This window comes from Micromonospora sp. NPDC049359 (genome assembly GCF_044466585.1).
In the GTDB taxonomy this organism is placed as follows: Bacteria; Actinomycetota; Actinomycetes; order Mycobacteriales; family Micromonosporaceae; genus Micromonospora.
Genome location: NZ_JBITMW010000001.1, coordinates 565,646 through 622,930, shown reverse-complemented (window position 1 = coordinate 622,930; position 57,285 = coordinate 565,646). Strand labels below are relative to the sequence as shown.

The window sequence follows — 57,285 nt, the reverse complement described above, 5'->3', positions numbered from 1 at the left end:
GCTGGAGCACCGCCAGGTCGGCGCGGGTCAACGTGTCCACGTCGGCCGGTGTCAGCTCGTCGCGCACCACGAGGGTGGCCCGCCACGCCGGACCAGGTTCGGTCTCGGCCGGCACCGCTCCGGTGTCGACGACCAGCAGCAACGGCCGCAGTGCGGCGCCGGCCGATTCGGCGACCGGCCGGCCCGGCGGGATGAGCGGAATCGTTCCGCCCGGCGCGCCCACCCCCCGTACGAACGGCTCCCACGCGCGGGGTCGCGCCGTCTGCACCACCACCAGCGCCCCCAGCGCCATCGCACGCAACGCGACGAGCTGAGCGGTACGCACCCCGCCCAGCAACAGCACCCGCGTGCCCTCCGGCCGGAACAGCCGCACGGTGACCGCGCCACCCTGCCGGTTGGTGCCGACCAACATCCCCGCCTCGCCCAGGGTCAACTCCCAGTCGTCCGGCGCCGCCTCGGGCCGCCCGGCCGAGGGGAGCGCCAGCGGTAGCGTGCCGGCCAGGCCGTCCAGGTGCGCGCCGTCGAGCCGCCGCAGTTCCCCGCCCGCGCCGTCGACGAGGCGGCCCAACGCGGCGACGGCCACGGTCAGTTCGGCCGTCGACGTGGCGGCCAGGCGTACGGTCAGCTCGGTCACCGCGTCCGCGGCCGGCCCCACGCAGAGCGACACGGTCGTCGCGGTCGCCGGCAGCGTCAGCAGCCGGGGTACCAGCCGCCGGGCCCCCGCCCCACCGCCCTGTGGCCAGCGGACCAGCCGGAACGTCGCCTGGACCAGAGTGCCGGTGCGCAGCGACGGCCAGGCCTGAAGTATCGGCTCGCCGTCGTGATGGGCCAGCTCGCCCAGGACCCGCAGCGCCGCGGGTACGCCGAGCGGCCGGGCGGTCAGCGGCCCGAGCCGACGGATGATCCGGCGGGTCGTGCCGGCGAGTGCCCGGCGCAGCGCCTCCGGCGTCCAGCCGTCCGCCCGCAGCACCCGGACCGCGAGCACCGCCCGCTCCCGCCCGACGAGGCGGCCGTCGGTGAGCTGCCGGTACGAGGTCCCGACCGTGCCACCCGCCGTCGGGACCGGCGCCGGTGTGCCGGTGAGCAGCAGTTGGATCCGTACCGGTGGCACGTCCGGCCCCGGCGTCGGTAGCAGCGTGGACGGCGCGGGGATCGCCCGGGACGCGTCGCCGAGCAGGTCGCCGGGGTCTCCGAGTTCCAGCATCACCACCATGCCGCCGGTGTCCTCCAGCACCGCCGCCGGCCCGCTGGACAACTCGGTCGAGCCGACGACGGCTCCGGGCGCGACCAGGTCGAGCAGTTCGGCCGCACCGGCCCGCTCGCCCAGGCCGCGACGGCGGGTCACGTGCCCGGCGGCGGTGCCCAGCCACTCGAAGAGCCACCGGCCCCGGAACCGGGCGCAGGCGGCCGTCACCAGAAGCGTCGCCCCCAACAGCGCGGCGATCATGACCGGGGCGCCCTGGCCGGAGGCGGCGAGGACGACCGCCACGGCGACCTGCCCGGTGACCAGTTGGCCCGCGCGCATCGCCGCACCGAGCCGACCGATGGCGGCCCACCGCGCGGTGGGCCGTCGAGCGGGTACGGCGGCGCTGCCGAGAGTGCCCGACGCGCTGCCGCCGATCGTGGTCGATCCGACGTCCAGTGCGGTGCCGACCGACGGGACGGCGGGGATGTCCGACCCGGCGGTCGGGGAAGTTGCGGTCGGGCCCCACCCGGCGTCGCTCGCCGATTGCGCGCCCGATGTGGTGATCGGCGGCACCGCGCCTCCTCGACCCGCTCTGGACGTGCCCGGCGGCCGACCGCCCCCGGATGCCCGTCACGCGCCGCGACGGGGCTGCCGCACATAGTAGGCGACCGATGGCTGTCGTAGTTGTCCACAGGGGAGAGCCGGGGGTAGCAGAACCGCTACCAGGCCGCTACCGTCAGCCACGAAGTTCATCGCTGACCCGTGTCCGACCGTGCTCGTCGAGCGGGCCACGCGAGCGGTGCGCTCCCACCGCGGGCGCATTGACAGCCAGGCACGACCGAGGAGACGAGGTGACGTCCGGGTGTCCCAGACCCAGGCAGAAGCAGCGGTGATGAAGCAGACCGCCGCGAAGTTCGAACAGGTGGACCAGTCGTTGCAGTCCATGCTGACCGGCCTGCTGGCCGAGTTGGAGGTGTTGCAGCAGGCCTGGCGCGGCGCCGGTGGGCGGTCGTTCGAGCAGGTCAAGCGACAGTGGGCAGACGATCAGGCGGCGTTGCACCGCGCGCTGCGGGAGACCGCCGGTGCCATTCGCACCGCCGGCCGACAGTACGACGTCTCGGACGACGAGGCGGCCAGCCGGGTGGCCGGCACCAACCGCGGCGGCATCCAGCTGCCGCTCTGACCTGCCGGGAGGGCGTTCCGATGGACAACGGTGTGCTGGTCGTCAACTTTGCCGCGCTGCAACAGGCCGGCGCGGACATTCAGCGGGCGCTGAACACGCTCGACTCGCAGCTCGGCCAGCTCGAACGTGACGCTGCGCCGCTGGTGTCGGCCTGGTCGGGTGACGCCCGCGAGGCGTACGAGCAGCGCCAGGCGCGGTGGCGCTCCGCCTCGCAGGACCTGCAGGCGATGCTGCGTGCTATCAAGTTGGCGGTGGACGACTCCGCCGCCGACTACCTCGACACCGAGAAGAAGAACACCGGGCTGTTCCAGTGACGTCGGTGGGCCGGGAGCGCTGACATGACCGCGTCGGCGTCCCGGCCACCCTCGGGCGAGGGCCACGGCGGCGACCGGGTCGGGTCAGGCCGGCTCGGCCGGTCGCCAACGTCGGCGTGCGCCCCGGGGCAGCACGAGGGCCAGCACCACCACGGCGACAGCCGTCACGCCGATCACCGCGCCGGCCACCAGGGCCCGGTCTCGGGCGGTCGCGCGACGCGCCTGGCGGGCCAGCGCGGCCTGATCGGCCCGGTCATCGGCGAGCGCGGCGGCGGATCGGGGTCCGCCCGGCCGGCCGCCGGTCTCGGTGACCGCCCGATAGGGGTTCAACACGCCGGCCCCGTACCCGCCGCCGTGTCCCGGGCCGGGCGCGGGATCGGCCGTGGCGACGATCCGCTCCACCACCTCGGTGGCGGTCAGCTCGGGTCGGTACGCGCGCAGCAGGGCCGCGGTGGCGGCCACGAACGGCGCGGCGTAACTGGTGCCCTCCACCCGCTGGTGGCCCTGGGCGGGCGCGGCGACGAGCACCTCGCTGCCGGGGGCGACCAGATCGACGTACGCGCCGATCTGCGAGAAGGTGGCCCGCGTCCCGTCCGCCCCGATCGCGCCCACCCCGAGCACCCCGTCGTACGCGGCGGGGAACGGGCGCGGGTCACCGTTGTCGTGCAGGTTGCCCACGGCGGCCACCAGCACCACGTCCCGCTCGACGGCGTACCGGACGGCGGAACGGACCTGCGGGTCGTCGGCGTACAGCACCACGGAGAGGTTCACCACGTCGGCGTCGTGGTCGACGGCCCAGCGGATGGCGCGGGCGAACTCGCCGGCGCTGACCGTGCGCCCCGATTCCCGGCCCTGCACCACCTGCTGCTCACTCACACGTACCGGCAGGATCCGGGCGGCCGGCGCCAGTCCGTGGAAGGCGACGTCGGGCCGCGGCGCCGCCGCGATGATGCTCGCCACACCGGTGCCGTGCCCGGCACAGTCCTGGCCGCCGTCCCCACCCGGTTCGAGCAGGTCGGCGCCGGGCAGCACCCGACCGGCCAGTTGGGGGTGTGCCCGGTCGACGCCGGAGTCGACCACCGCGACCGTCACCCCCGCGCCGGTGGTCAGCGGCGCGAGCCGCGCGGGGTCGTACCGCTGCTGGGGCCACGGTGTGGCCTCGACCTGTCGAACGGGCGTCAGTGGGGTCGCGCAGACCGGAGCCGATCGGCGCGGGCCGGCGGCGACGGCCGGACCGGTCGCGCCGGTCAGCAGCGCGACCGCCAGACCGGCCAGGACCGGGCGCGCAATCGACCGGGACATCGACAGCCTCCGTATCGTGTCGGCTCCGGAACGGGATGTTATCGCCTTGCCGTCACCGGGGCGGACCGCCGCCGGCCAGCCATTGTGATCTTGATGCCACCTTGTAGGTTGTACGCGATACCTGTGGCCTGTTCTCGGGAGGAGAGGTGGCCGTGACCGAATGGGAGCCGGCCACGGAGGCCGAGGTGGCGATGCGGGACGCGCTGCGCGCCAACGATCAGGAGCTCTACTTCCGCCTCCTGTCCCGTACCGAGCTGCTGTTGCCCGTCTCCGCACCGGCATCCGCCGGTCAGGCCGCCGGCTGGGGCACCTGGACGACCGGTGGCCGGACGCACGTACTGGCCTTCACCTCCACCACCGCGTTGCGGGCCTGCCTGGGCGAGCACGCGGGCACCCACCGGCGTGTCCCGTTCGCCGACCTCGCACTGGGCTGGCCAAACCACGAGTGGTGGCTCGCGGTCAACCCCGGGCTGCCCGTCGAGGGGTACCTGCCGTCCTGGTTCGTGTCGCAGCTCTCCCGTGGGGACGTCCGGCTGCCGGGCCGCGCCATGGGCGCCCGGGCCCGGCTGGAGCGGGCCGAGACCCTCTCCCGGTTCCGGGCGGGTACGACCGGTCGGGACGCCCCGCCCGCCGCCGGGTTCGTACCGCCCTCGCCGCCGGTCCCCGAGGCGACGCCGCCCGGACGACCCGGGCCGAGGGGCGCGACGCCTCCGGTGTCTCCGACCCCCGCCTCGGCCCATCCCACCCGCGCGCCCGGCCCGGGTGACCTGCCGCGCCGCTCCGGGGTGGAGGACATGCCCGCCGCCGGGCCACCGCAGCCGACCGAACCGCCCCGCACCGTCCGGCCGGGCACCGGCGTCGGGCCGGGGGCGAGCCGCACCGCTGCTTCGCGGTACGTGCCCCTGGCCGCCGACCGCACCCGCGCCGCCCCGGTCGACCAGCCGATTCCACGCGCCGGCCGGCCGTCCACGACCCGGCCGGCCAGCGAGGGCGACGGTCCGGCCGTCGGTGGTGGCGCCAACGATGACGGCCGGCGCTCCTTCTTCGAACCGACGTCCGGTCGTAAGTCTGGCCTGCCCCCCGGCGACGGTCGGACGGGCGACCGGGCTGCGCCGCCGTCGCGGTTCGGGCGCGGCAGTCAGCCCTTTCCGCGCCGCCGTCCCGCCGACGCGCCCGGCGGCGACAGCGCGACCCAGGCCTTCGCGATGCCCGCGCCGGACGTCGGCCGCGGACCGTGGCCGCCCGCGGCTGACCAGGGCACATCCCGGGTGGTACGAGCGCCGTTGACCGATGACGAGGCCACGCAGCCGCTGCCGCCGCGGCGGCCCGACCCGTTGGCCGAGGAGCCCACCCGCGCGTTCCGGGTGCCCGGTTCGGTCAACGGCGGGCCGCCACCGGCCCGCCCTTCGGAGCCGGCGGACGAGACCCAGGCGATCCCGCGCGGCCGGCCCGCTGAGCGGCGGCGCTTCGAACCGGTGGAGGATCTGCCACCGGCGGTCGCGGAACCGGTCTCCGGCCCGCCCGCCCCCCGTCGCGGCTTCACGCCCATCGTCATCGAGGGCACCATCATCGAGTCCCGGGATCTCGATCCGCCCGAGGTCGGCCCCTTCTTCGACACCGGACGGCGACCCGGCCCGACGACCACCGCCCCGCCACCGTTCAGCCCGTCCGTGCCGGACCCGTCTGTGTCCGGCCCGTCTGTGCCCGGCCCACCCGTGCCCGGCCCGTCTGTGCCCGGCCCACCCGTGCCCGGCCCGTCTGTGTCCGGCCCACCTGTGCCCGACCCGTCTGTGTCCGGCCCGTCTGTGTCCGGCCCGTCTGTGTCCGGCCCGTCTGTGTCCGGCCCGTCTGTGTCCGGCCCGTCTGTGTCCGGCCCGTCTGTGCCCGGCCCGCTCGCGTCCGGCCCGCTCGCGTCCGGCCCGCTCGCGTCCGGCCCGCCTGTGCCCGGCCCGTCCGTGCCAGGTCCCACTGCCTGGGCCGCGTCTGGCGGTGGAGCGAGCCTGTTCGAGCCATCCGGCGTCCCCCCGGCCACCGACACCGGCCTGGGAGGTACCGGCCCGGCCACCGACGCCGGCCTGAGCGATGCCCGTTCGGCCAGCGACGCTGGCTTCGGCGGCGATGCTGGCTTCGGCGGCGTCACCGGTCGGTCGTCCCGATCCCCGGTGGGTTACGAACCCGAGCCGGCACGCCCCGACTCCGACGCGGAGGCGACGATCGCGGACGCCGTCGAGCCTCCGACGGTCGACGAGCCGGCGTCCCCGCAGTTCCAGCCGGCGAACACCGTCGAGGAGGACCTGCTCGGCGCAGCCGGTGCCGGGAGCACGGACACGTTCCTGTCCACTCTGCTGCTGGCGCGCGTGCTGCTGCCGGCGGCGGCGGACTCGAAGCGGGGCAGCCGTCCCGGCGACCCGGGCTTCGTCTGGCGCACCGCCCGCCTCGACGGCGAGACGTACGTGGTGGTCTACACGTCCCCGGAGCGCCTCGCCGACCACGTCGAGGGCGCCGTCGACACGGTCCGGGTGAAGTTCGCCCAGCTGATCCGGCGCTGGCCCGACGAGGACTGGTCGTTTGCCGTCAACCCGGGCACCCCGGTCGGCGCGAAGTTGCCCGGTGACCAGATCGTCGCGTTGGCCAACTGGGCCGCCGAGGTGGGCCTCGGCGACGACCTGGAGGTCGACCCGGTGGAACCGGCGGCCGAGGCGGAACCCGCCGCGCGTCCCCGGTACGCCCCGGCGGCGGTCGACCCGGCCCGACCAACCGTGATGCAGAAGGCGATCGCGCCCAGCCAGCTCGCGTACTACCTGGAGCGGGGGTACGACCGGGTCTCGGGTTTCGTGCACCGGTCGGGTGAGCTGGCCCACCTGACCACGCCGGCCGAGCTGCACGACGCGTTGGGCCTGAACTACCCCGGTTCGCCGTTCGTGCGGGACGCCGAGGAGATCTACGTGCTGCGGTGGCCGGCGCACCGGCCCAGCCTCTACCGGATTCCGTACGGCGGGCAGAACGAGGCGGCGATGCGTGCCATGGAGGGCTGGGTCATCGAGCGCCCGCCGTTCCGGGGCAACGGCTTCGCCCCCGGCGAGAGCAGTGACGTGGTGGCGGAGTTCAAGGTGGACAGCGCCCGTCTTCCGCACGGCGCGCAGCTCTGGCGGATCGGTGGCGACGGCACCGAACGGGTGGTCGCGGTCCTCGACACGGACGCGGTCACCTGGCGGCGGGTTCCGGAGGAGTGATGCGCGACGGTTACGTGGCCCGCTGGCAGGGCCGGGAGTATCAGGCCAGCCCGGACGGCGACGACATCCGCCTGTACCAGCCCGAGCCGGGCGAGGGCTTCGAGGAGGTCCGCGCGGGCCGCTACGTGCGGGTGCTGCCGGCGAGCGAGATCGAGGATCTGGCGTACGTTCGGACCACCTGCACCTGGCAGGGCCAGCCGTTCATCGTGCTCGGCGAGCACGACGCGTGGCTGCGCGTCGAGTACACGGGTGGTCGTTGGCCGGTGGCCGAGGCGATGCGGTTGGAGGTCTTCGACTTCGGCGTCTACCAGGGCTGGGCGCCGGCGGCCGAGGTCACCGACCTGCGCGAGCAACGGGTCTGATCCGTTACGACTTGGCCCATCGCAGGATCTCGCCGAGCACCACCTCGGGGGCTTCCAGGTGCGGGAAGTGACCCACCCCGTCCAGCAGACGCCACTCGTACGGGGCGACGACGTACCGGCCGGACCCGAGGGCGGTCCGTGGCAGGGCGGCGATGTCGGCCGCGCCGTGCAGTTGCAGGGTCGGGGTGACCAGCGGCTTCTGCATGAGGCGCACGAATCGGTAGCCGTGCAGCCGCAGCACGGAACGGAAGGCCCAGCGATAGCCTTCCAGCGCGCAGAAAGCGGCCTGCGGGATGCGCATCGCCTCCCGACACCGTTCGGCGTACGCCTCGAAGTCCGCGCTGGCGGCCCAGCGCGGGCCGGCCCACCGGCGCAGGATCTCCTCGACGCCCGCCGCGCCGTCCTTGGTGAGCACGTGTTCGTAGCGGGGGAGCTGGAACTTCAACGCCGGGGTGGAGGCGGCGAACTGCCCGCGCGGGTCGGCGAAGATCGCGGCGCGCAGGCGTAGCGGGTGGGGTGCGCCCAGGACCACCAGCCGACGGACCAGGGATGGGTGGAACGACGCCACCGTCCAGGCGACCATGCCGCCGACGCCGCTGCCGACGAGCGTCGCCGAGCGCTCACCGAGGGCCCGGATGAGGCCGGCGATGTCGGCGGCGAGGGTGTAGCCGTCGTACCCCCGGGGTGGTTTGTCGCTGGCGCCGTAGCCGCGCAGGTCCACGGCGACCGCGCGGAAGCCGGCGTCGGCGACCGCGGGGAGCATCTGGTGCCAGGCCCACCAGTGCTCGGGGAAGCCGTGCAGGAAGAGCACCATCGGGCCGGTGCCGGCCTCGACCACGTGGAAGCGGCTGCCGTTGGCGCCGACGAAACGGTGCGTCCACGGGCCCTCGGTGAGGACGCAGGACTCGTCGACGGCCTCGCCGCGCTGGTCGGTCATGGTTGACAGCCTAGGACCCCGTCGGGAGGCGGCCGTTTTGCCGGCCCGACTGTGACCCTGCGGGGGGTCAGACGACCGGGCTGATGTCGACGATGGTGGCCGGGATGCCGGGGCCACAGTCGGCGGCCGGGTCGGCGGGGCCGATGGTCACCCGGACCGTCGTACCGACGGTGAAGGTGCCCTTGCCGATGCCGTGCAGCGCGTACTGCCGGCCGTCGTCGGTGACGAGGCCGTAGCAGGGGCCGTCGCCGCCCCGGTTGATCCGGCCGGCCAGGGCGTTGGCCCGCCGGGCGTCGGTCGGCTTGCGCGGTGGTCCGGTCGGCGGGCGCAGGGTGGGCAGCGGGACGCGTGAGCGCGCCGGGCGGCCGGCGGGAGCCGACGGCGTGGCCCCGCTTCCGGTCGGCGCGGCGGAGGCCGGTGGTGGGCTGGTCGCCGGGGTGCCGGACGGGGTCGGTTCGGCGGACACGGTGCCTCCTTCGTTCCGCGTTCCGGCGCAGCCGGCCAGCGCAAACAGGACGGTCAGGCCGGCGCCGGTCAGAGTGGTGCGGGTTCGCGGTCGCACGGGTGATCGGACGCGCGCCACCCGGTCAGGGTTCCCCGGAACGGGCGATGCCCGGGCAGGTGACCTGCCCGGGCATCGCCGTGGTACGGGTGGTGCCGGATCGAGGGATCAGTTGAAGCGGACGGTGGTGTTGATGCCGTCCTGCGACAGAACCTGGATCGTCCGGCCGGTGGCCGGGAGCTTGACGCCGTGGTTCGGCAGCTCCGGGAACCAGTACTGCTGGGTGTCGTCGAACAGCGGCTGCGCCGCCTGGCCACGGACGTAGTTGGCCTGGCTGTTGATGTGCAGCGTGAACGAGTCCGCCTTCTTCAGGCTGAACGGCGCGTCGTAGACCTGGACGCGGGCCCGCCAAGGGGCGCCGGTCAGGTTGTACAGCGGCCGCGGGTGGGCGTCGATGATCATGTTCCGACCCTCACCCGGGTGCGCGAACGTGTCGTTGTCCGACCACCGCAGGTTCCAGTACGAGATCAGCAGACCCTCCTGGTACGCGTAGTGGTCCACGTAGTCCGGGCGGGTGTTCTGGTAGCCGAAGTAGTACGGGCCGGTCTTGAGGTACTTGTCGTACGAGGTGTACGACCGGGTGCCGGCGATGTAGAAGTTGTCGAACGCCTTGGTGTAGGTGGCCCCGGCGATCTCGAACAAACCGGTGAAGGTCCAGCCGTTGGCACCGTTCTCGGCACCGTCGGTGAACACGGTCTGGCCGTCGGCGGTCACGGTGATCGCGTCACCGTAGAAGCCGCCCCGGGAGACGCCGCCGTCGGTCTGGTAACGCAGCCGGAACTGCACGACCTTGCCCGCCACCGAGTTCATCGGGATGTTGACGTCGACCCACTTGCCGGCGCTGGAACCGTCCAGGGCGAAACGCCCGGGAGAGATCTCCTTCAGCGGCTTGCCGTTGACGGTGCCGGGCAGGGTCGCCCAGGTCTTGCCGCCATCGGCCGACGCCTCGAAGAACAGGTAGTCGAAGTTGGATTCGATGTTGTAGCGGCCCTTCATGGTCAGGGCGGCCGACGACTTCCCGGTGAAGTCCAAAGTCCGGGTCATCGTGCTGTTGATGTTGTCGTCGTTGCCCGTGAAGAACTGCTTGCTGCCCTCGAACGGCGCGCCGTTCGAGAAGGTGTAGTCACGGTCGGGGAGTACGACGACGGCGGCCTGCGCCTCGGGCGAGTTGTACTCCTGTGGGCCGAGAACCACATCGCGCTTCTCGCCCAGCCCGAGCGTGTCGTAGTCGAGCCAGCCGAGCTGGAACTTGTTCCACGCGCCGAGGTCGCCGCCACGCTCGCCGATGCCGCCGTCGTTCTTGGCGCCGAGTCGGCTCTGGGCCATCAGGGTCCAGTGCTCGTTGTTGTTGTCGCCACCGTTGATGACGTTGTAGTCGTCCGGCAGGCCGAGGTCGTGGCCGTACTCGTGGTAGAAGACGCTCCGGCCACCGTTCTCCGGCTGGATGGTGTAGTCACCGATCCAGACACCGGTGTCGCCGATCTCGGTGCCGCCGCCCGGGAAGGTCTCCGGGCCGGTGCTGCCCTGGTCCGAGGCGTAGGCGTACCAGCGGTGGCTCCAGATGGCGTCCTCACCCTGGTTCGGGTCGCCGTCGGCCTGGTCGCCGCCGGAGTGGACGATCTGGAAGTGGTCGATGTAGCCGTCCGGCTCGTTGAAGTCGGCGTCACCGTCGTAGTCGTACCGGTCGTACTGGTCCATCGACTTCACGTCGGCGGCGATCTGCGCGTCGGTGCGGCCGGCGGCCTTCTGGTCGAGGACCCACTGGTTGGCGGCGTCCCGGACCAGTTCCCAGGTGTTGTCGCAGACGTTGCTGTCGCAGACCGCCGGGTCGTTGGCCGGGTTGGTGGTGTCGTCGTCGGCGATCGGGTCGTCGGACCGGCCGTACCGGGCCTCGTTGTACTTGACCTTGACCCAGTCGGTGACCTCGCCCTCGACGCTGTAGCGACCAGAGGACTGGGCCTCGTAGTACTGCTTCAGCGACTCGTCGCCGGGGTTGGTGCCGAAGTAGAGCTGCCGGTAGTGGTCGGCGTTGTAGTCCGGCTGCCAGACGGTGGAGTTGTCCACGGCCCGGTTGGGCGCCGGGATCTGGTTGTGCAGCGGCCCGTCGAACTTGGTCGGCCCCGCGGTGTCGGGGTCGATGCTCTTGTCCGGGAAGTCCGGGTGCCGCTCGTTGCCGAACTCGGCAAGGATCACGAAGATCTTGTCGGTCCGCTCGCGCGAGAGTTCGACGTACTGGTCCTCGGTCTGAGCCGTGCCCGCCCCGGTGGTGCGGGCGGCGGCCCCGTCGGCCTGGGTCTTGCCGACCTTGACGACGGTGCTGCCGTTGACCTTCTGTGCCTTTGCCTCGCCGGTGAGGACCTTGCTGAGGCCCTCCTGGCGCAGCGCTCGCCGCTTGTCCTCCAGCGGGTTCGGCAGGTCGTGGTCGGCAAGGGCGGGCTCGGCGACCGACGGAGCGGCCGTCGGCAACTTCGGCTGCGGCGCGGCACTGGCGGACGGTCCGAACGCCAGCCCCGTCGCCGTCAGTGAAAGCCCGAGCAGACCCACTGCGACTTTGCGCACGTGGTACCTCCGGTGTGAGGGAACCGACCCAACGGGGGTACGGGCCGGTGATAGATCGATCCCACTAGTGGGACCATTGGTGAACATAGACACTGCTGCGACGGGTGGGAAGACGCACGCGTCGATTTGTTGCAAGATTTTGTTGGGAATGCTTTTCACCGTCACACCCCCGTGCTTCATCTGCGCTCGAGTCAGGGCGGACCGGACGGCGACATCCGCAACGATGAATTTCGATCAATAAGATCAGATGAAACGACAGTGGGGCCGGTGGCGTTCCCGCCACCGGCCCCACCATCAGTTGCCGAACCCGTTAAACCGTCACTTCGTCGCCGGGGTGACGTAGATCGTGGCGGACGAGTTGTCCTTCGCCGCCTTACGGATCGTCAACGAGACGCCGTTCTGCACGCCCGCGTCGGCCGGGTTGCCCGTGCCGAGCACGATCGCGCCGCCGCCCAGCGTCACGCCGTAGTAGTCCGGCGCCGGGCTACCGTCCGGGTTGGTCACCCGGGTGGTGTACGGCGCGTTGCCACGCGACGGGATCACGACGGAGGCGTCGTTGTCCCGGGCGTACGCGGCACCGTCGCGGATCTCGATGCCCGGGTACCAGCCCTTGGCGTCGGTGAAGCCCTTCACCGGCGGCAGGGCCTTGAACTTCGTGCAGTACGCGCTGTACGGCTCGCCCGCCGCCTCCAGGCACTCCGTGAAGGGGTACGTCTTCTGGAGCGTGAAGGCCGCGTTCGACGACTGCGGACGGCTGGGCAGGTTGTCCGTCACCGACGGGTCCTTCTCGGCCGCCGTGCCGGTACGCCGGTACGGCTCGTTGTGCGAGTCGACGATGAGCAGCCCGCCCTTGGCGCCGTAGCTCGGCAGCGAGGTCATCTGACCGGTGACGTGGTTGACGTCGCCCAGCGCGCTGTCCCGGTACCACACCAGCATGCCCGGCGCGTTGTAGGAGATCCGGTCGACCTTCCACGCGTCGCGCGAGTAGATGGTGTCGTAGGCGTACTTCAGGCCCTTGTCGAAGCCGTCGAAGTTGCGCCACTCGGCCAGGTAGTACTGCGCGTGCACCTCGGTGCCGCCGGAGACCTTCCAGCCCGCGCCGGTGGTGTCGACGAAGGTGCCGCCACTGGTCGTCCAGCCGTTGGCGCCGCCCTCGACGTCGTCACTCCATACGGTGGCGCCGCCGCCGGTGACCGAGAAGTCGTCGACGAACCAGTTGCGCTCCTCGAACGCCTCATCGGTGGCCAGGCGCAGTCGCACCTGCACGGTCTGGCCCGCGTACGCCGACAGGTCGACGTAGTCGTGACGCCAGCCGTCGGTGCTGCCGGTCAGGCCGTACTTCTTGCCACCGAAGTCGTTCATCCGGCCGTTCGGGTCACCGTAGTTGTCCGGCGTCGTGACGACCGTGCCGTCCTCGGCGTACACCTTCTGCTCGGACCAGGTGGTGCCACCGTCGGTCGACAGCTCGAGGAAGCCGTAGTCCCAGTCCTCTTCGATGATGTAGTTGTTCCACATCCAGAACTTGGAGTCCGCGGCGTTGGGCACGTCCACCGAGCGGCTCAGCTTGACGTCGGCCCAGCTCTGGTCGTTGTTGCTGTGCCACATCTTGGTGCCGCTGTGCGGGGTGGCCAGCACGGTCACCTTGTCCGGCAGGTCGACCTTGATGCCGTCCTCGGCGTCGATCGGCGTACGCGAGGTCTGCCCGAGCTTGACCTCGCGCGGGTTGGAGCCCGGACGGATGGTCAGCGGGTCGGCCCAGCCGAGCACCCACTTGTCCCAGATGCCCATGTGCGTCGGCAGCGCCTGGAAGATCTCACCCGAGTGCGATCCGGAGGCCATCAGGTCCCAGAAGTCCACGTCGGAGTCGGCGTTGCCGGAGGTGTCGTAGAGGTCCGGCAGACCGAGGTCGTGACCGAACTCGTGGGCGAAGACGCCGACGCCGGCGTCCTCCGGCTGCACGATGTAGTTCGACACCTTCAGGCTGGTGCCCGGGATGGTGAAGCCACCCGGCACCGAGGAGGAGTGCGCCCACACGGCGTACGTGCCCTGGCTGCCGCCGCCGCTCGACTTGCCCTTGCCGGCGTGCACCAGCACGAGGTGGTCGATCACGCCGTCCGGCTCGAAGAGGTTGCCGTCACCGTCGCGGTCGGCCTGGTCTTCCTTGTCGTAGTCGGCCCACGGGAAGGTCGGGTCCTTGGCGGCGAGCGCCTCGATCGCGTCGCCGGCCAGCCGGCTCGCGCCGGCCGGGTTGTCCGGGTGGCCGTTCATCGACTGCTCCCGGCCGGGCACCCAGTTGCCGTTCTCGTCCTGGGTGCAGCGGTTGGCCGCGTACCAGCCCTCGGAGTGCGGCACGGTGATCCACGGGCTGGCCTGCCCGTCGACCGTGTACGCGTTCTTGGACATCTCCAGGTACATGTTGTGCATCGTGCGACCGGAGATGTCGATGCCCTTCTTGCCGTCCGGGCCCTTGAGGTCCTTGCGGACCCGCTCGGTGATGCCCTTCTTGCTGTACAGCATCTTGTTGTAGTGCGACGGCGAGAAGTCCGGCACCCACATCGAGTTGTTGTCCTCGTGCTCGAGGCGCGAGGGGTCCGGGATCTTGTTGTGCTTCGGCCCGTTCTGCACGGTGCCGGGAACGCAGGTCCGGTCCTCGAACACCGTCTTCGGGACCATCACGTTGGTGAAGTCGTCGTTGGCCTTGTCGTTGAACTCGACCAGCAGCGTCAGCAGCTTCGCCGTCTGCGTGTTGGGCGCCTGCTTGATCTGGCGCGGGCTCTTGCCCGTCTTGATCGACTTGGCCTCGATCTGCGCGAGCTGGCGGGCCGTCACCGGGTTGCCCCGCGCGTGCTTCTGGTCGAACGCGCGGGCGTCGTCGACCTTGGGGGTGTAGACGCCGTTCTTGCCCTTGACCTCACGGCCGGAAGTGTCCGGCTGGACCTCGGGCTCGGCGTAGTTGATGTAGTACTCGTCAGCCCCGATCACCGCCCGGGGGGTGGTGGACGGCTGTGCCGCCGCACTGCCACTCACGGTCAGTGACGTGGCCGCGAGGGCGATGACGGGTAGCGCGACGAGTAGTCGTCGACGCGACCCCGGTTGGGAGTTTCTGTTCATGCCGCTCCGTTTCTCGGGCATGGGCGAGGGAAGCCGGCGGACTCCGTGCACGCAGCGTCGCGTCGAGGGCCAGCCGACCTTCGTGAAACTAAATGAGAATCCGGCCGAACGGCGGGAACGTGATGCAGGCGTTATCCGTCGGACCGTCGGCCGGTGGTACGCCCGACGGTCAAAGTCCACAAAAGACGACGGTGGGTGACGGTCCGTGCGGACCATCACCCACCGATCGGGGTACGTCTGTCGTCAGTACTCGTCGGACTTCGCGCCACTCATCCCGGAGGAGATCAGCTCCATCACCGAGGAGTCCTGCAGGGTGGTGACGTCGCCGAGCGACCGGTTCTCGGCCACGTCCCGCAGCAGCCGACGCATGATCTTGCCGGAGCGGGTCTTCGGCAGCTCCGGCACCAACATGATCTGCCGCGGCTTGGCGATCGGGCCGAGCGTCTTCGCCACGTGGTTGCGCAGGTCCGCGATGAGCTGCTCACCCGCCTCGCCGGCGATGTCCGTGCTGCCGCGCGGGATGGCGAACGCCACGATCGCCTGGCCGGTGGTCGGGTCGGTCGCGCCCACCACCGCCGCCTCGGCCACCGACGGGTGCGACACCAGCGCCGACTCGACCTCGGTCGTCGAGATGTTGTGCCCGGACACCAGCATCACGTCGTCCACCCGACCAAGCAGCCAGATGTGCCCGTCGTCGTCCTTCTTCGCGCCGTCGCCGGCAAAGTACATCCCCTCGAACCGCGACCAGTACGTCTCGAGGAACCGGTCGTCGTCACCCCAGATGGTGCGCAGCATCGACGGCCACGGCTCACGCAGCACCAGGTAGCCGCCACCACCGTTCGGCACCGACTGACCCTGGTCGTCCACCACGTCGGCGACGATGCCCGGCAGCGGGGCCATCGCCGAGCCCGGCTTCGTCGCCGTCACCCCCGGCAGGGGGGAGATCATGATGGCGCCGGTCTCGGTCTGCCACCAGGTGTCCACGATGGGCAGCTCACCCCGGCCGACGTGCTGCCTGTACCACATCCACGCCTCGGGGTTGATCGGCTCACCGACGCTGCCGAGGAGCCGCAGCGACGACAGGTCGAACCCGGCCGGGATGTCCTCGCCCCACTTCATCATCGTCCGGATCAGCGTCGGCGCGGTGTACAGGATGCTCACCCGGTACCGGTCGACGATCTCCCAGAACCGGCCCTTGTGCGGGGTGTCCGGGGTGCCCTCGTACATGACCTGGGTCGCGCCGTTGGAGAGCGGGCCGTACACGATGTAGGAGTGGCCGGTGACCCAGCCGATGTCGGCGGTGCACCAGTAGACGTCCGTCTCCGGCTTCAGGTCGAAGACCGCGTGCGTCGTGTACGACGCCTGCGTCAGGTAGCCGCCGGTGGTGTGCAGGATGCCCTTCGGGCGGGCCGTGGTGCCGCTGGTGTAGAGGATGAACAGCGGGTGCTCGGCGTCGAACGGCTGCGCCGTGTGCTCGGCCGACGCGGTCTCGACCGTCTCGTGCCACCAGTGGTCCTTCTCCGACCAGGCCACGTCCTCGCCGGTGCGGCGGACGACGAGCACGTGCTCCACCGACGGGCAGCTCGCCACCGCCTCGTCCACGGTCGGCTTCAACGCCGACGGCTTGCCCCGCCGGTAACCACCGTCGGCGGTGATCACCACTTTGGCGCTGGCGTCCTGGATACGGTTGCTCAACGAGTCCGCCGAGAACCCGCCGAACACCACGCTGTGCGCCGCGCCGATCCGGGCGCAGGCCAGCATGGCCACCGCCGCCTCCGGGATCATCGGCAGGTAGATCGCCACCCGGTCGCCGGCGGTCACGCCCAGGTCGGTGAGCGCGTTCGCCGCGCGGCAGGTCAGCTCGTACAGATCGGCGTACGTGAGAGTCCGCGTGTCGCCCGGCTCGCCCTCCCAGTGGATCGCGACCTTGTCCCCGCGGCCCGCCTCGACGTGCCGGTCCAGACAGTTGTACGCCACGTTGAGCTGCCCGCCGACGAACCACTTCGCGAACGGCGGGTTCGACCAGTCGAGCACCTCGTCCCACTTCTTCGCCCAGGCCAGCCGGTCGGCCTGCTTCGCCCAGAAGGCGAGCCGGTCGGCCTGCGCCTCGGCGTACGCGTCGACGGTGACGTTGGCGTGCGCGGCGAGCTCGGCCGGCGGGGGGAACTGGCGCGTCTCGTTCAGCAGATTGGCCAATGCCTCGCTCATGCCGTGACTCCTCGTCCTCGGGGTGACCTGCGTCTCGATGGGCACGAGGGTAGTCGCGGGTCCCCCGGCCGGCGACCGCTGCCCACCCCGTCGCGCCGAGCGGCCCCCGCCACGCGCCCGACGGCCCGGCGTAGCGGGTGCGCGCGCCGGCGCGGGTCGCTTGATCGACACGAGATCGCCGAAGTGGGGTGTTCGGGCCGCCTTGATAGCCCCACTTCGGTGAAGTCGTGTCGATCTTGCCGGCCGGCGGCCGGGTGGCCCGGGTCGCGTTGCGGGCGGGTGTGGGCCGATCAGCCCGCTGGGATCGCTAGCGTGGCGGGGTGACCACCGACCCGCTCGCCCCGCTGCTCGCGCTCGCCGACATCGCGCCCGCCGTCGACCGGGCCCGCGAACACTTCGACCGGGCGCTCGGGCACCGCGCGCTGCGCCGCAGCGGCGGCCAGGTCGCGGCCGAGGTCGGCCTCCGCTCGGCGGTGGCCAGCGCCGCGCTCGAAGGGGCCGTGCACGAGCGCGAGGAGGTACGCGCCGGCACCGTCACCGAGCCGGTGCTCCAGGGGGCGCTACGGGTCGCCGGGGCCCTGCCCGGTCTGAGCGAACTCTGGCCGAAGGCGCCCCGGCAGGCCCTCGCCCGGCTGCACGTCCTCGCCGCCCGGGACATCGTGCCGGAGGCCGAGCTGGGTCGTCCGGTCGCCGATCCGGTGGTCGCCGCCCGCCTCGACGGGTTGGCCGGGCTGGTGGCCGGCGGGACGAAGGTCTCCCCGCTGGTGCTCGCCGCCGTCGTACACGGAGAACTGCTCAACCTACGTCCGTTCGCCGGACCGTCCGGGGTGGTGGCGCGCGGCGCCGCCCGGCTGGTGCTGCTCGCCAGCGGCCTCGACCCGCGCGGGCTGCTCGCCGTGGACGTCGGTCACGCCGAACGCGAGCCCGAGTACGTCGGCGCGGCCGGCGCGTTCGCTACCGGCACCCCGGACGGGCTGCGCTCCTGGCTGCGCCACTACATGACGGCCGTCGAGGTCGGCGCCGACCAGCTCACCACCATCGGCGACGACATTCTCGCCGCCGCGTGAGCGGTGGCTCAGTCCCGCCGCGTCGCCCGGTTGACCTTGGCCTGTAGCGCGCGGCGGGCGATCGGCCCCAGATCGTCGACGATCTCCATGAGGAGCGCGAGCTGGTCGAGCGCGGCCATCGCCCGGTCCGCGCCGGCCGGGTCCACCCCGTCGTAGAGTTCCAGCCCGATGAACGCGGCCGAGACCGCGCGAGCCAGGCCGGGCACGTCGGCCACCTCGGCGAACGGTGACCCGGCGAGCAGCCTCCGCAGGACCTGCTCGATCTCGTCCACCCAGAGTTGGAGCGCACCGGCGGTGGGGGCGGCCATCCGCTGGTCCGCCTGTGCGCCCGCCAACATCTGGGCCAGGAAGGTGACGTTGCCGAGTTGCCGTTCCTCCTCGTGCAGCGCCCGCCCGACCGCGAGCAGCTCGCGCAGCGAACCGGCCGAGGCCAGCCGCGCCGACCAGTGCTCGACCCGCTCGGCGGTGCTGACCCGGCAGGCCGCCGCGAGCAGGTCGTCCACCGTGCCGAAGTGGTAGAAGACCAGCGCCTGGTTCACGCCGGCGGCGGCGGCGATGGTGCGGGCCGAGACGCCGGCGATGCCGTGCTCCCGGATGGCGGCGATGGCGCCGTCGAGGAGACGCTGCTTGGTGTCGGACATGGCTCTCCTCTCGGACGGGCCGGATGCGGCGGTGCGATCATCGCATCGGTGAGCAGTTGAGCCAGCCAGGTGACCCCGGGCAGCCGTAACGTCCAGCCGACCAGAGCCCAACCGAGATGGATGTGTTCGAGCGATCGGGCGACGGCGGCCACCCCCCGTTCCCGGTGGCCGTCGCCGCCCACGTACTCCGCCCGCCACAGCACGCGCTCGTGCTCCCGGGCCGCCCGGATCCGCAGGCCGACCGGATGCCGCCGGGCCAGCATCCGCCAGGTGGCCGCGCAGGGTCCGCAGTCGTCGTCCAGCCAGAGCACGGCCGGCTCTTGCGAGGGGTACGGCCGCCAGCGGGGCCACCAGTCGCGTACCTGCCGTCGGTAGGACCGCCAGGAATCGCCGTACCGCGTGCGCAGGTCGTGTTGCTCGTGTGGCCCGGCCACCGCCGCGCTGAAGGCCGTCGCCGACACCGCCCCCAGCGCCAGGGCGACGCTCCCGGTGACCGCCGCGGTGAACAGCAACAGCGCCACGGCGACGAGCTGCATCGGGTTGGCCAGGTACGCGTACGGGCCGGTGGTGACCAGCCGCCGCGGCGGATCCCACGGATAGGGCGTACCGCCGCCCCGGACGGCGAACTCCGCGACGGCGGCCAGCGCCGGCACGGCCACCAGCAGGGCCAACTGCGCGACGACCAGGATTCCGGTGCGGTCCAGCGCGATGAGGCCGGCCCATGACCCGTCGCCGACCTCGAACGCCAGGGTGGGGACGAACCAGAGCAGCAGGGCCGCGAAGACGCCAACCTGCAGGAGGGTCCGTGCGCCCAGGTGCCGGCGGTCGGCGCAGAGGCGACCGAGCAGTTGAGCGGGCAGCGCCACCGCGAACAGGCCGACGACCTCCCCGACGAGCCAGTGCGGACCGAGGCTGACCAGCGGGTGCAGCGCCGGCATCGCCACCGCGTCGACCCAGAGGAGCAGACCCAGCGCGACCGGCAGCGGCAGCGCCCGCCGGAGCAGCACCGGCAACGGGCCCCAGAGGGCCGCCCAGCCGATCCAGAGGTCCACCGGCATTCCCCGGTACGCGCCGTCGACCGGAGCGAAGGCGTACCAGCCGGTGCGGCGGGCGACCTCGTGCAGCGCCGCGATGCCGATCCCGGCGGCCAGGAACGCCAGCAGCCCCGCGGCCCGGACGGACCGGTCCCGCTCCCGAGCGCCGACGGCCAGCACGGCGGCCAGCGGCACGGCGAGGCTCAGCCAGCGGGCGACGGTCATTCGAGCGCCAGCATGTCGAGCAGGTGCCCCACTCCGGCGCCGAGCAGCACCTGCTGGATCGGCCCGAAGTACCAGGACGGGTCGAGGCCCCGCGTGTAGTCGACCCGGACCCGGATCTCGGTGTGCCCGGGGTCGACCGCCCGCCAGCTCAGCTCCGCGTGCCGCCAGGTGAACCAGCGCGCGGTGATGGAGCTGTCCTCGACGAAGTCGAAGCCCACCTGCCCCGGCGCGGCGCTCTCCACCTCGGCGAGCAGGTGGCCGCCCGGTCCGTGCGCGCTGCCGTGGTAACCGAACATCCACCGGTCGCCGATGTCGAGCCCGTCGCCGGTGACCTGTCCGGGCGTCGGTACGCCGAGGAGCCGCAGCGGCACCGACCGGACGTCGGTCGGGCGGGGACCGGCAGTGAGACGTTCGGCCACCTGGTCCACCGGGAGCCCGACGACCCGGGTCACCTCGACCGTCTGGTCCGGAGCCACCCGGGGAGCGATGCCCGTGCCCTCCAGGCCGGGCAGGAGCAGCAGGGGGACGGCCACGACGACGTACGGGCGGTTCGCCTCCCGCAGGGCGCGGATCAGCGCGGTGGTCCCGTGCGCCACCGCGTAGACCAGCGGGGCGGCCAGCAGGACACAGATCGCGCCCTCGTGCAGGGCCACCGACGCCAGGAGCAGGGCCATCGTGGTGGCCGTGAAGACCCGCCCGTGAGCCGACCGGCGGGGTGCGAGCGCGAGGGCGGCGGCCAGGAGCACCGGGAGCGCGACGAAGAGCACCGCGCTGTCGGCTCGGCCCTGCCGCACCACCACGACGAAGACGACCGCTCCGAAGAGGGTGATCAACCCGGCCAGGATCCAGTGCGCCCTCGTTCTGCGTGGTGTCGGTGCGCTGTCGTCGGTCATGCGAATCTCCCCGTCTTGAGCGGTCGCTCAAATGGAGGGTACGTCTTTTTGAGCGACCGCTCAATACGGCGTGGGACCGGGGATAATGAACTGTGTCGGATAGGCGACTGTCGACGATGCCGGTGGCACCGTGAAGGGTGAGCGCCGAGAGAGCGGATGCCTACCGAGGGTGGCGTCTCCGGCGAGAGTGGAGGCCGTGCGTCGCCCGGACGGGCTCGGTCAGGCCGTGGCGGCGGCGCGCGTGCGGCGGTGCCGGCCGTACCAGGCGATGCCGATCGCCACTCCCACACCGACCCCCAGCGCGGCCGCCGCCACCGGGACGGCCGGCCGCTCCCGCCAACGGCGGCCCAGCGGAATCGGATGCCGGAACTCCAGCACCGGCCAGGCGTTCTCCGAGGCCAGCTTGCGGAGCTGCCGGTCCGGGTTGACCACGCTCGGGTGCCCCACGCACTCCAGCAGGGGACGATCGCTGTACGAGTCGGAGTAGGCGTACGAGTCGGCCAGGTCGTAGTCCCGGGCGGCGGCCAACTCGGTGACCGCCTCGACCTTGCTCGGGCCGGCCGCGTAGAACTCGACCTCACCGCTGTAACGGCCGTCCCGCACCGTCATCCGGGTGGCGATCACGTCGGTCACCCCGAGCAGCTCGCCGATCGGGCGGACCATCTCCTCGCCGGACGCCGACACCAGCACCACGTCCCGCCCGGCCGCCTGGTGCTCCTCGATCAGGGCGGCGGCCTCGGCGTACACATAGGGGTTGATCAGCTCGTGAAGCGTCTCCGCGACGATCTGGCGGACCTGTTCCACCTGCCAACCCTTGCAGAGCGCGGCCAGGTAGTCCCGTGTTCGGGCCATGGTCTGCTCGTCGGTGCCGCCCAGCCGGAACATCAGCTGCGCGTACGCCGACTTGACCACGTCACGCCGAGTGATCAGCCCGTCCCGGTAGAACGGCCGACCGAACGCCAGGGCGCTCGACTTGGCGATGACGGTCTTGTCCAGATCGAAGAAAGCGGCACTTCGGCCCACGGCGCGAAAGTCTAGCCGGATGGTCTATCGTCGGCGGGTGCCCGGGGTCAGGCCACCCCTTGGACCTGCGGACGGGCGCCCCCACCACCGCTCAGCGTGACCGTGCTCACATTCGGCGAGGAGATTTTCGCGCTGAGTGGAGTGAACACCACTCGACGTGACGGGCCCGCTCAGGCAGACTTGTCCGCACGACGTGCTTTCACATACCCGAAACAGACAGGCCCTCGGCGGTTGCACCCCCCGTGACCGCTGAGTGGTTCGGCTCGACCCCCCCGGAGCCGAACCGTTGACGACCCCCGTCTCCCCCCGACGGGGGTCGTCCCTTTGCAGGGAGCGCTCCCGGCCTGGTGACGCCTTGGCCGAAGTTGCTCCGCCGTCGGCTCAGGGCGGATCGACGAAGGCTGGTCAGTTGCAGCGCCGTCGGCCTCGCACCCAGTTGAGCCCTGCGCAGGCCCGACAGCTCATCGTCGAGCCCATCGGCGTAGGCCCCGGGGAAACGACCTCCTCGCCGTGGCCACACAACGCGCCCGCCAGTACGCCATGCTCGCCGCCGAAGCCACCTCCCCGGCGGCCATCGCCCAGCCGCCGAGGCCATTGCTCAGGAGAACTTGGTGTTCCACTAATCGCATTGAATGAAGCGGCGGGAGAGATCCACGCGGTGGGTAGAGGGCCAATCTGAGCAGGCGTGGTCGCAACGTGTGAAGGCGGACGGAACATCGGTGTGGCGGAACCGAAGCCGACCGAACCGGATCGAGCAGGCCGTGGACGCCGGTGGCCAGGCTCGGGTTGGGGGATGCGGTCCGCGGGACCTGACGTGGGCGAGGTTGAGGCCAGCGAGAAGGCAGCAAGAGTGCCAACGCCTGAGGACACCACTGGTAGGTGCGGGCATAGCAGCCATGCTCGACGGCACACCGGACGGTACTGGATGGAAGGCGATAACGCCGCGGTCCCGCGTTCGGGACGAAAAGAGCTCTGTCAACGAGAGATCCCCGGAGCTTGACATCGATAGGAGGATCGGGATGGCATGAGAAGTGCCGTGCCTGTGAAGTTTCGATCGCTGAAGGGCTGACTTAGACCATGAGTACTGTCAGGCGCAGCTTCCGCAAACGCCATCAATGGCACGCGTGGTCGGGTGAGTTCGCGGATCTTGAGCGTCTAGGGAGAATTGTCGAAGATTTGTACTCAACTTGGCTGAAAGAGCGTGAATACGAGGAGGGGCAGACGGGAGAGGTTGCTGAAGCGACCGGGGTCATTAATCTTGCCGGAGTTCCAGGTGGTGCTTCTGTCGGCGATGGCAACGAGACATATCCCTTTGTGGGATTAATTGTTGAAGACGAGGACGAGGTTTCGGGACCGATTTTTGAGGTTCTCCCCGAGGTTGATCGAAGAAGCGTCGTAGGCCTGAAGTTTGTGGCCACCCTTCGGCCGTCGGAGCGTTTGAGCGTTACTTTTGCTCGAAATGCTAATGAAGCAGTTATTGTTGAGGTTTCCTCGCGGAGGACGGGGTGGGCCAAGCAGGCTTATGCCCGACTGGCGGACGAGATAGAGAAGGGTGTGCCGCGTTGGGCATCGTTGCGTTCGGAGAACTCCAGGCCCCGTCTCGCAATATTGGCGGCGACGGCTACCGCGGTCTTTGTTGGCCTGGTGTTGCCGAAGTCGAGCGGATTGGAAATCCGGACCTCGGTCGGAGCCTTTGCATTTAGTCTGACGTGGCCAATTTTTTATATAGAACGCCTGCACAAGTGGATATTCCCCGGCTTTGAATTGGTGGGAGAGGGAAGTCAGTCATCTGGTTCCCGCCGTTTAGTGACTTTATTCCTGCTGGGTGCATCGATACCGATCGGAGTTCTAGTAAATGTTGTCTCCTAGCGCGATTTGGAGTCTGTGGAAGTTTGCGGGCGTGGACTAGGCGCTTCGACGGCTTCGGTGCCTGTCTGACGACGGTGACCGGGCCAACGGCAAGGCGCGTAGTGCCAGTGCGGCAGCGAAGCCACGGCAGCTGCTCGATGCGTGTCAGCTACCCACGGCGCCGCTGGTACTGCAACGGCAGTCACCTCGCTTTCCGGTGAACGGTGCGCCGCAACAGAGAGCGAACGGAATCGTCGGGATGCAGGTCGTGGCATGTGCCCGCGCCCGGCCGCATGGGCCCTGCCATCGCCAAGAGGCCGGACACGACGATGGCCGCCTGGTCGGCCACTTCGAGGCCGACGTCGGCAACATCGTTCTGATTGGCCGTTTTTTCGGCAGGCATGCGGTAGACCAAGTCCGAATGCGTCAGATCGTAGATCGTCGTTGCAATGATGAACGCCGGGCCGAGGAACAAAGAAGCCGACCGCGACGGTCGGTGCGCGTAGAGGCCAACGCGACGCTGACGTAACGACAGGGCCCAGCAGCCACGGGTGCCCTCGACGATCATTGGCCGGACCATACGCAAACCCACGGGTCAGCCGGGGACGCCTGTCACCGGGGTCGACAGCAACGCTGACAGCATCCGGCACGGATCGGGTGACCCGTCGAGGTCACGGATGCAAACCGCGCGGTAATCGTCGAGCCTTTCGCGACACAAGTCCGGGTGGAAGTCGCCGAGGCAGTGGGGGTTCGGGTGGGTCCACCGGGGAAGCGCGACGAGGTCTGGTTCACCAGCCTCTATGCCGCCGAGTACGCGCACATCGTCCGGTACGGCCTGCGCCGCCTCGGCGACGCCGACGCGTCGGCGGAACTCGCGCAGGAGGTGTTCGTCGTCGCGTGGCGGCGGCGTCGGGAGGTGCCGGACCGCAGCCTGCCCTGGCTGTACGGGGTGGCCCGGCGCCTGTTGGCCAACCAGTGGCGCTCCCGGCGGGCCGCACCGGATCTGCTGCCGATCGCGGATGCCGACCTGACGCGGGTGGCCGATCCGTCCGGTGCGGACACGACCGTGGGGGTCGCCGACATCCGGGCCGCGCTGGCGACCCTCAACGACCTCGACCAGGAGATCCTGCGGCTCGTCGGCTGGGAGGAGTTGACGGTGTCCGAGGCCGCGCAGGTCCTCGGCTGCACCCGGGCGACCACGGCGGTGCGCCTGCACCGCGCTCGCCGTCGACTGACCGTGGCGATGTCGAGCCGTCCGGTCCGTCCCCGCCGCCCACTGATGGCGACCACGCGAGAGGAGCTGTGATGTTTTCGGTGGCCCGTACCCGTACCCTCATCGGCCCGGCCGATCCGGCTCGGAGCGCGACCGTCGCACCGCCCTCGGTCGCGGCCCACGAGTTGATCGATCGTGCCGGTGTCGCGGAGGCGGCGGCGCATCGGCGCGTACGCCCGACTCGCCGGCTCGTCCTGACGGCCGGGACGCTCGCGGTGGCGGCCGGCGCGGCGGCCGCGCTGCGTCCGTCCGGCGAGAGCACGCCGGACGTCCCGGTTGGGCCGGGGGACGCGGTGGGGCTGGTGCTCGTGCCGGTCGCCTACCAGTTCGACGCCGACCCGCCGGCTGCCGGCCCGCGGCTGCGCACGCTGGCCAGCAAGATCAAGGACGCGGGGTACGACAACCGCGGCGGGCGCTACATGTACCACCACACGAAGGTGTGGGGTGACCCGGTGATGAGTTCGCCCGACGACCGTTACCACGTCGCCTTTGTCGGCGAGACGAAGGTGTGGCAGGCCGCGGACGGGACCGGCAGCCAGGCCAACACCCAGCTGGAGCCGCAGTACCCCGACGAGAAGTCCCAGGCTTACTGGCGGCGCAAACTCCCGCAGGGCCCGGCCGATTCTGCCGAGTCGTCGCTGATTCCGCTGCCGCCGATGGAGCTGACGCCACCACCGGCCGATCCGGTGCGACTGCGGGAACTGCTCAAGATTGAGTACGGCCCGGGATCGGCGAGCAAGGCGGTCGGCGCGCTCTACGCGCGGTACGTCATACCGCGCGCCACCCGGGCCGAGATCCTGCGCGTCCTCGCCGACCTGCCCGGCCTGCGCTGGCGGGGGCAGGTGACCGACCGCGCCGGTCGGGCCGGTGTCGCGGTCACCTGCGACGACCGGGAACACGACGCCCAGTCCCTCCTGATCTTCGATGCGGACACGGGTGGCCTGCTCGCCCACGAGATGCTGACGCTCACGCCGGTACGGCTCAACGCGTACCAGATGATCATCGACACCGCCTGGACCGACCGCGTCGGCTGACCGGCGATTTCTGGGGCCGCTCTCGCGGGAGCGGCCCTGCGGTGTTTTTGCGGCAGCGCCGCTAGCTGCACGAACACCAGTGCGCATAGCAGATCAACCGTCTCGGCGGGCGTTGTCCACAGGCCCCTGAGTTGTCCACAGGCGGCCGGGTCGAGGGCGTCGTTCGGGGTTCGTCGCGAGCAGGGTCGGCGGTGCATCCGATCCCGACCGCTGGAGGCCGCGATGGCACCCCGTACCTCCGTCCCGCCGATCCGACGGCTCCCACTGGTCGTCACCGGGGACGGCGACCTGCTCGACGACCTGCTCCGGCTCGCCGCCGCCGGCGGGACCGAGGTGGAACTCGCCGCCGACCCGGCCGCGGCACGCACCCGCTGGACCTCCGCGCCGCTGGTGCTGCTCGGTGTCGACCAGTCGCGGGCGTGTCTGCGGGCCCGGCTACCGAAGCGGCCCCGGTTGGTGCTCGTCGGCCGGGCCGGTCAGATCGACCCCGGCTGGCAGATCGCCGAGCTGATCGGCGCCGAACACGTCGCCGCGCTGCCCGCCGCCGAGCCGTGGCTCGTGGACCGCCTGGCGGAGCACGGCCCAGACCAGCCGGACGGCCCGGGTGCGCGGGTCGTCGCGCTGTTCGGTGGCCGAGGTGGCGCCGGGGCGAGCGTGCTCGCCGGCGGGCTCGCCGTGACCGCCGCGCGGGCCCGACTGCGCACCCTGCTCATCGACGCCGATCCGCTCGGCGGTGGCCTCGATCTCGTCCTCGGCTGGGAGCAGTTGGAAGGGCTGCGCTGGCCGTCACTCACCAGCGCGGACGGGCGGGTGGACGCACCCGCGCTGGTCCAGGCCCTGCCCAGTCGAGGCGACCTGGTGGTGCTCTCCTGGGACCGCGGCGAGATGCTGGCGCTGCCCGCCGCAGCCATGGCGGCGACCGTCGACGCCGCCCACCGGGGCCGGGACTTCGTGGTGATCGACCTGCCCCGGCAGCTCGACGACGCCGCCGTGGTCGCGTTGCAGGCGGCCGACCAGGCGTTCGTCGTCGTACCGGCGGAGTTGCGTGCCACCGCGGCCGCCGCCCGGGTGGTGGCCGTGGCCGCACCACACTGCGACGCACTCTCGGTCGTGGTGCGCGGGCCCGCCCCCGGCCGGCTGCGCGCCACCGAGGTGGCACGGGCCCTCGGGCTTCCCCTCGCCGGCACGCTGCGCCCCGAGCCGGGGCTCTGCCGGGGCCTCGAACGCGGCGAGGCCCCGGCGGCGGCGGGCAAGGGTCCGCTCGCCGCCCTGTGCCAGCGGATCGTCGCGGACCTCACCGGCGCCACGACCGGTGCGGCATGAGCGGCCAGCCGGAGGACACCTCCTTCGCGGCCCGGGTGCGGCAGCGGATCGTCGCCGCCACCGACCCGGTCACCCCGGCGGCGATCGTCTCCGCCGTACGTGCCGAACCCACCGCTGCCGTGCTGGGCGACACCGCCGTCCTGCGGATCGCCGACCGGGTGCACGACGACCTCGTCGGCGCCGGACCACTCGCCCCACTGCTGACCGACCCAGAGGTGACCGACGTCCTGGTCAACGGCGTACGCGTCTGGGTCGACCGGGGTGCGGGGCTGCACCAGGTGGCGATCCCGGTCGGCTCGGTCGACGACGTCCGGCGGTTGGCGCAGCGGCTCATCGCCAGCGCCGGTCGGCGGCTCGACGACGGCTCCCCGTTCGCGGACGCCCGCCTGCCCGACGGCACCCGCCTGCACGCCGTACTGCCTCCGGTGGCGACCGAGGGTCCCTACCTGTCCCTGCGGACGTTCCGGCATCGCCCGTACACGCTCGACGAGCTGGTGAGCCAGGGGACGGTGCCGCGACCGGTGGCACCGCTGCTCGCCGCGGTCGTCGCGGCCCGGTTGGCGTACCTGGTCACCGGCGGCACGGGCTCGGGCAAGACGACCCTGCTCAACACTCTGCTCGGGTTGGTGCCAGCCACCGAACGGATCGTCCTGGTCGAGGACGCGGCAGAGCTCCAGCCGGGGCATCCGCACGTGGTCGGGCTGCAGGCCCGTACCGCCAACGTCGAGGGGACGGGCGTGGTCAGCCTCGGAGACCTGGTCCGGCAGGCGCTGCGAATGCGTCCGGACCGCCTGGTCGTCGGGGAGTGCCGGGGCGCAGAGGTGGTCGACCTGCTGGCCGCGTTGAACACGGGTCACGACGGCGGTGCCGGCACGCTGCATGCCAACACCCCGTCCGACGTGCCGGCCCGGCTGGAGGCGCTCGGCATGCTCGGTGGTCTGCCCCGCGCCGCGCTGCACGCCCAGGTGGTCGCCGCGCTTCAGGTGCTGCTCCAGGTGCGTCGCGGCGATCAGGGCCGCGTCCTCGAATCGATCTGTCTGCTGCTCCCCGAAGGGCCGGAACGCCTGGCCACCGTGGTGCCCGCCTGGATACGTGGGCGAGGCCTGGGGCTGGCCGCCCGTACGTTCGGCGCGCTGCTGCGGGACCGGGGTGTCGCGGTCCCACCGATCCTCACCGAGCCGTGGCCCGGATCGGCAGGTCCGGCGTGAACGCCACGATGGCGCTGGTCGCGGCGCTGCTGCTGTCCACCGCGATCCTGGTGATCTGGCGGGCGAAGAGCATCAGAGACCGTCGGCGTCGGGTGCTGGCCCCGACCCGGCGTGCCACCGGTGTCGACCCGGACGACGCCCTGGTCGAGTGGATCCGGGACCTCGCTCGCGGGCAGGACCGGCCGACCGAAGACCTCGGCGGCACGGCCGCCTCGGCTGACCCGGGTGCGCTCGTGCAGCCGGGGGCCGGCAGTGGGCGCACGGCCGTCGCCTGGTCCACCCGGGACCTCGACGACAGCCCCGGCCGTTCGAGGGCGACCGGTGGACCCGAGGGACCCACCCGACCGGCCGGCCCGGCACGTCCGCCGGCCCGCCGGGACTCGCGCCGCCCGGCTGCCATTGCCAGGCCCGAGGCCGGAGCCCCGGCGGCCGTCGCTTCCCCGCACCACGAGGCCGGCAGGCTGTTCGCCGACCAGGCGGACCAGAGGGCCGGCGGGCTGTTCCCCGACCAGGCGGGTCATCGGGCCGGCGGGCTGTTGGCGGGGCCGGCAGGCCGCGAGACCGACAGGCCGCTCGCGGACCAGCCGGACCATGGTGCCGGCGGACTGTTCGTGGGGCCGGCGGGCCACGAGCCGGACAGGCCGGTCTCGACCCTTCTGGTACGCGCGCGACGGTCACCGCGTCGGGTGCTGCTCCTGGCCGGTCTGGTGGGAGCAGGTGTCGGAGCCGTGTCCGGCGGGCCGGTGGCCGCCGTGGCGATGGCCGGCTACGGCACGCTCGCTATCCGCGCTCTGCTGCGCTGGAGAACGAATCGGCAGGTCGAGCTTAATCGACGGCGCGGCCTGGACCTGCTGTGCGGCCTGGCGGCCGACCTTCGGGCGGGTTCGCCCATGCCGCCGACCCTCGAGATCACCTCCGTCGCCGGAGCATCGATGGCCGGCGTCGATCGGCTTCGCGACCTGACCTCGGCCGCCGTGCGGCTGGCGGACCGGACTGGCGCGCCGCTGGCGGAGCTGATCGAGCGGATCGAGGCGGATGCCCGTGCGACCGACCGTGGGCTGGCCGCCGCAGCGGCACAGGCGGCTGGCGCACGCGCCACCGCCTGGTTGCTGGCTGCTCTGCCGATTGGTGGGATCGGGCTCGGCTACGGGATCGGGGTCGACCCCCTGGCGGTGCTCCTGCACGACACGGTCGGTGGGGTGTGCGCGGTCCTCGCCGTCGCCCTGCAGATCGTCGGTCTCTTTTGGGCTGAGCGGCTGGGCGCTGGGCCGGGGCGGACCACCTGATGTCCCCGGTGTTGTCCACTCGCGGGACTGCGGGCATACGCCGCCGTCCGGATGCGATCCGGCTCGCGGCAGGCATGGCCGGGCTTGCCGTGGCAGTGGTTGTCGAGGGCTGGTTCGGATGGCTGGGCGCCGTTCCGGTCGCCGTCCTGCTGGATGTGTCGCTGCGGCGGATCGAGCCTCCCGCCGTACGCAACCAGCGGCTTCGGGAGGCCGCCGACCTGCCGCTCGCCGCCGACCTCCTGGCGGCGGCGATGCGGGCCGGTGCGCCGGTGGACCGCTCGGTCCTGGCGGTGGCCGAGGCGTTGGACGGCCCGCTGGCCACCCGACTGGCCCGGGTGGGCCGCACGTTGCTCCTCGGTGGCGGCCCAGCGGAGGCGTGGTCGGCGTTGGACGGTGTGCCAGGGGCGGATCGGCTTGCCGCAGCGGCGTTCCGCTCGGCCAACAGCGGCGCGGCGCTGGCCGGTGCGCTGACCCGTCTCGCCGACGACCTGCGGGCCGACCGGGCCACCGCCGCCGAGGCGTCGGCCCGTCGGGCGGGCGTCCTCATCGTGCTGCCACTGGGGCTCTGCTTCCTGCCCGCGTTCATTCTCGCCGGCCTGGTGCCGGTGATCGTCGCCGTTCTCGGCGACGTGCTCTGACCCATCGAGGAAGGGAAGACCCATGCGCAAACTCATCGCCCGACTGCGCGGCGACGACGGAATGAACACCGCCGAATACGCGGTCGGCACGCTCGCCGCGGTGGCCTTCGCGGGGATCCTGTTGAAGGTGCTGACCTCCGGCAACGTCCAGTCCGCGCTGACCGCGGTCATCGACCGGGCACTCAAGTGATCAGGCGCCGGCAGGTCGACCGTACGCGGAACGCTCCCGGGCGCGCGTCCGACGGCGGCCGGCGGGCCCACATCGTCGGCGGCGAGCGGGGATCCTTCACCGCCGAACTGGCGGCCGGCCTGCCGGCGCTTCTCCTGCTGCTGCTCGCCGGCCTGACGGCGGTGAACGCCGTCAGCACACAGGCGAGTTGCCTGCACACCGCCCGCGAAGCCGCGCTCGCCGCCGCCCGGGGCGCCGGCAACGCGGACGGCGCACAGGTCGCACCACCGGGGGCAGAGGTGTCGGTGTCCTTCGACGGCGACCGGGTGCAGGCGACCGTCCGCGCACCCGTCCGTGCGCTGGGCGGCCGGCTACCACGGGTCACCGTGGCAGCCACCGCCGTCGCAGCGGTGGAACCGGGTGCCGACGAGGGGACTGGGTGATGGGCCGCTCGGGCGCGGACCGGGGCGGGGCGACGGTCCTGCTGCTCGCTCTGGGGCTCGTGTTCGTGCTGGTCGGGACATTCGGCGCGGCCGTCGCCGCGACCGGGATGGCGTCCCAGCGCGCGGCGGTGGCCGCTGATCTCGGCGCGCTGGCCGGTGCTACCCGAGCGCTCGACGGCGACCTGGCGGCGTGCGCGTACGCCACGGACATCGCCCAGCGCAACGACGGCCGGATAGTGGACTGCGTCGTCGACGGGCTGGACGTGCTGGTGACCGTCGAGGTGGCGTTCACGCCGATTCCGGGTCTGACCCGGGTCGCTGCGTCGACGGCCCGCGCCGGGCCGGTACGCGGCTGACGGCTCGGCCCAATCGGAACGGGTGCGAGCGCGTCGAACGGGCGTAGCCGGGGCGGCAGCCGAGTGGCCGGGACGGGATGGCTAACCCTGCCCCGGCCAATGGCCAAGGAACGACCGGAGGGCGCCGGTCGGGCGCGTCAGCGAGTCTGGAGCGCGTCGGGGGGCGACGGCCATGGCGATGACGAGGCGGCGGTCGATCTGCGGGTTCTGCGCCTCGACCGGCCGCGTTTCTCGGTCTGTCGACGTGAGGACTTCCCGGTATCTTTGCCCCATGGCTCTGGAGCGCCGTAATGCAGGCTTCGGGCGATCTCGACAGCCTGTCGATCGGTGAAGGCTCGACTAGTAGCGGCACACGTGCAGTCGGGCGGTCCTCCGTCGAGATCTTCGTCGAAGGGCTGTCGGCGGGTACCGACACCTTCACGGCCAAATACCGAGTGCAGCCACCGTCCGGCTCGCCGTCCGCCATGTTCCTCGACTGCGTGATCAAAGTGCAGCCGTACTGACCATGCCGGGGCGACCGGGTGCCCCCGACCGTGCCCCTCGTCGTCTCTGCGGTGAACTGAACACCCTTAGCCAGTACCTCCCATCCACACGGATAGGGGGTGTTGGTCAGTGAGCGTGTTGCGCATTCAGCTACACTCATCGACGTCTCCCCTGAAGGATGCGCCCCCTGGAGGGCTGTTCTTCGGGACAAGGAGTGCGCAGGTGAATTGCTGCTCACTGCGGCAGCCTGCGCCCTGGCGCGGTCAGCCGACAGGCCGTTCGCCGGGTCAGATTTTCCTTATAAACGGACGTAGTAGTGCCCCCCTATATATCGGTGCCTCGAAGGTGCCAAGCAACATCTGAGATCTTGCTCAGTCGGCGCAGGACCTCGGCTTCACCAGTCTGCGTACTGGTCGAGCTGAGCCCTGTGCGCCTCACTCGACCAGAGTGAGGAGAGGCAAGCAGTGGGACTGTCCAGCATCGAACCCATCGCCGCAGCTAGTCCGCTGGTCGCTGTGGTAGTCGTGGGGCTTCCGGTAGCCGGCAAAGTCATCGTGGCCGGTATCGCCCTGAGGGGTGCTGACTCCAAAGACCGTGCCCCGATCGTGAAGGCCGTATCCGAGCTGTTCCGGTGGTGGCGTCGGTAAATTGTGTGGCGGATGACCGGGCAGGTGGTGCCTGCCCGGTCAGTCTTCGTCAGCCGGAGTGGGACGGTTCTTGGCGATCCACGCTCGCACGGCCTTGCCATCCCAGACGCGGCCCATGCTCAAGGTGGCCAGCGGGTCGGGGAACCCCTTGCGGCCCACGATGATCGTGGCGCGCTGCTTGCTGATCCCACCCAGCAAGTCGCGGATCTCGTCCAGCCCAAGCAACTCCATAACCTGACGGTAGGATCCTTGGGAATTGCATCAGACGGAACCGGGTGGGGCAACGCCTTGGAGGGTTGCCCTCGTACAACCCCCTGTGGTGCCATGGACACATGACCCGTCGTCGTGTCACTTTTGCGGAGTATCTGACGGCCGTAGCCATGACCCTGGCTCGCAGGCACAAGCCGGTGTGGTCGTGGATCAAGTGGCGGAACGTCTGCAAGTGCGGGAACGAGCTGCCCTGTCGGGCCAGGCACAAGATCCCGATCAACCGGGGTCACTGGCCGGGTGAGAGCTGATGACCACGCACGGTCCGGTGCTCCCGTTGTGGCTGTGCGAGGTGTGCGAACGACCCTGGCCCTGTTCCACCCGCCGCCTGGAGCTGTTGGACGAGTACGCCGCCTCGCCGATAGCCCTCCGCATCTACATGTGGTCGCACCTGACGGCGGCTACGCAGGACATGACCTGGGCTCCCGCCGACGCCGTGTACCGCCGGTTCCTCGGGTGGCTGTCGTGGAGCCGGCAGACGTCGTGTTGGTCGGGGCGGCCTGCTCGCCGCAGTTCACCGGGAACCGGGCGCTGATGCTGCGCATCGTGTCGGTCGGCGAGCCCGACCCGTACCACGACCGGATCTGGATCACCGGGTACGTGCTCGATCCGAGGGGCAACGCCACCGCCAAGCGCGAGGTGTACGTCATGAAGGCTGGGGTGGTCATCCAACGGCGAACCGCCCCGGCGGAGGTGCAACCGAGGCGGTCCAGTTCGCGCGTGCGGGCCCAAGCTGCGAGCCCTGCCCCGGCCCGCGGAGCCGAGGGGTGGGTGGTCGATGTGCCGGTCGGGTGCGTCAGCGAGCCTGGAGCGCGTCGAGGGCGACGGCCATGGCGATGACGAGGCGGCGGTCGATCTGCGGGTTCTGCACCTCGACGACGTACTTGTCGCGCAGGCCCCACTTCTTGACCACCGAGAAGACGGGCTGGCCGCCGGCGAGGAAGTCGAAGTGGTACGGCAGCCAGGAGAGCGAGTCGACGAACCGGCGCAGCAGCGCCACCGGCAGGCTCCGCTCCTGACCCGTCACCTGCGGCAGGCCGGCCTGCTCGACGTGCCACGTGGAGCGGAGCAGGGACTGGGCGAAGTCCTTGCGGAACAGGCCGATCGGGTTGCCGGCCGCGTCGGTGACGTCGTACGTGGCGCCGAGGTCGATGCGCTGGCGGGCCTTGAAACCGAGCAGGGGCTGCTGCTTGGAGTCGTCGGTGTAGATCGTCACCTGCTCCTTGAAGGCGAGCCGCTTCTGCTGCGCGAAGGCCAGCAGCTCGCCCTCGCTGCCGTCCGGCGCGACCGCGCGGACCTCGTACTGGTTGACCATCATCCGCAGCCGCTGGCGGATGTGGAACTGCTGCAGGGTCTGCAAGTTGTCGAGCTGCATCTGATCTCCTCAGGGGGTGTCGCGCCGGAGTCTCGCACAGCCGGGCAACCCCCGTCGGCCCACGCTCATCCGGCTCACCCACCCGACCAACCCGCGCACCCCGAACCGGCCACCCCGACCCCGGCCCACCCCGACCAGCTCGCCCCGACTGGCCCAGCCTGACCGGTCCGCCCGGCCGGACCGGTCACGCGCGAATTCAGCGACCGTCCACCGTCGACCGCAACGACCAGGTGTTGAGCACCTGGTGGATGCCGCGCAGTCGCTCGTTGATCTGCTCCAGCCGTTCGGCCTGAGCCAACGCGGCCAGCGCGGCCCCGAGCGTGATCTGCTGGTCGAGGGTGAGGTGTTCCTGGTCGATGGTGTAGAGCAGGTCGACGGTCTCAGCGATCGTGTCGGCCACAACTTCTCCTCGGGCGCGGGGGCGAAATACAACACAAGCATCGATGGAAGCGCTCCCACACCATTGTGCCCAGTGCCACCGGGATTCATGCAAGGTGGCTCAGGAGGGCAGATTGCCCAGCACCACGTCGAGGACCCGGATCGCGTCCGGCTTCGAGAGAGGGTTGTTGCCGTTGCCGCACTTCGGCGACTGCACGCAGGACGGGCAGCCGGTCTCGCAGCCGCACTCCGCGATCGCGTCGCGGGTGGCCCGCAACCACGCCGACGCCGTCCCGTAGGCGCGCTCCGCGAAGCCCGCGCCGCCCGGGTGCCCGTCGTAGACGAAGACCGTCGGCGCCTCGGTGTCCGGGTGCAGGGCGGTGGAGAGGCCGCCGATGTCCCACCTGTCGCACGTCGCCATCAGCGGAAGCAGGCCGATCGCGGCGTGTTCGGCGGCGTGCAGCGCGCCCGGCACGTCGGCCGGCTGCACCCCGGCGGACGTCAGCGACCGCTCGGACAGCGTGAACCACACCGCCACCGTCCGCAGCTCCCGGGCGGGCAGGTCCAGCGGTCGGGTGTCGATCACCTCGCCGGTGGCGATCCTGCGCCGCTGGTACGACACCACCTGGCTGGTGACGTCCACCTCGCCGAGGAACATCCCGACCGGCCCGGCGTCGACGTAGGAGCGCACCGACACCACGGACAGGTCGGTGACGTCCCGGGCGTGGGTGGACCAGTCCGGCTCCTCGACGTGCACCAACGCGCAGCCGTCGGCGAGGTCCAGCTCGTCGACCACGTACGAGACGCCCTGGTGTAGGTAGACCGCGCCGGGGTGGAGCAGGAAGTGGGACGAGCCGCCGTCGACGGTGCCGAGCAGCCGGCCGGTCGACGACTCCACCACGACGACCGGTGCGCCGCCCTCGCCGCGCAGGTCCACCTCGGGGCGCTCGCGGTGTCGCCAGTACCAGCCGGTGGGCCGCTGTCGCAGCGCCCCGGCTGCCACCAGCTCGTCCACCGCCTCCTTCGCTCCGTCGCCGAAGAGCGCCAGGTCGGCCGGCGTCAGTGGCGCCTCGGCGGCGGCGCAGGCCAGCTGCGGGGCAAGCACGTACGGGTTGGCCGGGTCGAGCACCGTCGCCTCCACCGGCGCACCGAAGATCGCCTCCGGGTGGTGCACCAGGTAGGTGTCCAGTGGGTCGTCCCGGGCCACCAGCACCGCGAGGGCCTCCTGGCCGGAACGCCCGGCGCGGCCCGCCTGCTGCCACAGCGACGCCCGGGTGCCCGGATAGCCGCAGATCAACACCGCGTCCAGCCCCACCAGGTCCACGCCCAGCTCCAGCGCGTTGGTGGAGGCCAGGCCGAGCAGGTCACCGTGCAGCAGCGCGCGTTCCAGCTCGCGACGCTCCTCGCGCAGGTAGCCGCCCCGGTAGGCCGCCACCCGGTCGCCGAGCCCGGGCACGGCGTCGTCGAGCGCCCGCCGCGCGTTGGCCGCCACCACCTCGGCGCCTTTGCGGGAACGGACGAACGCGAGGGTGCGTACCCCCTCGGCGACCGTGTCGGCGAGGAGGTCCGCGGTCTCGCGCAGCGCCGACCGGCGGACCTGACGAAGGTCGTCGTGGTCGCCCGTCGCCTGCGGGGGGACCGGGGAGGAGGAGCCCGAGTCCGGTGGCAGCAGTGGCGGTTCCCAGAGCGCGAAGGTCACCCCGCCGCGCGGCGAGGTGTCCTCGGTGACCGCGGTCACCGGCAGTCCGGTGAGTCGCGCGGCGGCGGTCGCCGGGTCGCCGGAGGTGGCCGAGGCGAGGACGAACACCGGGCTGGCCCCGAAGCGCGCGCACTGCCGGCGCAACCGGCGCAGCACGTGCGCCACGTGCGAGCCGAACACACCCCGGTAGGTGTGGCACTCGTCGATCACCACGTACGCCAGTCGGCGCAGGAACCCCGACCACTGGGCGTGGCCGGGCAGGACGCCGTGGTGCAGCATGTCCGGATTGGTCAGCACGAAGCGGGAGTGTCGGCGGATCCACTCCCGTTCCGCGCGCGGCGTGTCCCCGTCGTAGGTGGCGGGGCGTACCCCCTCCAGCTCCAGGCCGACGACGGCCCGCAGCTGGTCGGCGGCGAGGGCCTTGGTCGGCGCCAGGTAGAGCACGGTGGCCCGGGGGTCGGCGAGCAGCGTGGCGAGCGCCGGGAGCTGGTACGCCAGGGACTTGCCGGACGCGGTTCCGGTGGCGACGATCACGTGGCCGCCCTCGTACGCCAGGGTGGCCGCCTCGGCCTGGTGCTGCCAGGGCGCGACCACGCCGCGACGGTCGAACGCCGCCCGAAGCTCCGGCGGCGCCCACGCCGGCCACGGCGCCGGCACCCCGACGCGGGCGGGCACCCGCTCGACGTGGGTGACCGGGTCGCCCGCGCCCCGTGCGCGCAGCCGGCGCAGCAGGTCGACCGGCGGGGAGGAAGTCACGTCCTGCACTCTCGCACTGGTGTTCGGAGATGAAAAGCCGGGCCCCGGGGTAAGGGAAAGCCGCCGCCGGTGACCGCAGGGTGTCCCGGCGGTAGTGGTTAGATGCCCAGGAGAGTTTACGGCTCTGGCGAGGAGGACCGATGGAGCTGTCGCTGGCGACGCGCACCGTGGGCGAGCACACGGTGCTTGAGGTCGGCGGTGAGGTGGACGTCTACACCGCGCCCCGGCTCCGCGAACGTCTCCTCGAGCTGATCGACGGCGGCGCCCGGCACGTGATCGTGGACCTCGGGCGGGTCGACTTCCTCGACTCGACCGGGCTGGGCGTGCTGGTGGGCGCGCACAAGCGGCTGCGCACGGCCGGCGGCTCGTTCGCCCTGGTCTGTGACAAGGAGCCGCTGCTCAAGATCTTCCGGATCACGGCGCTGGACCAGGTGTTCCCGCTGCACGCCACGGTCGAGGCGGCGGCCGGCGCGGGCCCGAGCGGCGCCAACGCGTGATGGCGACGGTCCGGCTCTCCTTCTCTCCGGCCCCGGTGCACGTGCGTACCGCCCGACTGGTCGGCGTGGCCGTCGCCCGACGGGCCGGTGTCCGCGAGGACCTGCTGGACGAGGTGCGCCTGGCCATCGGTGAGGCGTGCACCCGGGCGGTCGCGCTGCACCGTCAGTACGGCCTGGCCGATCCGGTGCTGGTGGAGATGTCCGACGGCGGCACGTACGCGGTGCGGGTCGTGGACCGGGCGCCGATCGAGGCCAGCATCGGGCTGGCGGCGCTGCCGCCGGACGAGTTGGCCGACGAGTCGCTGACCGACGAGGCGTTGACCACGGGTGTCGGGTTCGCTCTGCTCGCGGGCTTCGTGGAGGACCTGCAGGTGCGCCCGGTCGACGAGGGCATCGGCACCGAGGTGCGAATGGTGTGGCCCGTCGGGCGCTGACTTCGGAACGACTGCGCACAAGGCCGTGTCCCCGACGGGGAGGCGGCCTTGTCGTCATGGATCGGGCCCTATATCAGATTTCGTTTCATAACACAGCGACGAAGATCATCGAGACACGGTGCCACCTCGGTGTGACCTCGAACACTGTGGAGGGCTACAGTACCCGGGTTGTCAGCAAGTGATCCAACCCGCAGCCAGCGGGTATGGGTGGTCATCGCTGGTCCGCTGGGGTGGGTTGGCGCGCGCTTGCGAGTCCGCATCCAGGCGTCGACCGGTGCGTCTCCACCCGTCGACGCGAGTGTTCGGTAACAGGAGGACACAGATGTCCGAGACCTTGGCCGCCGACGGCGGCGGGCTTTCCCTTACCGGAGGCAATGTCACGTACGTCGTCATCGCCGCGGTCATCGCGCTGGTGGCGCTCGTCTTCGCCGCCGCTTTGACGAAGACCGTGCTGGCCGCCGGCAAGGGCACCACCAACATGCAGGAGATCTCGGGGGCGGTCCAGGAGGGCGCCTCGGCCTACCTGCTCCGCCAGTTCCGCACCTTGGCGATCTTCGTCGTCGTCGCCGTGGTGCTGCTCTTCCTGCTGCCGGTGCACGACACCGACGGCAGCGAGATGGCCGTGAAGCTCGGCCGCTCGCTCTTCTTCGTGGTGGGCGCCGTGTTCAGCGCGTCCATCGGTGGCGCCGGCATGTGGCTGGCGACCCGCGCGAACCTGCGCGTGGCCGCCGCCGCCCGGGAGCGCCAGGGTGGCCGCGAAGCCGCCATGAAGATCGCCTTCCGGACCGGCGGCGTGGTCGGCTTCCTCACCGTCGGCCTCGGCCTCTTCGGCGCCGCGCTGGTCGTCCTGGTCTACCGGGGTGACGCGCCCACGGTGCTGGAGGGCTTCGGCTTCGGCGCCGCCCTGCTGGCGATGTTCATGCGGGTCGGCGGCGGCATCTTCACCAAGGCCGCCGACGTCGGCGCCGACCTGGTCGGCAAGGTCGAGCAGGGCATCCCCGAGGACGACCCGCGTAACGCCGCCACCATCGCCGACAACGTGGGCGACAACGTCGGTGACTGCGCCGGCATGGCCGCCGACCTGTTCGAGTCGTACGCGGTGACGCTGGTGGCCGCGCTGATCCTCGGGCGGGCCGCCTTCGGCGAGGACGGTCTGGTCTTCCCGCTGATCATCTCCACCATCGGCGTGCTGGTCGCCATCGTCGGCGTCTTCATCACCCGGCTGCGCGCCTCCGACCGCAACGGTCTCACCGCGATCAACCGGGCCTTCTACATCTCCGCCGTGATCTCCGCGGTGCTGGTGGCGATCGCCGCGTACGCGTACCTGCCGGCGACCTTCGCCGACCTGGAAGGTGGCCTCACCGACGTCGACCGCAACCCGCGACTGGTAGCCATCGGCGCGGTGGTGATCGGCATCGTGCTCGCCGCCGCGATCCAGGCGCTGACCGGCTACTTCACCGAGACCAACAAGCGGCCCGTGCAGGACATCGGCAAGAGCTCGCAGACCGGCGCGGCCACCGTCATCCTCGCCGGCATCAGCGTCGGCCTGGAGTCGGCGGTCTACTCGGCGCTGCTGATCGGCGCCGGCGTCTTCGGGGCGTTCCTGCTCGGCGGCAGCTCCATCACGCTGTCGCTGTTCGCGGTGGCGCTGGCCGGCACCGGCCTGCTCACCACCGTCGGCGTCATCGTCGCCATGGACACCTTCGGCCCGATCTCCGACAACGCCCAGGGCGTGGCGGAGATGTCCGGCGACATCGACGAGCACGGCGCGCGCATCCTCACCGAGCTGGACGCGGTCGGCAACACCACCAAGGCCATCACCAAGGGCATCGCGATCGCCACCGCGGTCCTCGCCGCGACCGCGCTGTTCGGCTCGTACACGGACACCCTGCGGACCGCGTACGCGGACGCCGGCGTGGGCGACGTCGGCACCGAGATCCTCAACTCGCTGAACGTGGCCAACCCGCGCAACCTGGTCGGACTGATCATCGGTGCGGCGGTCGTCTTCCTCTTCTCCGGGCTGGCGATCAACGCGGTGTCCCGCTCGGCCGGCGCGGTCGTCATGGAGGTCCGCCGGCAGTTCCGTGAGCTGCCCGGCATCATGGACCGCACCCAGCGTCCGGAGTACGGCAAGGTCGTCGACATCTGCACCCGGGACGCGCAGCGCGAGCTGATGACCCCCGGCCTGCTCGCCATCCTGGCGCCGATCGCGGTCGGCTTCGGCCTCGGCCCGGGGGCGCTCGCCTCCTACCTGGCCGGCGCGATCGGAGCCGGCACGCTGATGGCGGTGTTCCTGTCCAACTCCGGTGGGGCCTGGGACAACGCCAAGAAGCTGGTCGAGGACGGCGCGTACGGCGGCAAGGGCTCCGAGTCGCACGCCGCCACGGTCATCGGCGACACCGTCGGCGACCCGTTCAAGGACACCGCCGGCCCGGCCATCAACCCGCTGATCAAGGTGATGAACCTGGTCTCGCTGCTGATCGCCCCCGCCGTGGTGGCCTACAGCGTCGGTGACGACCGCAACGTCGGCCTGCGGGTTGGTATCGCGCTGGTCGCGACGCTGATCATCGTGGCGTCGGTGGTCTTCAGCAAGCGCAAGGGCATCGCGATGGACGACTCCGACACCGGCGCGGGCAGCGCCGACCACCGTCCGGAGATCGTCAACGCCTGACACCGGCGGCACCGGGGTCCCCGCTCGACGCACCCGTCGGGCGGGGACCCCGGCCATCCGGACCGGTGCCACACCTGGCCGAAGGTCGTACGCTGCAACGCATGCGTACGTGCCGGACGTCTGCCGTCGGAAAGCTCACGGTGGTCCTGGCCACGCTCGTCGTCGTCCTCACCGGCTGCGGTGGGCCCAGCCCACGGGCCTGGGCGGCCTCGGTCTGCGGCGCACTCACGCCGTGGCGCTCCGAGATCAGCAAGTTGACCAGCAGCACCGATCAGCAGATGACGGCGCAGACCACTCCGGCGCAGGCCAAGGAGAACCTGGTGCGGCTCTTCGGCGGCGCGGAACAGGCCAGCGAGACCGCGCGCCGCAAGGTCGAGCAGGCCGGCGTCCCGGAGACCGACAACGGCGAGGCCATCTCCGCCGGCTTCCGGGGGTCGCTGGAGAAGATGCGGGACGCCTACGGCCGCGCCCGGGACACCATCGAGGGGTTGGGCACCGGCGAGCCCGCCGCCTTCTACGACGGCGTGCGGGCCGCCGTCGACACCCTGAACAAGGAGTACGACGCCAGCGCGCTGGACACCAGCAAGCTCAACTCCGAGGAGCTGAAACAGGCCTTCGACGAGGTGCCCGAGTGTCGCTGAACGGGCTCGGTGACACGCCGGCCGCGCAGTCGCTGCCGGCGCTGTTCCCCGTACCCGAGCCCGACCCGTCGCGGGCCGACCCGGCGCCTGCGGGTCCGAGCCGGCGGCGCGGCGGTTCCGACCGCTCCGAGTCGGCCCTTTCCGGGCCACCCCGGGCCGACGACGCGGGACGGCAACTCGTCTTCTTCGGCGCGGAGGCCGCCGAACCGGCGGTCGCCGATCTGGCCGGGCTGCTCGCCGGCCCGGGGGAGGTCGTCCGGATGGGCGGCACCGCCCGACTCGCGGTGCGGGTGGACGCCGCCTGGCGGGTGCACGTGCTCGTCGCCGAACTGGCGCTGCGCGGGCTGGCCGCGAGCTGGGAGCCGACCGAGGACCAGCGGCACGCCGTGCGGACGTCGTACACCCGGTTGTTGAAGCCGCTCGCGGTCGCCTGGCTGGACGGCCCGGCGAAGCGTCCTCCGGCGGCCTTCCACCTGACCGGCCGGCGGCTGCGGCTGTGGCTCGCCGCCGCCGGGACGCCGGAGCCGCCCGGCGGCTTCCTGCTGCGCCTCGGCGCGGGTGACCAGCGGTGCTGGGAGGCGATCGGCGCGGCTCTCGCCGCCGCCGGCCTGGCCGGCACGCTGCTCGGCCCCGACGAGGGTGGCCCGGCGTACCGGATCACCGGCCGACGCCGGTTGGCGCGGCTCGCCGAACTGGTCGGCGCCCCGCCCGCGGCAGCCCCGCCCGACGCCTGGCCCTAACCGCCCCCGCCGCCCCCGCCCCCGCTCACCGGCGTCGATCATGGAGTTGTGGTGGTGGACGTACCTCTCCTTCGGGGTCTAAACGCCCACCACAACCCCATGATCGACGTGAGCGGGAGGGGCGGGGGGTGGGGGTGGGGCGTGGGAGGGGCGGGGGAGGGGCGGGGGTGAGGTGTCTGGTGTTGGACAACTGGGGTTGGACGGGCTGGTTGAGGGCCTGCCATCGTCACAGTGACCCGCTCCGAGGCCTACCCACGGTGTACGGTGGCGCCGTCCGGCAGTGTCGAGCACGGCGGGCGGGATTCGACCGCCGCGCCGCAGCGGATTGCCGCCCGCGAAACCCGAAACGCGGACGGCGCGTTACGTTGGACATCCGGACCGCCGGTGCCACGGCGGGGTCGAGAGCGGTCGCTGTCGTAAGGCGCCGGCCGGCCACGAGCAGGAGTGAGGTCGGGGAGAGACGTGCCGAGCAACGCTGGAACCACCCGTCTGGTCATCGTCGAGTCACCGGCGAAGGCCAAGACGATCTCGGGCTACCTCGGCCCGGGGTACGTCGTGGAGGCCAGCTTCGGTCACGTCCGCGACCTGCCGCGCAACGCCGCCGACGTGCCGGCCAAGTACAAGGGCGAGTCCTGGGCCCGCCTCGGGGTGGACGTGGACAACGGCTTCCACGCCCTCTACGTCGTCTCGGCCGACCGCAGGCAGCAGATCAGCAAGCTGGTGAAGCTGTCCAAGGAGGTCGACGAGATCTTCCTGGCGACGGATGAGGACCGCGAGGGCGAGGCCATCGCCTGGCACCTGGTCGAGACCCTCAAGCCCAAGGTCCCGGTCAAGCGGATGGTCTTCCACGAGATCACCAAGCCGGCGATCCAGGCCGCCGTGGCCAACCCCCGGGAGATCGACCGCGACCTGGTCGACGCCCAGGAGGCCCGGCGCATCCTCGACCGCCTCTACGGCTACGAGGTCTCCCCGGTGCTGTGGAAGAAGGTCATGCCGAAGCTCTCGGCGGGCCGGGTGCAGTCCGTGGCGACCCGCATCGTGGTGGAGCGGGAGCGGCAGCGGATGGCGTTCCGCACCGCCGAGTACTGGGACATCCTGGCCACCCTCGCCGTGGCGAACGCCGGGGAGGGGCCGCGTACCTTCAACGCCACCCTGATCGCGCTCAACGGCGACCGGATCGCCACCGGTAAGGACTTCGAGCCCACCACGGGCAAGGTCCGGGCCGGCGCGGGCGTCGTCCACCTCGACGAGAGCGGTGCCCGGGGTCTGGCCGCCCGGCTCGACGGGCGGCCGTTCACGGTCACCCGGGTCGAGGAGAAGCCCTACCGCCGCCGCCCGTACGCGCCGTTCATCACCTCGACGCTCCAGCAGGAGGCGGCTCGCAAGCTGCGCCTGTCCTCGCAGCAGACGATGCGCACCGCGCAGCGCCTCTACGAGAACGGCTACATCACCTATATGCGTACCGACTCGGTGAACCTGTCGGAGACCGCCATCTCGGCGGCCCGCCGGCAGATCGTCGAGCTGTACGGCGAGCGCAGCGTTCCGCCGGAGCCCCGCCGCTACACCGGCAAGGTCAAGAACGCCCAGGAGGCGCACGAGGCGATCCGCCCGGCGGGGGACAACTTCCGTACCCCGGGCGAGGTGGCCAAGGAGCTGTCCGCCGAGGAGTTCAAGCTCTACGAGCTGATCTGGCGGCGCACCATCGCCTCGCAGATGACCGACGCCGTCGGTTCCAGCGTCTCGGTGCGCATCCGCGCGGTCTCCACCTCCCAGGAGGAGGCCGACTTCGGTGCGACCGGTAAGACCATCACCGACCCGGGTTTCCTGCGTGCGTACGTCGAGTCCAGCGACGACGAGAACGCCGAGGCCGAGGACGCCGAGCGCCGGCTGCCGACCCTGGTCAAGGACCAGCCGCTGACCGCCGACGAGCTGGCCGCGCAGGGCCACCACACCCAGCCGCCGTCGCGCTACACGGAAGCGTCGCTGGTCAAGGCCCTGGAGGAGCTGGGCATCGGTCGCCCGTCCACCTACGCGTCGATCATGCAGACGATCCAGGACCGGGGGTACGTCACCAAGCGCGGCCAGGCGATGATCCCCACGTTCCTGGCCTTCGCGGTGATCGGCCTGATGGAGCGGCACTACCCACGCCTCATCGACTACGACTTCACCGCCAGCATGGAGAACGAGCTGGACGAGATCGCGGGCGGTGACCACGCCGCGGTCGACTTCCTCACCGCGTTCTACTTCGGCAGCTCCAACGGCGCCGGTGACCAGGACATCGCCCGCTCGGGTGGGCTCAAGAAGCTCGTCACCGAGAACCTGAGCGAGATCGACGCGCGCAGCGTGAACTCGATCCCGCTCTTCACCGACGAGGACGGCCGGGAGGTCGTCGTCCGGGTCGGCCGGTACGGGCCGTACCTCCAGCGGGCGGTTCCCGGCGAGACGCCGGCCGCTCCGGCCGAGGGCGAGGAGGCCGGCTCCCAGGGTGACCGGGCGCCGATCCCCGAGGGCCTGGCCCCGGACGAGCTGACCCCGGAGAAGGTGCACGAGCTGTTCCTCGGCGGTAGCGGCGAGCGCAAGCTCGGCGACGACCCGGCCACCGGCGAGCCGATCGTGCTCAAGTCCGGCCGTTTCGGCCCGTACGTCTCCAGCGGGGAGCGCAAGTCCTCGCTACTGCGCTCGCAGACGCCGGACTCGCTCTCCCTCGACGAGGCGCTGCGGCTGCTGAGCCTGCCCCGGTCGGTGGGCGTCGCGCCCGACGGCGTCGAGGTGTTCGCCAACAACGGTCGCTACGGCCCGTACGTGAAGCAGGGCGAGGAGTTCCGCTCGCTCGAGTCCGAAGAGCAGATGTTCACGGTCACCCTGGACGAGGCGTTGGCCCTGCTGGCCGCCCCGAAGACCCGGGGCCGGCGGGCCGCCGCGCCGCCGCTGCGCGAGATGGGCGTCGACCCGTTGACCGAGAAGCCGCTGGTGATCAAGGACGGGCGGTTCGGCCCGTACGTCACCGACGGCGAGGTCAACGCGTCCCTGCGGCGCGGCCAGACCCCGGAGGCGCTCACCATCGAGGAAGCGTCCGAGATGCTGGCCGACAAGCGGGCCAAGGGTCCGGCCCCGCGCAAGAAGGCCGCAGCGAAGAAAGCTCCGGCGAAGAAGGCTCCGGCGAAGAAGACGACGGCCACCAAGAAGACGGCCGCCGCCAGCAAGTCCACCGCCGCGAAGAAGACCACCACCGCCAAGGCGACGGCGGCCAGGAAGGCGACCCCGGCGAAGAAGGCGGCCCCGAAGAAGGCCACCGCCAGCCCTGCCGAGGAGTGACGGTGAGCACGCCGCCCCAAATGGGTTAAATGTCCAAATTTGGGGTCGGGGTTCTGGCGTGGACTGCCTAATGTGAGGGAATGTTCGCAGTCCCTGTCCCGCGCCGCCGCATGCTCGTCGGTGCTGCCGCCGGTGCGTTGCTGCTCGCCGTGTCCGCGGTCGGCATCCGGGCGGTGGACGCGGGCAGTCCCTCGCCAGCCGGCGCCACCGTGTCGCGCGCTTCCCCGCAGGCCGTCGCCCCCGGGTCGTCCGCCGGGCCGAACCGCGATCCCGCCAACCCGCGGACCGTGCGACTCGTCGCCGCGGGTGACGTTCTGATCCATCCCGCGGTGACCGAGCAGGCGCGCCGGGACGGTGCCCGTGCCGGCGGCATGGACTTCGGCCCGATGTTCGCCGGGGTCGCCCCGGCGGTCCGCGGCGCCGACCTGGCGCTGTGCCACCTCGAGACGCCACTGGCCGATCCCGCCGGCCCGTTCGCCGGCTATCCGTCGTTCAACGCGCCCCCGCAGGTGCTCGACGCGCTGCGCACCACCGGGTTCGACGGCTGCTCAACCGCCTCCAACCACACCCTCGACCAGGGTGCCGACGGGGTGGCCCGGACACTCCGCGCACTCGACGCCGCCGGGCTGGGGCACACCGGGAGTGCCCGCAGCGCCGCCGAAGCGGCCCGGCCCCGGATCTACCAGGTCGGCGACGTCCGCGTCGCCCACCTGGCGTACAGCCTGAACTTCAACGGGCTGAGCCGCCCCTCGGGCAAGCCGTGGCTGGCCAACCTGATCAAGCCGTCCGAGATCCTCGCCGCCGCCCACAAGGCCCGGGTCGCCGGTGCCGACATCGTCGTGCTCAGCCTGCACTGGGGTACGGAGTACCAGCACCTGCCGGACGCCGACCAGCGGGCGTGGGCGAAGCAGTTGATCTCCTCGCCCGACGTGGACCTCATCCTGGGCCATCACGCCCACGTGGTGCAGCCGTTCCAGCGCTTCGGCGACAAGTGGGTGGTCTTCGGCATGGGCAACGAACTGGCCCGGCACGAGACGCCGATCGACGACAACCGTGAGGGTGTGATGGCCCGGGCCACCTTCACCGAGACCGCTCCGGGACGCTGGACGGTGACCCGGATGGAGGCACTGCCCACCTGGACCGACCTGGCGCCGGCCCTGCGGCTGGTCGACCTGACCGCAGCGCTTGCCGACCCGGGCACCTCACCAGGCCGGCGGGGCGACTACCGGGAGGCGTACCAGCGGGTGCTCGGCTACGTCCGGGCCCTGGGTGCCGGCCCGGACCAGGTGGTGGCGTCGGGCGGCTGAGCGGCTGCCGCCCTCAGGTGCCGAGGGTGCGGCTCGAACCAGGGTGCTCTGCACCACACCGAGATCGCCCGCCTACCCGTTGAGTCGGTACCGCCGTACCGTATTGCCATGCCGGTTGGTCGGACGAGGCGTGCGGGCGGGGAGAAGCGGGCTGCCGTTCTCGACGCGGTGATGGACGTGCTCGCATCGCGCGGATACGAGAACACGCGGTTCGCCGACGTCTCGGCGGCCGGCGGCGTCGCGATCAGCACCCTCCAGACCTACTTCGGGTCGCGGGAGGACATGATCATCGAGGCCATGCAGGTGTTCACCGACCGGGAGGTCGCCGCCCTGGACGCGGTTTCGGTCGCCGAGGCCGACCCGTGGCGACGGCTGGTCGCCCTGACCGACCGGAGCCTGCACAACTCGGAGAGCGCCCGACGGATCCTGGTCGAGTTCTGGCGATCCGCGATGCGCGACGACGAACTCCGCGACCACAGCGCCAAGGTGCTGGCGCGTTACCGGGCGCCCTTCCTGGCCGCGGTGCGCGAGGGCGCCGAGCGGGGGGCGTTCACGCTGACCCACGACGCCGACGCGGTGACGGACTTCCTGCTCGCGGCTCTGGCCGGTCTGATCGTCTCGCGCGTCCAGCACCATGCCACGCCGTCACCCGAGACCTTCCGCGACGTCCTGCTCACCCAGCTCAGGCTGATGCTGGGCGTCCGGGACGCGGCTTCCCGTACCCGAACGGATTGAGGACGATGACCACCGTCGAGATCACCCGCTTCCGCGTGGCCGCGGAGCGCGCCGATGCCCTGCTGGCCGCACGGCCCGCGATGCTTGACGACTTCCAGGCCGACCGTGCCGGCTTCCTCGGCGCACGGCTGATCCGACTCGATGCCGGACAGTGGCTGGACATCGTCTTCTGGGCCTCGCCCGAAGACTTCGCCGAGTCCCGGCGTCGGGGCGGGAACCGGCCCGGCATCCAGGCGTTCTTCGCCCTGATCGACGAGGTGGTCAGCTCCGAGGAGGGCACCACGACCGATCCGGTGGGTGCGTGATGCGCGCAGCCTGGTACGACCGGCAGGGCCCGGCCCGCGAGGTTCTGCAGGTCGGCGAGTTGCCCGATCCCTCGCCGGGTGCCGGCGAGGTCCGGGTCCGGGTGTCGGTCTCCGGAATCCACGTGGGTGACCTGGGCAAACGGCAGGGCTGGTGGGGGTCCGCCATGTCGTTCCCCCGGGTGGTCCCACACGGTGACGGCGCCGGGGTGATCGACGCCGTCGGGCCGGGTGTCGATCCGGCACGGGTCGGTGAGCGGGTCTGGGTGTATCTCGCCCAGTCGTACCGCCCGTTCGGCACCGCGGCCGAGTACACGGTGGTGCCGGCCCGGCACGCCGTGCCGCTGCCCGCCGACGTGCCGGACGAGCAGGCGGCCGGGCTCGGTATCCCGGGCATCACGGCCCATCGGGCGATCTTCGCCGACGGTCCCGTGCGTGGGCAGCGGGTCCTCGTCACCGGTGCCCTCGGCGCGGTCGGACGGGCCGCGCTGGCGGTGGCCCGCCGGGGCGACGCCACCGTGATCGCGACGGTTCGAACGCCCGACCAGGTTGAACAGGCGCTGATCGCGGGCGCGCACCACGCGGTCGACACCGCCGGCGGCGACGTCGCCGCCCGGATCCTCGACCGCACCGGCGGGGAACCTGTCGACCGGGTGGCCGAACTCGCCTTCGACGCCAACCTGGCGACCAACCTGGAGATCCTCCGCGTCGGTGGCGTCATCGCGACCTACGCGACCGTGGCCGCCGAACCCGCCATCCCGTACTGGCCGCTGGGCTTTCAGAACATCACGGTCCGGTTCCTCAGCAACGACGACTTCCCCGAGTCGGCGAACGAGGCCGCCGCGACCGACCTGACGGCCGCGCTCGTCGCCGGTGATCTGCGCTATCCGATCGCCGCCCGGTTGCCGCTGGCACAGATCGCCGAGGCCCACGAGTTGGTCGAGCGCGGCGCCCGGGGCCGGGTCGTCCTGGACCTCTGACGGGCGGACGCCGCCCTCACGCGCCCAGGATGTGGGTCAGGTGCGGGCTGGCGAAGACGCGGTGCGGGTCCAGGCGGTCGCGGACGGCCTGGAAGTCGGCGAAACGGGGGTACGCCCCGGCGAGGGACGCCGCGTCGCGGTAGTGCAGCTTGCCCCAGTGCGGGCGACCGCCGAGTGCGGCGGCGACCTTCTCGAACGCCTGGAAGTACGGCTCGTACGGCATGCCGACGTACTGGTGTACGGCGACGTACGCGTTGTCCCGGTCGTAGCCGTGGGACAGCCAGATGTTGTCGGCGGCGGTGAAGCGCACCTCAACCGGGAAGAGGATCTTGAACGGGAGTCCGTCCACGATCCGTCGCAGCGCGGTGAGCGCCTCCGGTAGCGCCGCGCGGGGGAGGCCGTACTCCATCTCGACGAAGCGGACCCGGCGCGGGGTGCAGAACACCCGGTCGGAGCGTCCGGTGTACCGCCGTTCGGTGAGCGCGCGGGCGGAGACGGCGCTGATGCCGGGTGCCAGGGCGGGCACGGCCCGGCCGAGGCGGCAGGCCCCGGCGAAGACCCGGTTGGACAGGAAGTCGTCGTCCAGCCAGCCGCGCCAGCGGGACAGCGGCCGGTCGTTGACGGGTACCCGGTCGTTGGCCTTCACCTGGACCCGGGACGTGTAGGGGAACCAGTAGAACTCGACGTGGTCGTGCCGGCCGATCAGCGCGGGCAGGTCGCCGAGCACGTCGTCGAGGGCGGCGGGGCGTTCGTGGGCGTGCAGGACGAAGGCGTCCACGCAGCGCAGGGTCACCTCGACCAGGACGCCGAGCGCGCCGAGCGAGACCCGGGCGGCGGCGAAGACGTCGGGGTGCTCGTCCGCGGAGCAGCGCAGCACCTCGCCCGTGCCGGTGACCAGGGTGAGGGCCTCGACGAAGGTGGAGAGGCAGCCGTAGCCGGCGCCGGTACCGTGGGTGCCGGTGGAGATGGCGCCGGCGATGGTCTGCGCGTCGATGTCGCCCAGGTTGGGCAGCGCGAGGCCGTGCCGGGCGAGCAGTCCGTTGAGCGCGTGCAGAGGCATTCCCGCCGGTACGGTGACCAGTCGGCGCGCCACGTCCACGCTGACACCGGTCTCCAGCTCGGACAACTCCATCCGCCGGTCGTCGGCGAGGGCGACGGCGGTGAACGAGTGGCCGCTGCCCGCGACGCGGATCCGGCCTCCGGCGGCGGCGGCGTCCCGGACGGCTTCTGCCACCTCGTCCGGCGAGCCGGGGCGCAGGATCGCGGTGGCGCTGCCACGCTGGTTGCCGGCCCAGTTGGACCATCCGGCGGTGAGCGGTGCGGTGCCGACCATGCGCGCTCCTCATTCATGAATATGAACTGACTTCATATCAGGAACGTTGTCCCTGGTAAATACCGCAATTGCGGTCCGCTCGTTGTACCGGTAGTCACGGACTCGTGACGTGGAGATATGTTCATCCGTCGAAGGGGGGTGGCGCCGAGTGTCCACACCAGCCGCCACGACCGGGCCGCTGCGCCGCGTACCGGTGCAGGGTCGAAGTGTCGCGCGGGTTCAGCGCATGTTGGACGCCTGCGCCGAGCTCGTCGACGAGGTGGGGTACGAGGGGCTGACCACGACCCTGCTCGCGGAGCGCGCCGAAGTGGCGATCGGGTCGGTCTACCAGTTCTTCCCGGACAAGCGGGCGATCGTGCAGGCGTTGACCCTGCGCACGATGGAGTCCTACCTGCAGCGGCTCGACGAGCGCTTCGCCTCCGACGAGATGACCCACTGGTGGGACGGCGTCGACGCGGGAATCGACGAGTACATCACGATGCACCGCACCGTCCCCGGCTTCCGTACCCTGCACTTCGGCGACGTGGTCGACCTGCACCTGCTCGACGAGCAGCGTGACAACAACGGCGTCATCGCCGACCAGTTGGCGCGGGTGCTCACCGAGCGCTTCGGTCTGACCGACGTGCCGAAGCTGCGCTTCGTCCTGGAGATCGCCGTGGAGGCCGCCGACGCGCTGATCAAGCTCGCGTTCCGGCGCAAGTCCGACGGCGACGAGCGGGTCCTGCTCGAGGCGAAGGCGCTGATCCGGGAGTACCTGCACCGCCAGGTCGACGGATGCGAGAGCGAGCAGCGCGCCGAGGCCGCCCAGTCCGCCTGACCTGGCGGCGCGAACACCTAGAGGAACGCGTGGCCCTCGCCCCGGTAGGTGGGCACGGTCGCCACGACCGCGTCCCCCTCGACGAGGTGCAGCTCGTTGACCCGTTCGCACAGCTCACCTGCCTTGGCGTGCCGGAACCACACCCGGTCGCCGACCTGCAGGGTGGCCGCCGCCGCGCCGGCGAGAGGGGTCTGCACCTCGCCGGCGCCCTCGGTGCCGACGAGCTTCAGGCCGGCCGGCAGCCACGGTCGGGGCAGCCGGCTGTCGGCCGCCTGGCCGGAGGCGATCCAACCGCCGCCGAGCACGGTCGCCAACTCCGGCGTCGGTCGGCGGACCACCGCGCAGGCGAAGAACGCCGCCGGGGTGGGTCGCCAGGCGCGGTACGCGTCGAACAGCGTCGGCCCGTACAGGCCCGATCCCGCGGTGACCTCGGTGACCGCGGGATCGGCGCTGGTCGCGGCCACGCTGCCGGTGCCGCCGCCGTTGACGAACTCCAGGTCGGCGTGTTCCCGTACCGCCGCCACCGCGGCGCCACGGCGGGCCAGCAACTCGCGGTAGGAGCCGCGCTGAGCCAGCCTGATCGCGCCCGCCAGCAGCGTCCGCCCCGGCGGCGCGTCGCCCAGGCCGGCGATCTGCGCCTCGTACGACATGAGCCCGACCAGCCGGAAGCCGGCGCGGCCGGCGACGGTGGCGGCGAGCGCGCCGGCCGCCCGGGCGCTGTGCACCGGCGAGCGGCGGACGCCGACGTGCACGCCACGCAGTGGTCGCCAGGAGGCGTCCAGGTCGAGGCAGAGCCGCAGCTCGGCGCGTTGCCCCGGGGCGCGGACGGCGTCGACGAAGTCGAGCTGGCCGGTGCCGTCGATCATGAGGGTGATCGCGGCGGCGAGTGTCGGGTCGGCGGCCAGCTCGGTGAGGGCCGCCCGGTCGGCGCTCGGGTACGCCACCAGCACGTCGTCGCTCAGACCGGCCCGGACCAGCCAGATCGCCTCGGGGAGGGTGAACGCCATGACCCCCTGCCAACCGGGCCGGCTGAGCGCCCGGCCGATCAGGTCCCGGCTGCGCACCGACTTGCTGGCCAGCCGGATCGGCTTGCCGGCGGCGCGGTCGGCAAGGGCCGCCGCGTTCGCGTCGTAGGCGGTGAGATCCACCACGGCGTACGGGGGGTCGAGATGGGCGGTCGCCCGGTCCAGGCGCTCGCGCAGTTTGTCGCTTTCGATGGCCACGTGTGCACGCTAACTGTCCGACGATGAATGCGAAACACCCTCGCATACGTCCCGGGCTGCGGTCGATGCCGTCGGCGGCCTAGGCTCAGCGAGCAGGAGAATGTCGCCGGTGGGGCGGCCCCCACCGGGTCTAGAGTGTTCCACCGGGGGTGCCCAGCGATGGGCCGGCACGTGGAGGTACGGCCATCGAAAGCCAGAACAGCGGCGAGTCGCCCGGCGTGTCGCGCGCGGGTGACCAGTCGGGCAGCGCCGCCAACCAGTCCAGCGGTGGTCAGGTCGACGCGTCCGGCTATGCCGCGATCCGCTCGGTACTGCGAATCAGGCCGTTCCGCCGGCTCTGGATCGTGCTCGGCGCGGCCTCCTTCGGTGACTGGCTCGGCTTGCTCGCCACCGCCCTCTTCGCCGCCTCGCAGGTGCAGGGCAGCACCGCCCAGGGCGCCGCGTTCGGCGGGGTCACCGCGATCCGACTACTGCCCGCGCTGGTGCTCGGCCCGGTGGCCGGCGTCTTCGCCGACCGGTTCGACAGGCGTTGGACGATGGTCATCTGCGACCTGCTGCGCTTCGTGCTCTTCGCCTCCATTCCGCTCTACGCCCTCAGCGGGGCCGCCGGCGGCCTGGTGGTCGGCTGGGCGCTGATCGCCACCTTCCTGATCGAGTCGCTCACCCTGCTCTGGATCCCGGCCAAGGAGGCCGCGGTCCCCAACCTGATCCCACGGGCCCGCCTGGAGGCGGCCAACCAGCTCACGTTGATCACCACGTACGGCCTCACCCCGGTGGCCGCGGCCATCGGCCTCGCAGTGCTGGACCGTGGTGTCAGAGGCGCTGTGGGCGGCGATCTACCCTCCTGGGCCGAACCGGCTCAACTCGCACTCTGGTTCAACGCCTTCTCCCGGCTCGCCACCGCGTTGGTGGTGGCGTTCGGGATCAAGGAGATCAGCGAGGCGCAGCGCGGCGAGGCGGGGCGTTCCGAGCAGAGCATGTTCCGGCAGTTCTCCGAGGGCTGGAAATTCATCGGCCAGACCCCGCTCGTCCGCGGCCTGGTGCTGGGCATCTTCGGCGCGTTCGCCGGCGGCGGCATCGTGGTCGGCACGGCCAAGTTCTTCGCCAACTCACTGGGTGCCGGCGATGCCGCGTTCTCGCTGCTCTTCGGCGCGATCTTCGTCGGTCTGGCGCTCGGCATCGGGCTCGGCCCGATGGTCGTCAAGGAGATGTCCCGGCGTCGCTGGTTCGGCATGAGCATCGTGCTGGCCAGCGCCGCCGTGATGACCCTCGCCTTCGCCATCCACCTGTCCATGGCGATCGTCGGCGCGGTGCTGGTCGGCGCGGGCGCGGGCATGGCCTTCCTGGCCGGCACCACGCTGCTGGGCGGTGAGGTGGCCGACGAGGTGCGCGGCCGGGTGTTCGCGGTGGTGCAGATCGGCACCCGACTGGTGCTGATCCTGGCCATCGGGCTGAGCAGCGTGTTGGTCGGCGTCGGTGGCTCGCGCAAGCTGGAGATCGCCGACCTCGGCATCTCCGTCTCGTCCACCCGACTGCTGCTGCTCGCGGCCGGCGCCGCCGGCATCTTCGCCGGCATCAGCGCCTTCGGCCAGATGGACGACAAGAAGGGCGTCCCGGTCCTCGCCGACCTCTGGGGCTCGATCCGGGGCCGTCCGCTGACGCCGGCGGAGCCGTTCGTCTCGGCCGGGCTGTTCGTGGTGTTCGAGGGCGGCGAGGGTGCCGGCAAGTCCACCCAACTCGCCGCGCTCGCCGAGCGGCTGCGCACCGACGGGCGCGACGTGCTGGTGACCCGCGAACCGGGGGCGACCGGCGTCGGCCGGCGGATCCGGTCGCTGGTGCTGGAGACCTCCGGCGACGAGGCGCCGTCCCCGCGCGCCGAGGCGCTGCTCTACGCCGCCGACCGGGCGCACCACGTGGCCTCCGTGGTCCGGCCCGCGCTGGTCCGCGGTGACGTGGTGATCAGCGACCGGTACGTCGACTCGTCGCTCGCGTACCAGGGTGCCGGGCGCACGCTCCCGGTCGACGAGGTCTCCTGGCTCTCCTCCTGGGCCACCGGCGGCCTCAAGCCCGACCTCGTGGTGCTGCTCGACGTCGAGCCGCGCACCGGCCTGTCCCGGGTCGCCTCGCGCAGCGGTGCGGCCGACCGGCTTGAGGCCGAGTCGATCGCCTTTCACGAGCGCGTCCGCTACGCCTTCCTCGACCTCGCCGCCGCCGACCCGAAGCGCTACCTGGTGCTCGACGCGTCCCGGCCGGTCGGCGAGATCACCCAGCTGGTGGTCCGGCGCGTCGAGGAGATGCTCGGCAAGCCCGGCGGCATCGTGCACCCGCGACCCGCGCAGGGCCCGGACACCTCGGTGCAGCCTGAGTTATCCGACGCGGAGCTGGTGACGATGGAGCACAAGACCTGATGCCGGACGTCTTCGCCGACCTGGTCGGTCAGGACGAGGCGGTGACCGAACTGCGCCGCGCCGCCGCGGCGGCGGCGGCCGTGCTGCGTGCCGCCGCGACCGACCGGGCGCCCGCCCTCGTCGCAGCGGGCGAGGCCGAAATCGGGGCCGGCACCCCCGACCCGGCCGCTGGCATGACCCACGCCTGGATCTTCACCGGGCCACCCGGGTCCGGCCGCTCGGTCGCCGCGCGCGCCTTCGCCGCGGCCCTGCAGTGTGCGTACGGCACCGGTTGCGGCGAGTGCCCCGGCTGCCACACCACGATGGGCGGGACCAACGCCGACGTCCGGCTGGTGGTGCCGGAAGGGCTCTCCATCGGCGTCGGCGAGATGCGCGCGCTGGTGCTCCGCGCGGCCAGCACCCCGTCCGGCGGGCGCTGGCAGGTGGTGGTGATCGAGGACGCCGACCGGCTCACCGAGGCAGCCGGTAACGCCCTGCTCAAGGCCATCGAGGAGCCGCCACCGCGGACGGTCTTCCTGCTCTGCGCCCCGTCCACCCACCCGGACGACATCTCGGTGACCATCCGGTCGCGCTGTCGGGTCGTACCCCTGCGGCAGCCGCCGGCCACCGCGGTGGCCGAGGTGCTGGTCCGTCGGGACGGCATCGCGCCCGACGTGGCGCAGTGGGCGGCGGCGGCCGCGCAGGGGCACGTGGGCCGGGCCCGCCGGCTGGCCCGCGACCCGGAGGCCCGCAAGCGGCGTGCGGCGGTGCTCGCCGTGCCGCGCCGGCTGACCGGCGTGGGCGCGGCGTTCGACGCGGCGTCCGCGCTGATCGAGGCTGCCGAGGCGGAGGCCGAGGCGTCGGTCGCCGAGGCCGACGTGGCCGAACGGGCGGCACTGCAGACGGCGCTCGGCGCGGGCGGCACCGGCCGGGGCGCGGCCGGCGCGATCCGGGGTGCCGCCGGGCAGCTCAAGGAACTGGAGAAGCGGCAGAAGTCACGGGCCACCCGCGCCCAGCGCGACGCGCTCGACCGGGCGCTCGTCGACCTGGCCGGCTTCTACCGTGACGCGCTCACCATGGCGCTGCGCGCACCGGTCGACCCGGTGCACACCGACACCGCCGCGCTCGCCGGCGCCGGGGCCCAGAAGTGGGACGCCGAGGGGTCGCTGCGCCGGCTGGAGGCCGTGCTCGCCTGCCGTGCGGCGATCGACGCGAACGTCAAGCCGCGCATCGCCGTCGAGGCGATGATGCTCGCCCTCTGGAAGGGTTGACCAGCAGCTCCCGCCGGTTGTCCACAGCCATCGACACGTGCGATTGCTGTGCGGTACGGTCCGGTGTGCCGTGGTGACGGTGGCGGCACGCTCAGTGATGATCCATCCGGGAGGAGTCGCCGATGCCGCGGGGGGAGATCGACGAGGCCTGGATCGAGGAGGCGGTGCGGCGCTACCGCCGTATCGAGTCGTTGCAGGCCGAGTTCGACCAGGCCGTGTCGACGGTCGAGGTCACCGTCCGTTCGCCGGACGGGTTGGTCGAGGTGGTGGTCACCGCCGCCGGCCGCATCACCGACGTCCGGTTCCTGGGGCCACTGCACGCCCGCAGCCCGCGCGACGTGGCCGGCTCGGTGCAGGCCGCGGTCACCGCGGCGGCGGACGCGGCCGAGTGGGCCCGGGAGAAGCTGCACAACGAGACGTTCGCCGCCTACCGACCGCTCGCGGGGGCCTGACATGGACACGCTGCGCGCGCTCTCCGCCCGGCTCGACGAGGCGAGCGCCACGCTCACCACCCTGTCCCACACCGTCACCGCCAGTGATCCGGCCCAGGCCGCGTTCGGCGCGGACGCCCCGGGCCGTCCCGGCGAGATCGGTCGCGCGCTGCATCGACAGTGGGCCGCCGCCACCGACGACCGGGCCCGCGAGGCCCGAGCTGCCGCCGGCCGCCTCGCCGCCGCCGCCTCGGCCGTCCGCGAGGCCGCCGACCGGTACGCCGAGGTCGACCGCGCCGCCCGCCGCCGGATCACCGGAGAGCCGTGATGGACCCACTGGACCGGCTCGCCGAACCCGGCCTCAACCTGCTGCGCCGGGTGGACGCGTTGCTCGCGGCCGGTGTTCCCGAAGGGCACCGGGTGTGGCCCCTGCTCCGCCGGATGCAGGTGCTGCCCGGCGACGCCGTCCGGGGCTTCCTCGACCTGCACCCGGCGCCGCTCGTCAGCGCCGGGCACGCCGTGCGCCGGCTCGTCCGGGGGTACGACGACGTCGGCGCCGCGCTCACCGACCCCGTGCTCTGGTCCGGGCCGGCCGCCTCGGCGTACGGGCAGGAGCGTGCCGCGCTGCTGCGCCACCTGGACGAAGGGCCGGAGAGCCTGGTCGGGCGGATGGAATCCACCGCCGGGTACGCGGACGCGCTCGCCGACTGGGTGGAGGGCAGCCGTCTCGCCCTCGCCCGCACGCTGGCCGACCTGCTGCGCTCGGCCGAGGCGGTGGCCGTGGTCGCCGCCACCGCCGCCGGCCCCCCGAACCGCCTGACGCCGGTCGGGCCGGGCGTCGCCGACGCCGCCGAGATCGCCGCGCGGGTGCTGGCGGTGCTCTGCGTCGCGTACGACGGCGCCGAGACACTCCTGCGCCAGTGGGCGCCGAGCCTGGCCGAGTCCACCTGGCGGTCGCCGACTCAGGAGCGCGCCCGCTACGACCAGCACACCAGGGTCGGCTGGTAGCAGTACCCCCGCCCGCTCCCAGGCCTGGTCGTGGTCGTTGGTTTGCGGGTCGGCTCGTGACGTTGCTCAGGCCCAGATGTGTCGGTCCGCGGCTATCGGCCACGGCGTCGCTCTGGGCCGGCGGTGGTGGTTCCCGCGCGGGCCACGCCGTTGCTTCGGGCCGGTGGTGG

50 protein-coding genes (1 of these 50 running past the window's edge) are annotated in these 57,285 nt (G+C 71.9%); 32 read left to right on the top strand and 18 right to left on the bottom strand.

The features are described from left to right. Positions 1–1,525: the 5' portion of a type VII secretion protein EccE gene (gene eccE / locus ACIBTX_RS02865; protein ID WP_396832130.1), read on the bottom strand. Its footprint begins 182 nt before the window's first position; only the first 1,525 of its 1,707 coding nucleotides appear in the window; the start codon lies at positions 1,523–1,525; its stop codon lies beyond the left edge, outside the window. Positions 1,526–2,048: 523 nt separating this feature from the next. Here eccE and ACIBTX_RS02860 point away from each other — a divergent pair. Further along, entirely contained in the window at positions 2,049–2,369 is a 321-nt protein-coding gene (locus tag ACIBTX_RS02860) for a WXG100 family type VII secretion target (protein WP_357123575.1), read from the top strand. Between the two features lie 20 nt (positions 2,370–2,389). Then, positions 2,390–2,683: a WXG100 family type VII secretion target gene (locus ACIBTX_RS02855; RefSeq protein WP_357123578.1), complete on the top strand. Its 294-nt coding sequence runs from the start codon at positions 2,390–2,392 to the stop codon at positions 2,681–2,683. A gap of 84 nt (positions 2,684–2,767) precedes the next feature. Here ACIBTX_RS02855 and mycP read toward each other — a convergent pair whose 3' ends face one another. After that, positions 2,768–3,985, bottom strand: a complete 1,218-nt coding sequence (gene mycP / locus ACIBTX_RS02850; RefSeq protein ID WP_357123581.1) for a type VII secretion-associated serine protease mycosin — start codon at positions 3,983–3,985, stop codon at positions 2,768–2,770. A 152-nt stretch (positions 3,986–4,137) separates the two neighbouring features. Here mycP and ACIBTX_RS02845 point away from each other — a divergent pair, with 152 nt between their 5' ends. Together ACIBTX_RS02845 and ACIBTX_RS02840 are read left to right on the top strand one after the other, a co-directional pair. Beyond that, positions 4,138–7,218, top strand: coding sequence for an SseB family protein (locus ACIBTX_RS02845; RefSeq protein WP_396831964.1), 3,081 nt, complete (start codon positions 4,138–4,140; stop codon positions 7,216–7,218). Next, positions 7,215–7,580 carry a hypothetical protein gene (locus ACIBTX_RS02840; protein WP_030486287.1) on the top strand — a complete coding sequence of 122 codons (366 nt, stop codon included), beginning with the start codon at positions 7,215–7,217 and terminating at the stop codon, positions 7,578–7,580. The genes ACIBTX_RS02845 and ACIBTX_RS02840 overlap by 4 nt, the downstream gene beginning before the upstream one ends. Before the next feature lie 4 nt (positions 7,581–7,584). Here the strand turns inward: ACIBTX_RS02840 and ACIBTX_RS02835 are convergent, their stop codons facing one another. The 5 genes from ACIBTX_RS02835 to acs form a co-directional block, all read right to left on the bottom strand. Continuing rightward, positions 7,585–8,517: an alpha/beta hydrolase gene (locus ACIBTX_RS02835; protein ID WP_357123591.1), complete on the bottom strand. Its 933-nt coding sequence runs from the start codon at positions 8,515–8,517 to the stop codon at positions 7,585–7,587. 67 nt (positions 8,518–8,584) lie between these two features. After that, a complete protein-coding gene (locus tag ACIBTX_RS02830) occupies positions 8,585–8,983 on the bottom strand; it encodes a hypothetical protein (RefSeq protein WP_396831963.1) in 399 nt (132 codons plus the stop codon). Positions 8,984–9,187: 204 nt separating this feature from the next. Beyond that, the gene (locus tag ACIBTX_RS02825; protein ID WP_357124636.1) at positions 9,188–11,623 is read right to left on the bottom strand and encodes an immune inhibitor A domain-containing protein; all 2,436 of its coding nucleotides are present in this window, start codon (positions 11,621–11,623) and stop codon (positions 9,188–9,190) included. Between the two features lie 333 nt (positions 11,624–11,956). Further along, a complete protein-coding gene (locus ACIBTX_RS02820; protein ID WP_357123597.1) occupies positions 11,957–14,749 on the bottom strand; it encodes an immune inhibitor A domain-containing protein in 2,793 nt (930 codons plus the stop codon). A gap of 243 nt (positions 14,750–14,992) precedes the next feature. Next, positions 14,993–16,957: an acetate--CoA ligase gene (acs, locus tag ACIBTX_RS02815; RefSeq protein ID WP_396831962.1), complete on the bottom strand. Its 1,965-nt coding sequence runs from the start codon at positions 16,955–16,957 to the stop codon at positions 14,993–14,995. 320 nt (positions 16,958–17,277) lie between these two features. Here acs and ACIBTX_RS02810 point away from each other — a divergent pair, with 320 nt between their 5' ends. Beyond that, complete coding sequence (locus ACIBTX_RS02810; protein ID WP_357123603.1) at positions 17,278–18,024, top strand: oxidoreductase; 747 nt, start codon at positions 17,278–17,280, stop codon at positions 18,022–18,024. An 8-nt stretch (positions 18,025–18,032) separates the two neighbouring features. On the opposite strand, the gene ACIBTX_RS02805 is transcribed toward ACIBTX_RS02810, so the two are convergent. The 4 genes from ACIBTX_RS02805 to ACIBTX_RS02790 all read right to left on the bottom strand — a co-directional run bounded on the left by ACIBTX_RS02805 (position 18,033) and on the right by ACIBTX_RS02790 (position 21,840). After that, positions 18,033–18,665 (bottom strand): TetR/AcrR family transcriptional regulator, encoded by a 633-nt coding sequence (locus ACIBTX_RS02805; RefSeq protein WP_357123606.1) that lies wholly within the window; start codon positions 18,663–18,665, stop codon positions 18,033–18,035. Then, on the bottom strand, positions 18,560–19,924 hold the full coding sequence (locus tag ACIBTX_RS02800) for a methyltransferase (protein WP_396831960.1): 1,365 nt from the start codon (positions 19,922–19,924) through the stop codon (positions 18,560–18,562). Before ACIBTX_RS02800 ends, ACIBTX_RS02805 begins: the two co-directional genes overlap by 106 nt. Continuing rightward, positions 19,921–20,817: a hypothetical protein gene (locus ACIBTX_RS02795; protein WP_357175960.1), complete on the bottom strand. Its 897-nt coding sequence runs from the start codon at positions 20,815–20,817 to the stop codon at positions 19,921–19,923. Before ACIBTX_RS02795 ends, ACIBTX_RS02800 begins: the two co-directional genes overlap by 4 nt. 219 nt (positions 20,818–21,036) lie before the next feature. Next, a complete protein-coding gene (locus tag ACIBTX_RS02790) occupies positions 21,037–21,840 on the bottom strand; it encodes an HAD-IB family hydrolase (RefSeq protein ID WP_357123615.1) in 804 nt (267 codons plus the stop codon). Between the two features lie 1,077 nt (positions 21,841–22,917). Here ACIBTX_RS02790 and ACIBTX_RS02785 point away from each other — a divergent pair. Beyond that, positions 22,918–23,709: a hypothetical protein gene (locus ACIBTX_RS02785; RefSeq protein ID WP_357123622.1), complete on the top strand. Its 792-nt coding sequence runs from the start codon at positions 22,918–22,920 to the stop codon at positions 23,707–23,709. A gap of 181 nt (positions 23,710–23,890) precedes the next feature. On the opposite strand, the gene ACIBTX_RS02780 is transcribed toward ACIBTX_RS02785, so the two are convergent. Beyond that, a complete protein-coding gene (locus tag ACIBTX_RS02780; protein WP_396831958.1) occupies positions 23,891–24,256 on the bottom strand; it encodes a hypothetical protein in 366 nt (121 codons plus the stop codon). A 186-nt stretch (positions 24,257–24,442) separates the two neighbouring features. On the opposite strand from ACIBTX_RS02780, the gene ACIBTX_RS02775 reads away from it, so the two are divergent. The 10 genes from ACIBTX_RS02775 (at position 24,443) to ACIBTX_RS02730 (ending at position 31,921) form a co-directional block, all read left to right on the top strand. Next, complete coding sequence (locus ACIBTX_RS02775) at positions 24,443–24,994, top strand: sigma-70 family RNA polymerase sigma factor (protein WP_357172022.1); 552 nt, start codon at positions 24,443–24,445, stop codon at positions 24,992–24,994. Then, complete coding sequence (locus ACIBTX_RS02770; protein ID WP_357172021.1) at positions 24,994–25,995, top strand: CU044_5270 family protein; 1,002 nt, start codon at positions 24,994–24,996, stop codon at positions 25,993–25,995. Before ACIBTX_RS02775 ends, ACIBTX_RS02770 begins: the two co-directional genes overlap by 1 nt. 222 nt (positions 25,996–26,217) lie before the next feature. Next, positions 26,218–27,318: a septum site-determining protein Ssd gene (gene ssd / locus ACIBTX_RS02765; RefSeq protein WP_357123635.1), complete on the top strand. Its 1,101-nt coding sequence runs from the start codon at positions 26,218–26,220 to the stop codon at positions 27,316–27,318. After that, positions 27,315–28,526, top strand: a complete 1,212-nt coding sequence (locus ACIBTX_RS02760) for a TadA family conjugal transfer-associated ATPase (protein ID WP_357172020.1) — start codon at positions 27,315–27,317, stop codon at positions 28,524–28,526. The genes ssd and ACIBTX_RS02760 overlap by 4 nt, the downstream gene beginning before the upstream one ends. Continuing rightward, a complete protein-coding gene (locus ACIBTX_RS02755) occupies positions 28,523–29,812 on the top strand; it encodes a hypothetical protein (RefSeq protein ID WP_357172019.1) in 1,290 nt (429 codons plus the stop codon). The genes ACIBTX_RS02760 and ACIBTX_RS02755 overlap by 4 nt, the downstream gene beginning before the upstream one ends. Beyond that, positions 29,812–30,450 carry a type II secretion system F family protein gene (locus ACIBTX_RS02750; RefSeq protein ID WP_357123644.1) on the top strand — a complete coding sequence of 213 codons (639 nt, stop codon included), beginning with the start codon at positions 29,812–29,814 and terminating at the stop codon, positions 30,448–30,450. Before ACIBTX_RS02755 ends, ACIBTX_RS02750 begins: the two co-directional genes overlap by 1 nt. A gap of 22 nt (positions 30,451–30,472) precedes the next feature. Beyond that, positions 30,473–30,640, top strand: a complete 168-nt coding sequence (locus ACIBTX_RS02745; RefSeq protein WP_234584142.1) for a DUF4244 domain-containing protein — start codon at positions 30,473–30,475, stop codon at positions 30,638–30,640. Further along, entirely contained in the window at positions 30,640–31,062 is a 423-nt protein-coding gene (locus ACIBTX_RS02740; RefSeq protein WP_396832129.1) for a TadE family type IV pilus minor pilin, read from the top strand. The genes ACIBTX_RS02745 and ACIBTX_RS02740 overlap by 1 nt, the downstream gene beginning before the upstream one ends. Beyond that, the gene (locus ACIBTX_RS02735; protein ID WP_357124642.1) at positions 31,062–31,418 is read left to right on the top strand and encodes an Rv3654c family TadE-like protein; all 357 of its coding nucleotides are present in this window, start codon (positions 31,062–31,064) and stop codon (positions 31,416–31,418) included. The genes ACIBTX_RS02740 and ACIBTX_RS02735 overlap by 1 nt, the downstream gene beginning before the upstream one ends. A 290-nt stretch (positions 31,419–31,708) precedes the next feature. Continuing rightward, a complete protein-coding gene (locus ACIBTX_RS02730; protein ID WP_357123648.1) occupies positions 31,709–31,921 on the top strand; it encodes a hypothetical protein in 213 nt (70 codons plus the stop codon). A 666-nt stretch (positions 31,922–32,587) separates the two neighbouring features. Here ACIBTX_RS02730 and ACIBTX_RS02725 read toward each other — a convergent pair. From ACIBTX_RS02725 to ACIBTX_RS02710, 4 genes are all read right to left on the bottom strand, one after another. Continuing rightward, positions 32,588–32,779 carry a hypothetical protein gene (locus tag ACIBTX_RS02725; RefSeq protein ID WP_357123651.1) on the bottom strand — a complete coding sequence of 64 codons (192 nt, stop codon included), beginning with the start codon at positions 32,777–32,779 and terminating at the stop codon, positions 32,588–32,590. 832 nt (positions 32,780–33,611) lie between these two features. Further along, entirely contained in the window at positions 33,612–34,190 is a 579-nt protein-coding gene (locus tag ACIBTX_RS02720; protein WP_357123657.1) for a hypothetical protein, read from the bottom strand. A 196-nt stretch (positions 34,191–34,386) separates the two neighbouring features. Further along, positions 34,387–34,590: a hypothetical protein gene (locus tag ACIBTX_RS02715; protein ID WP_396831956.1), complete on the bottom strand. Its 204-nt coding sequence runs from the start codon at positions 34,588–34,590 to the stop codon at positions 34,387–34,389. Between the two features lie 99 nt (positions 34,591–34,689). Next, a complete protein-coding gene (locus ACIBTX_RS02710) occupies positions 34,690–37,032 on the bottom strand; it encodes a DEAD/DEAH box helicase (protein WP_396831955.1) in 2,343 nt (780 codons plus the stop codon). A 131-nt stretch (positions 37,033–37,163) separates the two neighbouring features. On the opposite strand from ACIBTX_RS02710, the gene ACIBTX_RS02705 reads away from it, so the two are divergent. The 10 genes from ACIBTX_RS02705 (at position 37,164) to ACIBTX_RS02660 (ending at position 48,645) form a co-directional block, all read left to right on the top strand. After that, positions 37,164–37,520 (top strand): STAS domain-containing protein, encoded by a 357-nt coding sequence (locus ACIBTX_RS02705; protein WP_355049272.1) that lies wholly within the window; start codon positions 37,164–37,166, stop codon positions 37,518–37,520. Beyond that, on the top strand, positions 37,517–37,954 hold the full coding sequence (locus ACIBTX_RS02700; RefSeq protein ID WP_355049271.1) for an ATP-binding protein: 438 nt from the start codon (positions 37,517–37,519) through the stop codon (positions 37,952–37,954). The genes ACIBTX_RS02705 and ACIBTX_RS02700 overlap by 4 nt, the downstream gene beginning before the upstream one ends. A gap of 322 nt (positions 37,955–38,276) precedes the next feature. Continuing rightward, positions 38,277–40,625 carry a sodium-translocating pyrophosphatase gene (locus ACIBTX_RS02695; protein ID WP_357123667.1) on the top strand — a complete coding sequence of 783 codons (2,349 nt, stop codon included), beginning with the start codon at positions 38,277–38,279 and terminating at the stop codon, positions 40,623–40,625. Positions 40,626–40,726: 101 nt separating this feature from the next. Further along, a complete protein-coding gene (locus ACIBTX_RS02690) occupies positions 40,727–41,266 on the top strand; it encodes a hypothetical protein (protein ID WP_357123670.1) in 540 nt (179 codons plus the stop codon). Further along, complete coding sequence (locus ACIBTX_RS02685; protein ID WP_357392633.1) at positions 41,257–42,006, top strand: hypothetical protein; 750 nt, start codon at positions 41,257–41,259, stop codon at positions 42,004–42,006. The genes ACIBTX_RS02690 and ACIBTX_RS02685 overlap by 10 nt, the downstream gene beginning before the upstream one ends. Positions 42,007–42,468: 462 nt before the next feature. Beyond that, positions 42,469–45,321, top strand: a complete 2,853-nt coding sequence (topA, locus tag ACIBTX_RS02680) for a type I DNA topoisomerase (RefSeq protein ID WP_357123676.1) — start codon at positions 42,469–42,471, stop codon at positions 45,319–45,321. Between the two features lie 80 nt (positions 45,322–45,401). Next, positions 45,402–46,628, top strand: a complete 1,227-nt coding sequence (locus tag ACIBTX_RS02675; protein ID WP_357392634.1) for a CapA family protein — start codon at positions 45,402–45,404, stop codon at positions 46,626–46,628. Between the two features lie 108 nt (positions 46,629–46,736). Further along, positions 46,737–47,363, top strand: a complete 627-nt coding sequence (locus ACIBTX_RS02670; protein ID WP_357123682.1) for a TetR/AcrR family transcriptional regulator — start codon at positions 46,737–46,739, stop codon at positions 47,361–47,363. A 5-nt stretch (positions 47,364–47,368) separates the two neighbouring features. Beyond that, positions 47,369–47,668, top strand: a complete 300-nt coding sequence (locus ACIBTX_RS02665; RefSeq protein ID WP_357123685.1) for an antibiotic biosynthesis monooxygenase — start codon at positions 47,369–47,371, stop codon at positions 47,666–47,668. Continuing rightward, complete coding sequence (locus tag ACIBTX_RS02660) at positions 47,668–48,645, top strand: NADPH:quinone reductase (RefSeq protein ID WP_357392635.1); 978 nt, start codon at positions 47,668–47,670, stop codon at positions 48,643–48,645. The genes ACIBTX_RS02665 and ACIBTX_RS02660 overlap by 1 nt, the downstream gene beginning before the upstream one ends. Before the next feature lie 16 nt (positions 48,646–48,661). Here ACIBTX_RS02660 and ACIBTX_RS02655 read toward each other — a convergent pair whose 3' ends face one another. Then, positions 48,662–49,978 carry a D-arabinono-1,4-lactone oxidase gene (locus ACIBTX_RS02655; protein WP_357123694.1) on the bottom strand — a complete coding sequence of 439 codons (1,317 nt, stop codon included), beginning with the start codon at positions 49,976–49,978 and terminating at the stop codon, positions 48,662–48,664. A 226-nt stretch (positions 49,979–50,204) separates the two neighbouring features. Between ACIBTX_RS02655 and ACIBTX_RS02650 the strand changes: the two genes are divergently transcribed. Next, positions 50,205–50,795, top strand: a complete 591-nt coding sequence (locus tag ACIBTX_RS02650; RefSeq protein WP_357124646.1) for a TetR/AcrR family transcriptional regulator — start codon at positions 50,205–50,207, stop codon at positions 50,793–50,795. Positions 50,796–50,812: 17 nt separating this feature from the next. On the opposite strand, the gene ACIBTX_RS02645 is transcribed toward ACIBTX_RS02650, so the two are convergent. Next, on the bottom strand, positions 50,813–52,018 hold the full coding sequence (locus ACIBTX_RS02645; protein WP_357172017.1) for an amino acid deaminase/aldolase: 1,206 nt from the start codon (positions 52,016–52,018) through the stop codon (positions 50,813–50,815). Positions 52,019–52,335: 317 nt separating this feature from the next. Here ACIBTX_RS02645 and tmk point away from each other — a divergent pair, with 317 nt between their 5' ends. The 5 genes from tmk to ACIBTX_RS02620 all read left to right on the top strand — a co-directional run bounded on the left by tmk (position 52,336) and on the right by ACIBTX_RS02620 (position 57,115). Then, positions 52,336–54,426: a dTMP kinase gene (gene tmk / locus ACIBTX_RS02640; protein WP_357124649.1), complete on the top strand. Its 2,091-nt coding sequence runs from the start codon at positions 52,336–52,338 to the stop codon at positions 54,424–54,426. After that, positions 54,426–55,676, top strand: coding sequence for a DNA polymerase III subunit delta' (locus ACIBTX_RS02635; RefSeq protein ID WP_357123700.1), 1,251 nt, complete (start codon positions 54,426–54,428; stop codon positions 55,674–55,676). Before tmk ends, ACIBTX_RS02635 begins: the two co-directional genes overlap by 1 nt. A gap of 122 nt (positions 55,677–55,798) precedes the next feature. Next, on the top strand, positions 55,799–56,128 hold the full coding sequence (locus ACIBTX_RS02630) for a YbaB/EbfC family nucleoid-associated protein (protein ID WP_355049259.1): 330 nt from the start codon (positions 55,799–55,801) through the stop codon (positions 56,126–56,128). Position 56,129: 1 nt separating this feature from the next. Beyond that, positions 56,130–56,435, top strand: coding sequence for a hypothetical protein (locus tag ACIBTX_RS02625; protein WP_355049258.1), 306 nt, complete (start codon positions 56,130–56,132; stop codon positions 56,433–56,435). Further along, positions 56,435–57,115, top strand: a complete 681-nt coding sequence (locus ACIBTX_RS02620; RefSeq protein ID WP_357172015.1) for a hypothetical protein — start codon at positions 56,435–56,437, stop codon at positions 57,113–57,115. The genes ACIBTX_RS02625 and ACIBTX_RS02620 overlap by 1 nt, the downstream gene beginning before the upstream one ends. Positions 57,116–57,285 lie beyond the last annotated feature (170 nt).

Bases quoted from the DNA above. Each gene is read 5' to 3' on its own strand.
- ACIBTX_RS02855 (WP_357123578.1), top strand. From the start codon at position 2,390: ATGGACAACGGTGTGCTGGTCGTCAACTTTGCCGCGCTGCAACAGGCC.
- mycP (WP_357123581.1), bottom strand. From the start codon at position 3,985: ATGTCCCGGTCGATTGCGCGCCCGGTCCTGGCCGGTCTGGCGGTCGCG.
- ACIBTX_RS02835 (WP_357123591.1), bottom strand. From the start codon at position 8,517: ATGACCGACCAGCGCGGCGAGGCCGTCGACGAGTCCTGCGTCCTCACC.
- ACIBTX_RS02820 (WP_357123597.1), bottom strand. From the start codon at position 14,749: ATGAACAGAAACTCCCAACCGGGGTCGCGTCGACGACTACTCGTCGCG.
- acs (WP_396831962.1), bottom strand. From the start codon at position 16,957: ATGAGCGAGGCATTGGCCAATCTGCTGAACGAGACGCGCCAGTTCCCC.
- ACIBTX_RS02805 (WP_357123606.1), bottom strand. From the start codon at position 18,665: ATGTCCGACACCAAGCAGCGTCTCCTCGACGGCGCCATCGCCGCCATC.
- ACIBTX_RS02800 (WP_396831960.1), bottom strand. From the start codon at position 19,924: ATGACCGTCGCCCGCTGGCTGAGCCTCGCCGTGCCGCTGGCCGCCGTG.
- ACIBTX_RS02795 (WP_357175960.1), bottom strand. From the start codon at position 20,817: ATGACCGACGACAGCGCACCGACACCACGCAGAACGAGGGCGCACTGG.
- ACIBTX_RS02785 (WP_357123622.1), top strand. From the start codon at position 22,918: ATGAGTACTGTCAGGCGCAGCTTCCGCAAACGCCATCAATGGCACGCG.
- ACIBTX_RS02780 (WP_396831958.1), bottom strand. From the start codon at position 24,256: ATGATCGTCGAGGGCACCCGTGGCTGCTGGGCCCTGTCGTTACGTCAG.
- ACIBTX_RS02770 (WP_357172021.1), top strand. From the start codon at position 24,994: ATGTTTTCGGTGGCCCGTACCCGTACCCTCATCGGCCCGGCCGATCCG.
- ssd (WP_357123635.1), top strand. From the start codon at position 26,218: ATGGCACCCCGTACCTCCGTCCCGCCGATCCGACGGCTCCCACTGGTC.
- ACIBTX_RS02760 (WP_357172020.1), top strand. From the start codon at position 27,315: ATGAGCGGCCAGCCGGAGGACACCTCCTTCGCGGCCCGGGTGCGGCAG.
- ACIBTX_RS02750 (WP_357123644.1), top strand. From the start codon at position 29,812: ATGTCCCCGGTGTTGTCCACTCGCGGGACTGCGGGCATACGCCGCCGT.
- ACIBTX_RS02745 (WP_234584142.1), top strand. From the start codon at position 30,473: ATGCGCAAACTCATCGCCCGACTGCGCGGCGACGACGGAATGAACACC.
- ACIBTX_RS02735 (WP_357124642.1), top strand. From the start codon at position 31,062: ATGGGCCGCTCGGGCGCGGACCGGGGCGGGGCGACGGTCCTGCTGCTC.
- ACIBTX_RS02730 (WP_357123648.1), top strand. From the start codon at position 31,709: ATGCAGGCTTCGGGCGATCTCGACAGCCTGTCGATCGGTGAAGGCTCG.
- ACIBTX_RS02725 (WP_357123651.1), bottom strand. From the start codon at position 32,779: ATGGAGTTGCTTGGGCTGGACGAGATCCGCGACTTGCTGGGTGGGATC.
- ACIBTX_RS02720 (WP_357123657.1), bottom strand. From the start codon at position 34,190: ATGCAGCTCGACAACTTGCAGACCCTGCAGCAGTTCCACATCCGCCAG.
- ACIBTX_RS02705 (WP_355049272.1), top strand. From the start codon at position 37,164: ATGGAGCTGTCGCTGGCGACGCGCACCGTGGGCGAGCACACGGTGCTT.
- ACIBTX_RS02695 (WP_357123667.1), top strand. From the start codon at position 38,277: ATGTCCGAGACCTTGGCCGCCGACGGCGGCGGGCTTTCCCTTACCGGA.
- ACIBTX_RS02690 (WP_357123670.1), top strand. From the start codon at position 40,727: ATGCGTACGTGCCGGACGTCTGCCGTCGGAAAGCTCACGGTGGTCCTG.
- ACIBTX_RS02675 (WP_357392634.1), top strand. From the start codon at position 45,402: ATGTTCGCAGTCCCTGTCCCGCGCCGCCGCATGCTCGTCGGTGCTGCC.
- ACIBTX_RS02670 (WP_357123682.1), top strand. From the start codon at position 46,737: ATGCCGGTTGGTCGGACGAGGCGTGCGGGCGGGGAGAAGCGGGCTGCC.
- ACIBTX_RS02665 (WP_357123685.1), top strand. From the start codon at position 47,369: ATGACCACCGTCGAGATCACCCGCTTCCGCGTGGCCGCGGAGCGCGCC.
- ACIBTX_RS02660 (WP_357392635.1), top strand. From the start codon at position 47,668: ATGCGCGCAGCCTGGTACGACCGGCAGGGCCCGGCCCGCGAGGTTCTG.
- ACIBTX_RS02655 (WP_357123694.1), bottom strand. From the start codon at position 49,978: ATGGTCGGCACCGCACCGCTCACCGCCGGATGGTCCAACTGGGCCGGC.
- ACIBTX_RS02650 (WP_357124646.1), top strand. From the start codon at position 50,205: ATGTTGGACGCCTGCGCCGAGCTCGTCGACGAGGTGGGGTACGAGGGG.
- ACIBTX_RS02635 (WP_357123700.1), top strand. From the start codon at position 54,426: ATGCCGGACGTCTTCGCCGACCTGGTCGGTCAGGACGAGGCGGTGACC.
- ACIBTX_RS02630 (WP_355049259.1), top strand. From the start codon at position 55,799: ATGCCGCGGGGGGAGATCGACGAGGCCTGGATCGAGGAGGCGGTGCGG.
- ACIBTX_RS02625 (WP_355049258.1), top strand. From the start codon at position 56,130: ATGGACACGCTGCGCGCGCTCTCCGCCCGGCTCGACGAGGCGAGCGCC.
- ACIBTX_RS02620 (WP_357172015.1), top strand. From the start codon at position 56,435: ATGGACCCACTGGACCGGCTCGCCGAACCCGGCCTCAACCTGCTGCGC.